The following is a 55,953-nucleotide window of genomic DNA, read 5'->3' on the forward strand; positions in this document are numbered from 1 at the left end:
CGGTCGACTCCGGCGGCTTCTCGGAGCTCCAGCGTCACGGCCGCTGGACGCGCAGCCCGCGCCAGTACGTGGAGGACCTGCGGCGCATCTGGGAGCACGTCGGCCCCTACGACTGGGCCGCCGGTCAGGACTGGATGTGTGAGGACCTCATCGTCCACGGCGGCACGGCGGGCCCCCTCACGTTCGTCGGGACCAAATTGAGCGTGCCGGAGCACCAGCGGCGCACCGTGCACAACTTCCTCGACCTGCGCTCCCTCGCCCCCGCCCTGCGGATCATCCCCACCCTTCAGGGCCGCACCGTGGCGGAGTACCACGCGTGCGCGGACCTGTACGAGAGCTACGGCGTCGACCTGCGCCAGGAACCCACCGTCGGGCTGGGCTCCGTGTGCCGCCTGCAGTCCACCAAACAAGGGGCTGCGATCGTCACCGCGATGACCGCCCGCGGCTACCGGCTGCATGGCTTCGGGTTCAAGATTCTCGGTCTGGAACGGGTCGGGCATCTGCTCGCCTCCGCGGACTCCGCGGCCTGGAGCTACCACGCCCGCAAGCGGCCCGCGCTGCCCGGCCACCCGCACAAGAACTGCGCCAACTGCATCGACTACGCCCTGCGCTGGCGTACCCGCGTTCTGGCCGCCGTCCCCATCCACCGGCAGACGCTGCTCACCGACCGGAGCGCGGCATGAACCAGCCCACCATCACCCCCCGGCGTGCCTGTGCCCGACGGCCCCGCTTGCTGGATCTGTTCTGCTGCGCCGGCGGCGCGGCCATGGGCTATGCCCGCGCCGGTTTCGCCGTGGACGGCTGCGACATCGCCGACCGACCGAACTACCCCTTCCCCCGCCACCGGGGCGACGCGCTCGCCTACCTCGCCCACCTGATCACCACGGGTGAGATCCGCCGGTACGCGTTCGTGCACGCCTCCCCGCCGTGCCAGCACGGGTGCGCGCTGACCGTGGGCACGAACGCCTCGCAGGGCTGGGGCCGCGCGCACGTCGACCTCGTGGCCCCCACCCGTGAGCTGCTGGACGCCACCGGCCTGCCCTACGTCATCGAGCAGCCCAACGGCCGCGCGAAGATCCGCAAAGACCTCACCCTGTGCGGAGAGATGTTCGGCCTCGGAGTCATCCGGCACCGCAACTTCGAGGCCGGCGGCTGGACCATTGAGCAGCCCGCCCACAAGCCACACCGGGGCCGCGTGCGCGGCTACCGGCACGGCCGCTTCTACGACGGTCCGTACGTGGCCGCCTACGGCAACGGCGGTGGCAAGCCCAGCGTCCCGGAGCTGCAGGCTGCGATGGGCATCGACTGGACCGACGTGCGCGAGGAACTGACCGAGGCCATCCCCCCGGCTTACACCGAGTGGATCGGCGCCGCGTTCCTCGCCACGGCCACGCTGGGGGTGGCGGCATGATCCAGACACCCTCCCCCCAGCACACCGCGCTGAGCCTCGCCGCGTCCGGCGTGCCCGTGCTGCCCCTGCGCCGGGGCAAGGTCCCGTTCGGCAACTGCACGACGTGCGCGGACAACGCGTGCGGCGGCCGGCCGAACATGAAGACCCCGGGCCCATGTCGCTGCCCCGGCGTCTGCCACGCCTGGGCCGCCGCCACCGCCGACCCGGCCGTCATCGTCTCGCCCGCATGGGCGGCGGCGTGGCGACGGGCGGTGTGCGTCGGCTACCACCCCGGCGGTGCCAGCCTGACCGTGGTCGACCTGGACGACGCGGACGCCATCGCCTGGGCCTGCACCGCCTTGCCCGCCACGCGAACCGTGCCGACGACGCGCGGTCAGCACTGGATCTACCGGGGCGCCATGCGCTCCGTGAACGCGGTGCGCCCCGGCGTCGACATCAAGTCGACCATGTCCTACGCCCGCTATCTCGGTCCTGGCACCGGCCACATGGCCGACCTACCGGACGCCGTCCGTGCCCTGGCCGTGAAGGAACCCTCCCCGGCCCGGCCAGCGGCCGTCGCCGTTCCCGCGAGGGCCAGAGGCGGAGAGTGCCGGCACCGCGCGCCCGCCTACCTGGAGCGCGGCATCGCCATGGCGGAGCAGCGCATCACCGCGGCCCGCAGCGCGGTGCACGCAACCGTGTACCGGACGTTCCTGGCCGTGCTGTCCACGCACGGCCGGTGCGGGTGCCTCACCGACACCCACGTCGCCCGGTTGTTCACCGCCGCGCAGAGCAAGGGCGAGACGGCCCGTCACTGCGCGGACGCGTGGACCAACGCCCGCACCACGTTGGGACTGTGACCATGTCCGACGACGAGAAGACCCCTGCCCGCGAGATCATCACCGACTACGCGCAATCCCACTTCCGGTACTTCCGCACCGCCGACGGGACCGTGTACGCGCAGCGCAACGGCCACCCCGTGGCCCGCCCGATCCGCTCCCAGGGCACGACCGGAAGCCACCGGCAGGAACTCATGGTCGGACTGTTCAAGGACGGCATCGGCGTGTTCAACGGCACCGCCATGAAGGAAGCGCTCGACCTGATCGAGGCACTCGCGCTGACCGAGGACGTGCAGCCCGTGCACATCCGCGTCGCCCCCGGATACGACGGGGCCACATGGTTGGACCTGGGACGGGCCGACGGGCAGTCCGTGCGCATCCACCCCACCGGCTGGGACATCCGCACCCCGGACCCGCAGGAAGTCTGCTGGCGCCGCACCCAGCTCACGGGGGAGCTGCCCCTGCCGGTCAAGGACACCGACGGCAAGGGCATCGACCTGCTGATGCGGCTGTGCAACTTCGCCACCGCCGAGACCGAGTGCCTGGCCATCGCCTGGCTCATCGGCTGCCTGGGTCCGGACGTGCCTGTCCCGGCCCCGTTCCTCACCGGCCCGCAGGGCGCGGGCAAGTCCACCGGCGGGCGGATGCTCGTACGGATCATCGAGGGCATGACCGGCGACCTGCGTCGGGCCCCGAAGGATGAGGAGAACCTGATCACGGCGGTGGCGGCCGGATGGGTCACCGCCCTGGACAACCTCTCCCACATGACCCCGGAGCTGTCCGACGCGATGTGCTGCATCGTCACCGGCGCCGAGAACGTCAAGCGCGCCCTGTTCACCGACGGCGACGTCTTCCGCGTCGGCTACCGCCGCCCCCTGCTCCTGACCGGCATCGACGTCGGAGTGATCCGGCCCGACCTCGCCGAACGGCTCCTGCCGCTCCGTCTGGAACGCCCCCGCGTCCGACGCACCGAGGCGGAACTGTGGACCGACTTCGCCCAGGTGCTGCCCGTCATCCTCGGCTCGCTCCTGGACCTCACCGTGCAGGTGCGCGCCGCGGAGGCGGACATCCCGACCGACCTGCGCATGGCCGACTTCGCGCACCTGTGCGCGCAGCTCGACGCGGCCACCGGTCTGGGGGCGCTCGCCGCCTACCGGGCCAGCCTGGACGACCTCAACGACGACGTCATCGAGGGCGACCTGTTGGCGCAGACGGTGCTCAAGTACGCCGCCGACATCGAGCCAGGGGCGGAGCAGCGGATGACGTCGGCCGAATGGCTGCACTGCCTCACGGGCCTCTACACGGGCGAGGACTTCCGTCCCCTGCCCAAAGGGTGGCCGACCACCGGCAAGGTGCTCTCGGACCGCCTCAAGCGCCTTCAGCCCACCCTCGCGGCCCGGGGCGTCCTCATCGACTGGGGGCGCACCAAGACGTCCCGCTATATCGAGATCGCGCGGCCGGCCGCCGCGGCGCCCTCGCCGGAGCAGGAAGCGGCCTTCTGACCGCACGGCACCCCCGACCGCTCGCACAAGCAAGAGGAGCACCCGGCCACGCGTGCTCCTCTTGCAGGGCGGCGGCGCCGCCGCCCTGCAAAGGTCGCGCCGCGAAGCGGCTCCTTCTTCACTCTCTGAGCCGCGCACCACAACAGACACCACCCCCTCTTTGTCCGAAGTAGGGAGACCCTGCGTCACCTGCGTCACCCGCACCCCGAAAACGGCCGGTGACCTGCCGGAAGACGGGTGACGCAGACCGCCGATCCCTGCGTCACCCTGCGTCACCTGCGTCACCCGATGACGAAGGCCCGCGTCACCGGTGACGCACCCGCACAGTCCTGCGTCACCGCAAAACCGCAGTTCAGAGCGGTGAATGACGCAGATGACGCAGGTGACGCAGAAATCCGCACCTCGGACAGATGCGGGCCACCTCGCCCCCGAGAGTTCGCCCCTCTCCGTCAATCCTGAGAAGGAGTCTTTGCCTTGGCTGCTCCCAAGATGCTCAAGCTCCCCGAAGTCCTCGAAGAGATCGGCATGAGCCGCGCCGCCTTCTACCGCATGCGCGCCCGTGGGCAGGCACCGCGACTCGTGAAGCTGCCCAACGGTCACCTGCGGGTGCGCCGCAACGACCTGGACGACTGGCTCAGCCGTCTGGACTCCCCCGCCTACTGATCGCATCGACTCACCGACACGAACCAAGGGGCCCGGCGCATGCCGAGCCCCTTTCGCAGGAAGGTCCCGATGGGGAAGACGTACGACGTTCGGATCTGGTCCGTCCGGCAGCGGAAGGACCGTGGACAGTCCTCCGCGGAATTGCGCTGGAAGACGGGCGACACCCCGCACTCCCAGACGTTCCGCACCAAGACACTGGCGGAGGGCCGGCGTGCTCAGTTGCTGCGGGCGGCGCACGACGGCGAGCCGTTCGACGAGGCCACCGGGGTGCCGCTCTCCGAGCTGCGGCAGCGCAACGACGTGAGCTGGTACCAGCACGCCCGCGAGTACATCGAGATGAAGTGGCAGCACTCCCCCGGCTCGACACGCCGGACGCTCGCGGAAGCGATGGCCACCGTCACGCCCGCTCTCGTCAAGGACACCAAGGGCATGGCCGACGCCAAGACGGTACGGACCGCCCTCTACAGCTGGGCGTTCAACGTGAGCCGCCGCGACCTGGAACCGCCGGACGAGGTGGCCACCGTGCTGGCGTGGTTCGAGCGGAAGTCCCTGCCCACGTCCTCGTTGGCCGACCGGATGCGCGTGCGCGCCGCTCTGGACGCCTTGACCAAGAAACTGGACGGCGCCACGGCGTCCGCGTCGACCATCCGTCGGAAGCGGGCCATCTTCCACAACGCGCTCGGCTACGCCGTCGACGCCGGCCGTCTGACGGACAACCCCCTGCCGCAGGTTCAGTGGAAGGCTCCGGAGCAGGTGGCCGAGGAACTGGACCCCGCGTCGGTGCCCGACCCCCGGCAGGCGCTCGCGCTGCTCGATGCCGTGCGGACACAGAGCGCCCGTGGGCGCCGCCTGGTCGCGTTCTTCGGGTGCATGTACTACGCGGCGGCACGGCCGGCGGAAGTCATCGGCCTGCGCCTGCAAGACTGCGACCTTCCCCGCCGAGGGTGGGGAACTCTGCGGCTCCGGGAGACCCGTCCGCGGTCGGGGTCGGCCTGGACGGACAGCGGCGAAGCGCACGACCGGCGGGGCCTGAAACACCGGCCCCGGAAAGCGGTCCGTACCGTGCCGATCCCGCCCGACCTCGTGAACCTGCTGCGGTGGCACATCACGGCGTACGGCGTCGCGCCGGACGGGCGACTGTTCCGCACGCAGCGCGGCGGGCTCATCCAGGACACCGGATACGGCGAGGTATGGGCGGAAGCTCGCGCACGTGCCCTCACGCCCGCTCAGTGCGCGTCATCGTTGGCCAAGCGGCCATATGATCTACGTCACGCCGCTGTGTCCACGTGGCTCAGTTCCGGCGTGGAGCCGCAGGAAGTGGCGGCTCGCGCCGGCCACAGCGTGGCCGTGCTGTTCCGGGTGTACGCGAAGTGCCTGGACGGCGGCGCCGCCACGGCGAACGCCCGGATCGAGCGGGCGCTGAAGAACGGCAGCTAGGACGGCCGGAAGCTGCCCCACGCCTGCCCCACACGGACTGGTCAGCACCCGAATCAGGGTGAGACACACTGGGAAAAAGCACCCATAACGATCAGGTCGGGCCCGTCAACGCCGAAAGGATCTGCGATCAGCATTGCTGCTGGTCACAGACCCTTTCGGTCTTGTGGCGGCGCCAGGATTCGAACCTGGGAAGGCTGAGCCGGCAGATTTACAGTCTGCTCCCTTTGGCCGCTCGGGCACACCGCCGGGTTTGCTGCCGTCGAACCGCCTTTCGGCTGTGCTCCCTGGCAACGACGTAAACAATACCCGATGGACAGGGGTGCTTCGCCACCTGATTGATCGCCATCCGGGGGCCGGAGGGTGACTAGGCTTGTCCGGATGCGGCCCGGGACCGGTTCCGGGCTCGGTGGCCGCCCCACGTACGCCGGTACGCATCCGGTGCGCAGCCCGATACGCACCCTGATACAAGGAGCCACAGGACATGGCCGACTCCAGTTTCGACATCGTCTCGAAGGTCGAGCGGCAGGAGGTCGACAACGCCCTCAACCAGACCGCCAAGGAGATCTCGCAGCGCTACGACTTCAAGGGCGTGGGCGCCTCGATCTCGTGGTCCGGGGAGAAGATCCTCATGGAGGCGAACTCCGAGGACCGGGTGAAGGCCGTCCTCGACGTCTTCCAGTCCAAGCTGATCAAGCGCGGTATCTCCCTGAAGGCCCTGGACGCGGGCGAGCCCCAGCTCTCGGGCAAGGAGTACAAGATCTTCGCGTCGATCCAGGAGGGCATCTCCCAGGAGAACGCGAAGAAGGTGGCGAAGATCATCCGCGATGAGGGCCCGAAGGGCGTGAAGGCCCAGGTGCAGGGCGACGAGCTGCGGGTCAGCTCCAAGAGCCGTGACGACCTGCAGGCCGTCATCGCCCTGCTGAAGGGCAAGGACTTCGACTTCGCCCTGCAGTTCGTGAACTACCGGTAAGGACGGCCGGGCCGAGGGCCGGTGGCGTCCGCGCGCCGCACGGGCACGGGGAAGGGCGGGCGCCTCCGTGGTGCTCGCCCTTCCCGCTGCCGTTCGCCCTTCCCGTACCCCCGCCGTTCGTCCCGTCTTGACGCACAGGTCACCTGGTGTACGGACGGCGGTTTCACCGATCAGTAGGGTGCGGCCTCATGACAACGCACTCCGGTTCCGGACTCCGCCGCACGCTCGGTGTCGGCGACGCCGTGGTCATCGGCCTCGGCTCGATGGTGGGAGCCGGCATCTTCGCCGCGTTGGCGCCCGCCGCGCGGGCGGCCGGTTCCGGGCTGCTCCTCGGGCTCGCGGTCGCCGCCGTGGTCGCCTACTGCAACGCCACGTCGTCGGCCCGTCTCGCCGCCCTGTACCCGGCCTCGGGCGGCACCTACGTGTACGGGCGCGAGCGGCTCGGGGAGTTCTGGGGGTACCTCGCGGGCTGGGCGTTCGTGGTCGGCAAGACGGCCTCCTGTGCGGCGATGGCGCTCACCGTGGGCGCGTACGTCTGGCCGGGGCAGGCGCACGCCGTGGCGGTCGCCGCCGTCGTGGCGCTGACCGCGGTGAACTACGGCGGTCTGCAGAAGTCCGCGTGGCTGACGCGGGCGATCGTGGCCGTGGTCCTGGCCGTCCTCGCTTCCGTGGTGGTCGTGTCCCTGACGTCCGGGGAGGCCGATGCGGGGCGCCTGGGCATCGAGGTCCCGGACGGTGCCGGCGGGGTGCTCCAGGCGGCCGGTCTGCTGTTCTTCGCCTTCGCCGGGTACGCCCGGATCGCCACCCTCGGTGAGGAGGTGCGGGATCCGGCCCGCACGATCCCCCGCGCGATCCCGCTGGCCCTGGGCATCGCGCTGGCCGTGTACGCGGCTGTGGCCGTGGCGGTCCTTTCCGTGCTGGGGGCGAAGGGGCTGGGCGAGGCCACCGCGCCGCTCGCCGACGCGGTGCGGGCCGCCGGGGTTCCCGGACTGGCGCCCGTGGTGCGGGTGGGTGCGGCGGTGGCCGCGCTGGGTTCGCTGCTCGCCCTGATCCTGGGTGTCTCCCGGACCACGCTGGCCATGGCCCGGGACCGGCATCTTCCGGGTGGCCTGGCCGCCGTGCATCCGCGGTTCCAGGTGCCGCACCGGGCGGAGCTGGCCGTGGGCGCGGTGGTCGCCGTACTGGCCGCCACGCTGGATGTGCGGGGCGCGATCGGCTTCTCCTCCTTCGGTGTGCTGACGTATTACGCGGTGGCCAACGCGTCCGCCTGGACGCTCCGTCCGGGGCCGGCGGCGCGGGTGGTACCGGCGGTCGGACTCGCCGGGTGCGTGGTGCTGGCGTTCTCGCTGCCGGGGCTTTCGGTGGCGGTCGGCGCGGGCGTGCTGCTGGTGGGTGTGCTGGCCTACGGGGTGCGGCGGTCGAGGGCCGCCCGGTAGCCGTGCCGGGGGGCCGGATGCCCGCGCCGGGGCGGGCGGGGGCGTCGTGGCTCGCCCCGTCCGGCGACGCCGGTCCGCGTCGCTCAGGACGCCGGTGCCGGCCTCGCGGGTACGCGGACGTCGGTCCACGGGACCAGGACCACGCCCTCGCCCTCCTCCTCGTACCAGCCCGTGCCCTCGACCCAGGAGCGCAGCCAGTCCGAGAGGCTCGGGGCGTCGACGTACCACGCGAGGGCCGGGTCGCCAGGGTTGGGCTCGAAGAGGACGACGGTGGCCTGGGGGGAGCGGCAGTCCACACAGGCGTACATCCCGCAGCCCCAGTGGGATATCGGCAGTACGCCCTCGGGCCACGGCCAGTCGGGGTCCTCGCGGACGCTCTCGCGGTTGGCGAGGTACTGGACCACGGCGGCGGGTTCGTCGGAGGGCGGGCTGTCCAGGAGGGGCAGCAGACCGTACTCGGGGCCGAAGCCGCCGTCCGCTATCCGCAGGTAGAGATCGGCGAGCAGGGGCGGCAGCTCAAAACCCAGGGCGGCCTCGGCCCGGGCCAGTGCGGCCGCGTCGATGGGCTCGGGCAAGGACGGCCGGCCCCACGGGCGGACGGTGCGGGCCTTGGCCGCCACCAGTGTCAGCAACTGCTCGTGCTCGGTCATGCGTTCATCATGCGGGCCGCCACTGACAGTCGGGCGTGCCTGTGGACAACCCCCGGGTTGTGGACAACCCCCGGGTTGTGGACGACGCGCGGGGCCGTGGCGTGCCCGACGGGTCCGTCCCGGGTCCTGTCAGCGCGCGGTGAACGGCTGGTCCGTCCGCACGATCTCGCGGCCCATCGGGAGCAGGGAGACGGGGATCAGCTTGAAGTTCGCGATGCCGAGCGGGATTCCGATGATGGTCACGCACAGGGCGATGCCGGTGACGATGTGGCCGATCGCCAGCCACCAGCCCGCGAGGACCAGCCACAGCACGTTGCCGAGGAAGGAGGCGGCGCCGGCGTCACGGCGCTCGACCGCTGTGTACCCGAAGGGCCACAGGGCGTAGAGGCCGATGCGGAAGGCCGCGATGCCGAAGGGGATACCGATGATCGTGATGCACAGCAGCACGCCCGCGAGCAGGTAGCCGAGGAACAGCCAGAAGCCGCTGAGGACGAGCCATATGACGTTCAGGATGGTCTTCACGGGAGGTGACCTGCCATCTTCTCGAGTCGGGCGATGCGTTCCGCCATCGGCGGGTGGGTGGAGAACATCTTCGACAGCCCCTGTCCCGGTCGGAAGGGGTTCGCGATCATCATGTGGCTGGCCGTCTCGATGCGGGGCTCGGGGGGCAGCGGGAGCTGCTTGGTGCCCCGTTCCAGTTTGCGCAGGGCGCTCGCGAGGGCGAGCGGGTCGCCGGTGAGCCGGGCTCCGGAGGTGTCCGCCTCGTACTCCCGGGAGCGGCTGATGGCCAGTCGGATGAGGGACGCGGCGAGCGGGCCGAGGATCATGATCAGCAGCATGCCGAGGAGGCCGGGGCCGTCGTCGTCGTCGGAGCGGCCGATCGGGATGAGCCAGGCGAAGTTGACCAGGAACATGATCACGGAGGCGAGGGCGCCGGCGACCGAGGAGATCAGGATGTCGCGGTTGTAGACGTGGCTGAGCTCGTGGCCGATGACGCCGCGCAGCTCGCGTTCGTCCAGCAGGCGCAGGATGCCATCGGTGCAGCACACGGCGGCGTTGCGCGGGTTGCGGCCGGTGGCGAAGGCGTTGGGCGCCTCCGTCGGGGAGATGTACAGGCGGGGCATGGGCTGGCGGGCCTGGGTGGAGAGCTCGCGGACCATGCGGTACAGCCCCGGGGCCTCGAACTCGCTCACCGGGCGGGCGCGCATCGCGCGCAGGGCCAGCTTGTCGCTGTTCCAGTACGCGTACGCGTTGGTGCCGAGGGCGACCAGGACGGCGACGACGAGCCCGCTCCGGCCGAAGAAACTGCCGATGACGATGATGAGTGCGGACAGTCCCCCGAGGAGGACCGCGGTCCTGAGCCCGTTGTGCCGGCGGTGCACGGTACGCCCTCCAAGTCGTGCGGCAGGGGGACCCTTGCGCTTGCTGATCTTCCTTCTGACCTGCGCTGCCACTGGTGTCGTGGGGTCACGTCCAGTGGACCCTCCCGTATCGGTCAACGCCAGGCGAGGGGCACTAGTTCCCTTGTGCGGGCGGTGGCGCGTGTCAACCGTCCGGGTGACGGCCGGACCGGACGGCACGCGCGCGTGGGGACTCGGGTGCCCTGCACGCGCGTGCCGGATGCGGTCCGGCCGTCAGAACAGTCCGGTGTCGGTGAAGCGGAGGACCAGTTGCGGTGCGCCGGACAGGGCGATGCCCAGGACGCCGGTCAGGGCGAGGGCGGCGGTGAGGGGGGCGGGGAGGCGGTGTTCCACCGGTTCGCCCTCGGGGGCGCGGAACAGCAGGGCCGTCCACTGGAGGTAGTAGACCAGCGCGATGACGACGTTGACGGCCATGACGACGGCGAGCCAGCCGAGTCCGGCGTCGACGGCCGCGGAGAAGACGGTGACCTTGGCGAAGAGGCCGATGACGCCCGGCGGGAGTCCGGCGAGGCAGAGCAGGAAGAAGCCCATCAGGAGCGCGGTGAGCGGGCTGGAGGCGTACAGGCCGCGGTAGTCGGCGACGCGGTTGAGGCGGTGGGCGCGGCCCACGAGGGCGGCCACGGCGAAGGCGCCGAGGTTCACGGCGCCGTACATGAGCGCGTAGGCGAGGGTGGAGCCGATCGACTTCTCGGGGTCGTCGGAGTGCGCGGCGGCGGCGATCGGGACGAGGAGGTAGCCGGCCTGGCCGACGGAGGACCAGGCGAGCAGGCGTACCGCGCTGTGCGCGCGCGTGGCCTGCTGTCGGAGGGCTCCGACGTTGCCGACGGTCATGGTGAGGGCGGCCAGCACGGCGAGGGCCGGGCCCCAGACGTCGGCGTACGACGGGAGGGCGACGACCGTGACGAGGATCAGGCCGGAGAAGCCGACGGCCTTGCCGATGACGGACAGGTAGGCGGCGATCGGCAGGGGGGCACCCACGTAGGTCTCGGGCACCCAGAAGTGGAAGGGGACGGCGGCGGTCTTGAAGGCGAAGCCGACGAGGGTGAGGACGACGCCGGTCTGGGCGAGGGTGTGGAGCTGTCCGTCGACGCCCTGGATGCGCTCGGCGATCCGGGTGAGGTGGAGGGTGCCGGTGGCCGCGTAGAGGAAGCTGACGCCCATCAGGCTGACCGCGGTGGCGGTGACGGAGGACAGGAAGAACTTCAGGGCCGCTTCGGAGGACCTGCGGTCGCCCTGGCGGAGGCCGACCAGGGCGAAGGCGGGCAGGGAGGTGACCTCCAGGGCGACGATGAGGGTCGCGAGGTCGCGGGAGGCGGGCAGGAGGGCGGCGCCGGCCGCGGAGGAGAGGAACAGGAACCAGTACTCCCCCTCGGGGAGCCGTTTGCCGGCGTCCTTCAGGGCGGTGACGGACAGCAGGGCGGCCAGGAGGGCGCCGCCGAGCACCAGGAACTGGATGACGAGGGTGAAGCGGTCGGCGGTGTAGCTGCACACGCCGGTGTCGCCGACCAGGCAGAAGGTGCTGCGGTCGGCGTCGAGGAGGGGCAGCAGCATGAGCGTGGCGGCGGCGAGTCCGGCCACCGAGAGCCAGCCGAGCAGCGGTTTCCTGGTCTCGCCGACGAACAGGTCGGCCACGAGGACGACGAGCCCGACGACCGCCGCGATGGTGGGCGGCGCGACGGCCAGCCAGTCGACGGACTGGACGAGGGAGCTCATCGGGTGCCTCCTGCGAGGAGCTGCTGCACGGCCGGGTCGGTGAGCCCGAGGAGGGCCCGGGGCCACAGCCCGGCGACGACGGTGAGGACGACGAGCGGGGTCCAGGCCGCGAACTCGTAGCCGCGCACGTCGGTGAGTTCCGGGGCGTCCTGCGGTACGGCGCCCATGCAGACCCGGCGGACCACGACCAGCAGGTAGGCGGCGGTCAGCAGGGTGCCGAACGCGCCGATCGCCATGAAGGTGAGGAAGGCGGGGCGACTGAGACCCTCGGCGGGGTCGAACGCGCCGAACAGCGCGAGCATCTCGCCCCAGAATCCGGCCAGGCCGGGCAGGCCGAGGGAGGCGACGGCGCCGAAGGCGAGCAGCCCGCCGAGGCGGGGGGCCCTGCCGTAGAGGGCGGCGCCGGTCTCCCGGGCGAGGGCATCGAGGTCGGTGCTGCCGGTGCGCTCCTTGAGGCCGCCGACCAGGAAGAAGAGCAGGCCGGTGATGAGGCCGTGGGCGATGTTGGCGAACAGGGCGCCGTTGACGCCGGTCGGGGTCATGGTCGCGATGCCGAGGAGGACGAAGCCCATGTGGCCGACGGAGGAGTAGGCGATGAGACGCTTGAGGTCGCCTTTCGCGCCCCGTCTGGCGAGGGCCAGGCAGGCGAGGGACCCGTAGATGATGCCGACGACGGCGAAGGCGGCGAGGTAGGGCGCGAAGGTGCGGAATCCGTCCGGTGCGGCGGGGAGCAGGATGCGGACGAACCCGTACGTGCCCATCTTCAGCAGGACGCCGGCCAGCAGCACCGAGCCGACGGTCGGCGCGGCGGTGTGGGCGTCGGGCAGCCAGCTGTGCAGCGGCCACATCGGTGTCTTGACCGCGAGCCCGACGCCGATCGCCAGAACGGCGATGACCTGCACGGATGTGGTCAGTGACCGGCCGTTGTCAGTGGCGAGTGCCACCATGTCGAACGTGCCCGCCTCGATTCCGATCAGGAGCAGGCCGAGCAGCATGACCACGGAGCCGAGCAGCGTGTAGAGGATGAACCTCCAGGCGGCCTCGGCCCGGCCCTCGCCGCCCCAGCGGGCGATGAGGAAGTACATCGGGATGAGGACCGTCTCGAAGGCGAGGAAGAACAGGACCAGGTCGAGGACGGCGAAGGTCGCGAGGGTGCCGGCCTCGAGGACGAGCAGCAGGGCGACGAAGGCCTTCGGGGAGGGGCCCGCGGGCGGCTTGAAGTACGCGTGGAGCGCGCTGAGGAAGGTCAGCAGCGCGGTCAGGACCAGGAGGGGGAGGGAGATGCCGTCGGTGCCGAGGTGGATCCGCACGTCGAGTGCGGGGATCCAGCTGATGTCGGTCGTGGCCTGCATCTTCGACGGCTGGTCGTGGTCGAAGCCCAGCGCGAGGACGATCGCCGCGACGAGGACCGCGCCGGTGACGGTCACACCGTGGCGGAGCACGGCCTGCTCGGGTGACTTCCCCTTCAGTCCGGGCGGGGCCGGCAGGAGGGCGGCGGCGGCGCCGAGGAGCGGGCCGACGACGAGGAACGCCAGAAGGAACTGCATCACGGACTCGTTGATATCGATCACGCCTGCTCACGCTCCCGTGGCGACGAGGACGGCGGCGACCGCGAGGACGACGGTGCCGGCGAGCAGCACGCTCACATAGGTCTGCAGATTGCCGGTCTGGGCCCGCCGTACGGCGGCGCCGACCCAGCGGGGCAGGGTTCCCGCGCCGCGTACGTAGGTCTCGACGACCTCGCGGTCGAGGAACCGGACGAGGCTCGCGCCGGCCCGGACCGGGCGGACGAAGAGGGCCGTGTACACGGCGTCGAGGTGGAAGCCGGCGGCCGCGTGGCGGTGCAGGGGGCCGAGCAGCAGCCGCCCGGGGTCCGACGGGTCGGGCGCGTACGCGATGTCTCCGTAGGCGGGCTCGTGGCCGGCGATGGCCTCCGCCTCGACCTGCCCGGCGCCGCCCTCGGGGTGGGCGGCGACGGCGCCGAGGGGGATGCGGGCGGCGTACGCGGTGGTGTGCCGCCAGGAGGCGTAGGTGACGATGCCGCCGACCAGGGCCACGCCCGTGCCGAGCACGGAGGTGGTGAGGGTCGGGGTCAGGTCGTGGCCGTCGAACCAGTCGGGCAGGACGCGGAACGCGAAGCCGCCGAGCGCCAGGGACGGGACGGCGAGCACCCACAGCACCGCGGTCATCGTCAGCGGCTGCCTGCCGTGGTCGGGGGCCTCGGTGCCGTGGCCGCGGAAGGCGAGCAGCCACAGGCGTGTCGCGTACGCCGCGGTGAGCAGGGCGGTGAGCAGGCCGGCGAGGAGGACGATCCAGCCCGCCGCGGCGGGGGCGTGCTCGGTGTGACCGGTGACGACGTGCTCGGCGACCCCGAGGACGGCCTCCTTGGAGAAGAAGCCGCTGAACGGCGGGATCGCGGCGAGCGCGAGCAGCGCCACGGTCATCGTCCAGTAGGCGTCGGGGACGCGGTCGCGCAGGTGGCTCATGCGGGACATGGCGGCCAGTGAGTTGGTGCCGGCGGCGTGGATGATCACACCGCCGGCGAGGAACAGCAGCGCCTTGAAGGCGCCGTGCGACAGGAGGTGGAAGACGGCGGCCCCGCGGTCGGCGACGGCGAGGGCGCCGGTCATGTAGCCGAGCTGGCCGATCGTCGAGTAGGCGAGGACGCGTTTGATGTCGTCCTGGGCGAGCGCGGCGAGCGCGGAGCCGGCCATGGTCACGGCGGCCATGACGGCGAGGACGACCATCGCGGCCTGCGAGGCCTCGAAGAGCGGGAGGAGACGCGCGATGAAGTAGACACCGGCGGCGACCATCGTCGCGGCGTGGATCAGCGCGGAGACGGGCGTCGGGCCCGCCATCGCGTCGGGGAGCCAGGTGTGCAGCGGGAACTGCGCCGACTTGCCGGCCACGCCCGCCAGGAGCAGCAGGGCGATCGGCGTGGGGTGTTCGATGCCGCCGCTCGCGACGGCGCCGAGGATCCGGGTGATGCGGAAGGACCCGGCGTCGGTGGCGAGGGCGAACAGGCCGATGAGGAACGGGACGTCGCCGAGCTTGGTGACCAGGAAGGCCTTGAGAGAGGCGGCGCGGGCCTCGGGGGTCTCCCAGTAGTGGCCGACGAGGAAGTAGGAGCAGATGCCCATGATTTCCCAGCCGACCAGCAGCACCATCAGGTCGCCGGAGTAGACGACCAGGAGCATCGCGGAGGTGAACAGCGAGACGAGGGCGGCGTAGGAGGGGTAACGCGGGTCGTCGCGCAGGTAGCCCGTCGAGTAGATCTGCACGCAGCCGGCGACGACGGTGACCAGGACGGCGGTCAGCGCGGCGAAGCCGTCGATGTGCAGGGCGAGTTCGATGGGGACCGAGCCGGTGGGGGTGAGCTCGGTGGCGGCGTCGACGGCCCCGTCGCCGCCCTGTCGCGCGGCGACCAGGGCGGCGAGCACGAGCGAGACGAGCGTCGGCAGGACGGCGAGCGGGCGGACGAATCCGGGGGCCGTGCGGCCCAGGAGCAGCCCGGCGATCGCACCGAGGAACGGAAGGAGGGGGACGAGGACGGCGAGGGTGGTGGTGGTCACGCGGTGGCCTCGGCCTTCTCGGCGGCCGCCTTGGTCGCGGAGGCGTCGCTGTCGGATACGCCGGCGTCGGGGCCGTCGGACTCACGGCCCTCGGCGGTGTCGCGGAGCTTGTCGATGTCCGAGGTGCCGCGGTTGCGGTACACGGCGAGGACGATCGCCAGGCCGATGCCGATCTCGGCGGCGGCGATGGCGATGGTGAAGAGGGTCAGGGCCTGGCCGGAGTGCAGCGTCTCCTCGGCGGTCCGGCTGAGCCAGACGTCGAAGGCGACCAGGTTCAGGTTGACGGCGTTGAGCATCAGCTCGACCGACATCAGGACCAGGATCGCGTTGCGGCGGGCGAGGACGCCGTACAGCCCGGTGCAGAACAGGAGGGCGGACAGCACGGCGGGATAGGCGAGGTGCATCAGCGGGTCCCTTCCGTGTCGCGCCCGGCATCCGTCGTTCCGGATGCGCTCGGGCCGGATGCGCTCGGGCCGGTGGCCGTCGCTCCCCCGGCCGCGGTGCCGGCCTTCGCCTTGCGGGACAGGACGATCGCACCGACGAGGGCGGCGAGGAGGAGGACGGAGAGGGCCTCGAAGGGGAGGACCCAGTGCTGGAAGAGGCTCGCGCCGGTCACGTCGGTGGAACCGGCGGGCGCGCCCTCCAGGTCGATCCAGGTAGTGCGGAAGGCGTCGACGACGACCCAGACCAGGGTGGCCGCGGCGGCGACCGCCACGGCGAGGGCGACCCAGCGGTTGCCGGAGTCGGCGTCCGGGGAGCGGCCGATGGGGGCCCGGGTGAGCATCAGGCCGAACAGGAGGAGCACGACGACGGAACCGACGTAGATGAGGACCTGCACCCAGGCGATGAACTCGGCGGTGAGCAGGAGGTACTCGACGGCGAGGCCGCCGAGGGCCACCACCAGCCACAGGGCGGCGTGCACCAGCTGCCTCGTGGTGACGGTGACGACGGCGGCGCCGAAGGTGACCAGGCCGACGAGGAGGAAGACGACCTCCACGCCGGTCGGGGAGAGGAAGCCGCGGGACTCGGCCGCCAGGTTCACGGTGCCGGTCGCGAGACTGCCGACGGTCGCTGCGGGGGTCATTCCCGGCCCTCCTGCCGTGGCTGGTCCGTCTGCTGCTTCGACTCGCCCGCCGGGCGGGTGGGGGACTCGGCGGCGCGGGCCTGTTCGTCGGCGTGCGGCTCGGTGCCGACCGGGGGCGGGGCCGCCTCCGTGGTCCGGGCGGCGGCCAGCTTCTCGGCGGTCTTGCGGGCGGCGGCGAGCTCCTTCGGCTCCTCGGCTCCGGGGTCGAGGGCGGGCGGGGCCGGGACCGTCCACATCCACTCGCGCAACTTGTCGCGCTCGTGGGTGAGGTCGCGGATGTCGGTCTCGGCGTACTCGAACTCGGGGGACCAGAACAGGGCGTCGAAAGGACACACCTCGATGCAGATGCCGCAGTACATGCACAGGGAGAAGTCGATGGCGAAGCGGTCGAGGACGTTGCGGCTGCGCTCGCGTCCGCCGGGGGTCGCCGCCGGGACCGTCTCCTTGTGGGAGTCGATGTAGATGCACCAGTCCGGGCACTCGCGGGCGCACAGCATGCAGACCGTGCAGTTCTCCTCGAACAGGCCGATCACCCCGCGGGTGCGGGGCGGCAGGTCGGGCTGGGTGTCCGGATACGGAGCGGTGACGGACTTCCTCGTCATCGTCCGCAGGGTGACGGCCAGGCCCTTGGCCAGGCCGGAGCCGGGGATGGGGGCCATCAGAGGAACACCACCTTGACGATGCCGGTGAGGGCGATCTGGGCGAGGGCGAGGGGGACGAGGAGGGTCCAGGAGAGCTTCTGCAGCTGGTCCTCGCGCAGGCGGGGGTAGGTGACGCGGAGCCAGATGACGACGAAGGCGAGGATCGCGGTCTTCAGCAGGGTCCAGACCCAGCCGAGTCCGTCGGCGCCCCAGGGGCCGTGCCAGCCGCCCAGGAAGAGGACGGTGGTCAGGCCGCACAGGACGATGATCCCGGCGTACTCGGCGAGGAGGAAGAGGGCGAAACGCAGACCGGTGTACTCGGTGTACGCACCGAAGATGATCTCCGAGTCGGCGACGGGCATGTCGAACGGCGGGCGCTGGAGCTCGGCGAGGCCGGCGACGAAGAAGACGAGCGCGCCGGTGATCTGCCAGGGCAGCCACCACCACTCGAAGGCGTCGAGGATGCCGACGAGCGAGACGGTGCCGGCCGCCATCGCCACCGAGGCGGCGGTGAGCAGCATCGGCAGTTCGTAGGCGAGGAGCTGCGCGGCGGTGCGCAGGCCGCCGAGGAGGGAGAACTTGTTGGCGGAGGCCCAGCCGGCCATGAGCGAGCCGAGAACGCCCACGCCCATGACCGCGAGCACGAAGAACACGCCCGCGTCCAGCACCTGGCCGACCGCGCCCTCGCCCGGACCGATCGGAACGGCGAGCAGGACGAGGAGGTACGGCAGGAGGGCGACGGCCGGGGCGAGCTGGAAGACACGGCGGTCCGCACCCGCCGGGACCACGTCCTCCTTCTGCGCGAACTTCACCCCGTCGGCGATGAGCTGGGCCCAGCCGTGGAAGCCACCGGCGTACATGGGGCCGAGGCGGCCCTGCATGTGGGCCATCACCTTGTGCTCGGTCTGGCCCACGATCAGGGGAAAGGTGAGGAAGACGACGAAGACGACCAGGAGTCGCAGGGCGACGTCGAGCACGTCGTTCACCGCGGGCCTCCTGAGGGGTCGTCTGAAGGGTCGTCCGAGGGGTCGTCTGAGGGTTCGTCGGGGGCGGGGGCATGGGGGTCCCCGGGGGCACTGGGGCTGCCGGGGGTTTCGCGCTCCTCCGGGGCCGGCTCCGGCTCGGAGGGCGGGGACTCGGAGCCGTCCGTGGTCTCCGGGCCGGTGTTCGGGGGTGCGTCCGGGGCCGTGGTTCCCCGTGCGGTCCCGGGGGCCGGTGCGCGCTCGGCCCCGGATGCCGTTCCCCGTCCGGCCTCGGGGGTCGTTCCGGGCTCGGTCTCGCGGGGCGGTTCGGGCGCGGCCCCGGTGCCGTCTCCGGCCTCGGGTCGGCCGAAGGCCGGGCGGGCGTGGTGCCAGGGGGCGTCCGGGCTGCGCGGCGCGGCGGAGGGCTTCTCCGGCCGGTCCTCGGCGGACCCTGGAGCGGGGGCGCCGTCCGCCGGCTCGGTGCCGCCCTGCGGCGCCGTCCGGCCCGACGCGGCCCGCTGACTCGCGGACCCCTCGGACGCGCTGCGCGCCCGGCGGGGTCCCCCGGCGGCACGGGTTCCGGCGCGCTGGGACGCCGACCCCTCGCTCGCGCTCCGGGCACGCCGCGCGGGAGGCGCGGTGGGCTCCCGCGGACGGGTCGGCTCCGTGGCGGCACCGGTGTCCGCGGCCGGTGCCTCGGGACGCGTCCCGGCGGCCCGGCCCGCCGCTCCCCCGGCGGCCTGGCTCGCCGAGCCCTCCGCCGCCGTGCGCATGCGGCGTACCGGACGGTCGCCCGCCGTGCGAGCCGGGGCCGGACGTTCTCCGGCCGCCCGTCCCGCACCCGCGGCCGCCCGGCCGGCGCCTCGGGCCGGACGGGCCGGGGCGGGCGGGAGCTGGCCCTTCAACGGGCCCCACTCGTTGGGGTCGGGGACGCCGGGGGGCAGCATCTGGCGGCGCTTGGGGCCACCGTGCTCGGACTCCCCGGGTTCCTTGGCGCCGGGCCAGGCCTTGGCGACACGGGCGGCGAGGACGAAGTCCTTGCGCAGCGGGTGCCCCTCGAAACCGTCCGGCAGGAGGAGGTGCTCCAGGGCGGGGTGGCCCGTGAAGTCGATGCCGAACATCTCGTACGTCTCGCGTTCGTGCCAGGCGGCGCCCGCGTAGACGCCCACGGCGGAGGGCAGCGTCGGCGCCTCGTGCGGGACCGTGGTGCGCAGCAGCAGCCGTCGCACCGGCGACAGGGCCGCGAGGTGCGCCGCGACGCGGAATCCCGTGTCCGGTTCGTCGACCGCGCTCAGCCAGTCGAAGAACGTGCAGCCGATGCGGTCGCGCGCGGTCTCCAGGGCGGAGATCCAGGAGGCGGGGGGCACGTCGACGGTCAGGACGCCGTACGACTCCTCCGCCGTGGCGTCCGCGCCGAACAGTTCCCCGGCGTCGGCGGGGAGCCAGCCGACCGCGGTCATCGCTCCTCCCCCGTGCCCGGAGCTCCGCCACCGGACCCACCGGATTCCCCGGACCCACCGGCCGCCGGCGGCTTGACCAGTCCGCTCTGCAGCGCCGCCGCCGACGGGCGTCCCGCGCCGGGAGCGGCCTCGGGGCCGGTTCCGTACCGCTCCCCCAGCGACTCCCGCGCGATCTTCTCCTGGAGTTTGAGGATCCCCTGGAGCAGCGCCTCGGGCCGGGGCGGGCAGCCCGGGACGTAGACGTCGACCGGGATGATCTGGTCCACGCCCTTGGTGACGGAGTAGGAGTCCCAGTACGGGCCGCCGCAGTTGCTGCACGCGCCGAAGGAGATGACGTACTTCGGCTCGGGCATCTGCTCGTACAGACGCTTCACCGCGGGTGCCATCTTGTCCGTGACCGTTCCGGAGACGACCATCAGGTCGGCCTGGCGCGGCCCCGGTGCGAAGGGGATGACGCCGAGGCGGATGAAGTCGTGGCGGGCCATCGACGCGGCGATGAACTCGATCGCGCAGCAGGCGAGGCCGAAGTTGAAGACCCACAGCGAGTAGCGGCGGCCCCAGTTGAGGACCACCTTCATCGGCTCGGGCGCGAGGCGCGCGAGGGTGCCGAGCCGCTTCGGCTCGGGCAACAGAACAGGCTCGGGGGTCACGTCCATGTCAGGACGCCCTTCTTGTATGCGTACAGCAGGCCCACGGCGAGGAAGCCGAGGAAGATGAACATCTCCACGAGGGTGGTCGCGCCGTAGCCGTCGGCGGCGAAGACGGTCGCCCAGGGGAAGAGGAAGATCGAGTCGACGGCGAAGATCACGTAGAGGAAGGCGTAGACGTAGTAGCGGACCTGGGTGTGGGCCCAGCCCTCGCCGACGGGGTCGACCCCGCACTCGTACGTCAGGAGCTTCTCGGGGGTGGGGACCACGGGGCGCAGCAGGCGTCCGGCCCCGAAGGCGACGGCGACGAACAGCACGCCGACGACGGCCAGCAGCCCGACGACCGAGTAGGACTGGAAGTAGTCCGCCGCGACGACGGTTGTATCGACGACGGTCGGTTCCCGCACGTCCGCCCCTCACTCCCTGGCTGGTGCCCCTGGTCCGTGTCCTGGTCTGCGTCTTGACCCGTGCCTGTGAACGTCGCGGTTCGACGATCTGTACGCACGGGAGTCTAGGCCCTGATAAAGGCACGGTAAGCAGCCCGGCACCGCTCGGCATGCGGGGGGTGGGGTTTTCCTCAGTGCACCTTGGCGGTCCACCTCATGGCGCAGACCCCCGGCTCCGGGCACGCTGATGCACATGACCGAACGCTTCCCCTCCCCGGGCACGCCGGCGACGGTGGTCCCGGACACGGCCGGGCACGGCGATCGCCCGCCGCCGCCCCGCTTCGCGTACGACGCGCACACCTGGAAGGAGATCGCCCATCTCCTGGCGAACCTGCCGGTGTCCCTGATCGGCTTCGTCTACGTGGTGACCACGCTGTTCACGGGTGTCGGGCTGACCGTCACGGTGATCGGGTTCCCGGTGCTCGCGGCCGGGCTGATGGGCGCGCGGCTGTTGGGAAGGGCGGAGCGGGCGCGGGCGCGGAAGCTGCTCGGGGTGCGGGTGGAGGAGCCGAGCCGGCTGCCGCGGCGCGGTGCCCGGGGGTTCTGGCCGCAGCTGTGGATGGCGGTGAAGGACCCGGTGGGCTGGCGCACGGTGCTGTACGCGCTCATACGCCTGCCCTGGGGCGTCCTCACCTTCGCCGTCACGCTGACCGGCCTGTTCGTGCTGTGGCCGGTGCTGCCGTTCATCGTGCGGGGCCTGGCCAACGCGGACCGGGTGATGGTGCGCGGTCTGCTGTCGCCCTCCGACGAGCTGGAGCGGCGCATCGCCGAGCTGGAGTCCGACCGGGGCGTGGTGGTCGACACGGCGGCGGCGGACCTGCGGCGCATCGAGCGCGATCTGCACGACGGGGCGCAGGCCCGGCTGGTGAACCTCGCCATGGGGCTGGGCCTGGCCAAGGAGAAGCTGCTGGAGGACCCCGATTCGGCGGCGGCGATGGTCGAGGAGGCGCACGGCGAGGTGAAGCTGGCCCTGCAGGAGCTGCGGGACCTGGCGCGCGGCATCCATCCCGCGGTGCTGACCGACCGCGGGCTGGACGCGGCCCTGTCCTCGGTCGCCTCGCGCTGCACGGTGCCGGTGAAGGTGACGGTCGACCTCGCCGAACGGCCGGCCGCCGCCATCGAGGGCATCGCCTACTTCACCGTCTCGGAGCTGCTGCAGAACGTCAGCAAGCACAGCGCGGCCCGGTCGGCGGCGGTCGACGTGTGGCGGTCGGAGGACCGGTTGTTCCTCCAGGTGCGGGACGACGGGCGCGGAGGCGCGCGCTTGGACGGCGGTACGGGCATGCGGGGCCTCGCCGACCGGCTGGGTGCGGTGGACGGCCTGTTCGTCGTGGAGTCGCCCGAGGGCGGTCCGACGACGGTCACGGCGGAGCTGCCGTGGCGGGACCGTTCCGGCGCTCTCGCCGAGGACGCGCGGACGGTCGGGAGGGCGTCCGGGGACGCGGCCGGGCGAGGAGCCGGGGAAGCGGCCGAGGGCGCGGCCGCCGGGGCGGCCGTCCGCGGCCGGAGGTGGGGATAACCCCCGGTCCAAGACTGCGACGGACTCCATGGTCCGCCGACCTGCGGCGCAGCAGTCTGGAGGTACGACAGCACAGCCGCCGGACGAGGAGAAGGACGACGCCGATGGCCACGCATTACGGACAGGGCTACGGGCTCGACACGAGGCCCGGGCACCCCGGGAGCCCCGGGGAGCGGCGGCACCGGTTGCCGACCGCGCTGCGGGCACCGGTCGAGGGGCGCACCTGGCGGGAGCTGGGCTATGTGCTGCTGAGCCTGCCGATCAGCATTCTGCTGTTCACGTACGCCATCACGATGGTGTCGCTGGGGGCGGGCCTGCTGGTGACGTTCCTCGGTGTCCCGGTGCTGGCGGCGGCGCTCGCCGGCTGCCGGGGGTTCGGCGCGGTGGAGCGGGCGCGGGCGCGGGGGCTGCTGGGCCTGGAGGTGGCCGAGCCGGAGCCGCTGCGGATGAAGCGGCGGGGGTTCATGGCGTGGATCGGTGCCGTGCTCAAGAGCGGCGCCTCGTGGCGGTCCCTGCTGTACGCGGTGCTGCAGCTGCCGTGGGCGGTGTTCTCCTTCGTCGTCACGGTGACCGTCTGGTCGATCGGCTGGTCGCTGCTGACGTACCCGCTGTGGTTCTGGCTCTTCCCGCTGTACGGCGGTCAGGGCGGGATACAGCTGTACGGCGACGACCAGCACCGGATCTACCTGGACAACCCGTTCGAGATCACGGTGACGGCGCTGGTGGGTCTGCTGTTCACCATCGCCACGCCGTGGATCGTCCGGGCGCTGACGACGGTGGACCGGATGGCGGTGCACGGGCTGCTCGGGCCGTCCCGGCTGGCCACGAGGGTGGTGGAGCTGGAGTCGGACCGGGGGGTCGTGGTGGACACGGCCGCCGCCGATCTGCGGCGCATCGAGCGCGATCTGCACGACGGCGCGCAGGCCCGGCTGGTGGCGCTGGCCATGGACCTGGGGCTGGCGAAGGAGAAGCTGCGGGAGGACCCGCAGGTCGCGGCGCGGATGGTGGACGAGGCTCACGGTGAGGTGAAGACGGCGCTGCAGGAACTGCGGGACCTGGCGCGCGGCATCCATCCGGCGGTGCTGACCGACCGGGGGCTGGACGCGGCGCTGTCGGCGGTCGCCTCGCGCTGCACGGTGCCGGTGCAGGTGGAGGTGGATCTGGCGGAGCGGCCCGCGCCGGCCATCGAGGGCATCGCCTACTTCACCGTCTCGGAGCTGCTGCAGAACGTCAGCAAGCACGCGCGGGCGACGTGGGCGGCCGTGGAGGTGTGGCGGACGGAGAACCGGCTGATGCTGCAGGTCGTGGACAACGGCGTGGGAGGCGCCGATGTGTCCGGGGGCTCCGGGCTGGCCGGTCTGGCGGAGCGGCTGGACGCGGTGGACGGGATCCTGGTGGTGGACTCCCCCGTCGGCGGCCCGACCCGGGTGACGGCGGAGCTGCCGTGGCGGGCGGAGCGGACGCGGTGAGCGCGGACTGAGACCGGCGGCCGGCGTGGCGGCGGGTGCGAGCGGTGGGCTCGCACCCGCCCGCCTGTGCGTCGGCCGGGTGCGGGAACACGTGCACGGTGAACGCCGGGTGCGGTGAACGCCGTGCACGGTGAACGTGGAGCGGCCGGCACGCCACGACGACACCCCCGGTGGCGTTGCCCCGCAGCATCCCCCACCGGATGCTGGAATGCTGGACCCGAGGGCCGGGCCCGCCACGGGGGCGGGTGCGGCGCGGGGCCGTGGGGGGCAGAGGATCGTGGAGGACAGGGTGCGGGTGGTCATCGCCGAGGATTCGGTGCTGCTGCGGGAGGGCCTGACCCGGCTGCTGACCGACCGGGGGCACGAGGTCGTGGCCGGTGTCGGCGACGGCGACGCGCTGATCAAGACCATCGCCGAGCTGGACGGGCAGGGGCTGCTCCCGGACGTGGTGGTGGCCGACGTGCGGATGCCGCCGACGCACACCGACGAGGGCGTGCGGGCCGCGGTGCAGCTGCGCAGGGACCATCCGGGCATCGGGGTGCTGGTGCTGTCGCAGTACGTGGAGGAGCGCTACGCCACGGAGTTGCTCGCCGGTTCCAGCCGCGGCGTCGGCTATCTGCTCAAGGACCGGGTAGCCGAAGTACGTGAGTTCGTGGACGCGGTGGTGCGCGTGGCCCGGGGCGGCACGGCCCTGGACCCGGAGGTGGTCGCACAGCTGCTGGGGCGCAGCCGCAAGCAGGACGTCCTCGCCGGACTCACCCCGCGCGAGCGGGAGGTCCTGGGGCTGATGGCCGAGGGACGGACGAACTCGGCGATCGCCCGGCAGCTGGTGGTGAGCGACGGTGCCGTCGAGAAGCACGTCAGCAACATCTTCCTCAAGCTGGGGCTGTCCCCGAGCGACGGCGACCACCGGCGGGTGCTGGCCGTGCTCACGTACCTCAACTCCTGAGGTCTCAGCTCCCGGGACCGGGACCGCCCGCCGCGAGCGCCCCCGCGCCGCGCCGTACGGACGGCGCGGCGCCGGCGCCATCGAACCGGAGCCGGCCCCGGGGGGCGTCTTCGGGGACGGGAGCGAAGAAACGGGCGAGGACGAGGGCCGAGGGGCCGTCACCGGGGGTGATCAGGGGAGAAGAAGGTGCATCTCCGGGTGCCCGGGCGTCTCAGCCTCGTGTCCAATATGCGAATGACCCGAGGAAGGCGACCCTTACGGACGTAGGGTTGATCCAGGGAAGGCCTGCGGGAAGGTCGTCCCGGACAGCCGCCTCGAGGGAGGTCCAGTTCAGTGACCAGCCAGGTCAGCAGCCCAGCGGAGCAGGCCGACGGAGCAGTCGTAGGAGAACAGCGCAAGGCAGCGGGTGCGAAGGACGTCCGCCGTCTGGACCGGGTGATCATCAGGTTCGCGGGGGACTCGGGTGACGGCATGCAGCTCACCGGTGACCGCTTCACCTCGGAGACCGCGTCCTTCGGCAACGACCTCTCCACGCTGCCGAACTTCCCGGCCGAGATCCGCGCGCCCGCCGGGACCCTGCCCGGGGTCTCGTCCTTCCAGCTGCACTTCGCCGACCACGACATCCTCACCCCCGGTGACGCGCCGAACGTGCTGGTCGCGATGAACCCGGCCGCGCTGAAGGCGAACGTCGCCGACCTGCCGCGCGGGGCGGAGATCATCGTCAACACGGACGAGTTCACCAAGCGGGCGATGCAGAAGGTGGGCTACGACAGCAGTCCGCTGGAGGACGGCTCGCTGGACGGCTACAGCCTGCACCCGGTGCCGCTGACGACGCTGACGGTGGAGGCGCTGAAGGAGTTCGACCTCACCCGCAAGGAGGCCGAGCGCAGCAAGAACATGTTCGCGCTGGGCCTGCTGTCGTGGATGTACCACCGGCCCACCGAGGGCACGGAGAAGTTCCTGAGGTCGAAGTTCGCCAGGAAGCCGGACATCGCCGAGGCGAACATCGCCGCGTTCCGCGCGGGCTGGAACTTCGGCGAGACGACGGAGGACTTCGCCGTCTCCTACGAGGTGGCCCCGGCGGCGAAGGCGTTCCCGCCCGGCACCTACCGCAACATCTCCGGCAACCTGGCCCTGGCCTACGGGCTGATCGCCGCGTCCCGGCAGGCGGACCTGCCGCTGTTCCTGGGCTCGTACCCGATCACCCCGGCCTCGGACATCCTGCACGAGCTGAGCCGGCACAAGAACTTCGGCGTGCGGACCTTCCAGGCCGAGGACGAGATCGCGGGCATCGGGGCGGCGCTGGGCGCGGCCTTCGGCGGGTCGCTGGCCGTGACCACGACGAGCGGCCCCGGTGTGGCGCTCAAGAGCGAGACGATCGGCCTGGCGGTCTCCCTGGAGCTGCCGCTGCTGATCGTCGACATCCAGCGCGGCGGCCCGTCCACCGGCCTGCCGACCAAGACCGAGCAGGCGGACCTGCTGCAGGCGATGTACGGGCGCAACGGCGAGGCGCCGGTGCCGGTCGTCGCCCCGCGCACGCCCGCGGACTGCTTCGACGCGGCGCTGGAGGCGGCCCGGATCGCGCTCGCCTACCGCACGCCGGTCTTCCTGCTCTCCGACGGCTACCTGGCCAACGGCAGCGAGCCGTGGCGCATCCCGGAGCTGGACGAGCTGCCGGACCTGGCGGTGCAGTTCGCGCAGGGCCCGAACCACACCCTGGACGACGGCACCGAGGTGTTCTGGCCCTACAAGCGCGACCCGCGGACGCTGGCGCGTCCGTGGGCGGTCCCGGGCACGCCGGGTCTGGAGCACCGGATCGGCGGGATCGAGAAGCAGGACGGCACCGGCAACATCTCCTACGACCCGGCCAACCACGACTTCATGGTCCGCACCCGCCAGGCCAAGGTCGACGGCATCGACGTGCCCGACCTCGAGGTCGACGACCCGCACGGCGCGAAGACGCTGGTGCTGGGCTGGGGCTCGACGTACGGGCCGATCACGGCGGCCGTGCGGCGGCTGCGCGCGGCCGGGGAGTCGGTGGCGCAGGCGCACCTGCGCCACCTCAACCCCTTCCCGGGCAACCTCGGTGAGGTCGTCCGGCGGTACGACAAGGTGGTGGTCCCCGAGATGAACCTCGGGCAGCTCGCCACCCTCATCCGGGCGAAGTACCTGGTCGACGCCACGTCGTACAACCAGGTCAACGGCATGCCGTTCAAGGCGGAACAGCTCGCAACGGCGCTGAAGGAGGCCATCGATGGCTGAGACGTCCACGGAAGGCACGGGCACGATCGAGGCGCTCTCCCTCGTCCCCAAGGCCGAGGGCAGGCAGTCCATGAAGGACTTCAAGTCCGATCAGGAAGTGCGCTGGTGCCCCGGCTGCGGCGACTACGCCGTCCTCGCCGCCGTGCAGGGCTTCATGCCCGAGCTCGGCCTGGCGAAGGAGAACATCGTCTTCGTCTCCGGCATCGGCTGTTCCTCCCGCTTCCCGTACTACATGAACACCTACGGGATGCACTCCATCCACGGCCGCGCCCCCGCCATCGCCACCGGCCTGGCGACCTCCCGCCGCGACCTGAGCGTGTGGGTCGTCACCGGCGACGGCGACGCGCTGTCCATCGGCGGCAACCACCTCATCCACGCCCTGCGCCGCAACGTCAACCTCAAGATCCTGCTGTTCAACAACCGGATCTACGGTCTGACCAAGGGCCAGTACAGCCCGACCTCCGAAGTCGGCAAGATCACCAAGTCGACCCCGATGGGCTCCCTCGACGCGCCCTTCAACCCGGTGTCGCTGGCGATCGGCGCGGAGGCTTCCTTCGTGGCCCGCACGGTCGACTCCGACCGCAAGCACCTCACCGAGGTACTGCGCCAGGCCGCCGCCCACCCGGGCACCGCCCTGGTCGAGATCTACCAGAACTGCAACATCTTCAACGACGGCGCCTTCGAGGTCCTCAAGGACCGGCAGCAGGCCGAGGAGGCCGTGATCCGCCTGGAGCACGGCGAGCCGATCCGCTTCGGCCACGGGAAGACCAAGGGCGTCGTACGGGACCGGGCCACCGGCGACCTGAAGGTGGTCACGGTGACGCCGGAGAACGAGGCCGAGATCCTGGTCCACGACGCCCGCTCCGCGTCCCCCACCACCGCCTTCGCCCTGTCCCGCCTCGCCGACCCGGACACGCTGCACCACACCCCCATCGGCGTGTTCCGCTCCGTCGACCGGCCGGTCTACGACACCCAGATGGCCGACCAGCTCGACACCGCCGTCGAACAGCACGGCAAGGGCGACCTCGCCGCGCTGCTGGCCGGCGGCGACACCTGGACCGTCATCGGCTGAGTCCGGCACACGCCGGCCGACCCGGTGTCGGCCGGCCTTCACCGGCCGTCCCACCGGGCCCGGGCGCGCTACCGCGCCCGGGCCTCGTCGTACGCCTGCCGGGCCGCGGTCACGTCGTCCATCCGCCTCTCGGTCCACAGCGCCAGGGCGTGCACCTGCTCGGCCGCCTCACGGCCCAGTCCGGTGAGGGAGTAGTCGACGCGGGGCGGGATGACCGGCCGTGCGTCGCGATGGACCAGGCCGTCGCGTTCCAGGGTCTGGAGGGTCTGGGTGAGCATCTTCTCGCTGACCCCGCCGATCGCCCGGCGCAGTGCGCTGAAGCGGTACGGCCGCTCGAGGAGCCGGATCAGCACCAGCACGCCCCAGCGACTGGTCACGTGCTCCAGGACAAGCCGGTGCGGGCACAGCGCCTCGCCGTCGTTCCTCCGGCCACGCTCACTTACCACCATGACAGTACCTTACTTCAAAGTGGGTACTTTCCATTGGTTAGCGCTGCTCCTACGGTGAGTGCCATACCCACCCCATGAGGAGTTCCGAACCATGAGCATCGTCGTCACCGGAGCCACCGGAAAGCTCGGCCGCCACGTCGTGGAGCAGTTGCTGGAGAAGGTCCCGGCCGAGCAGGTCACCGCCGTGGTCCGCAGCGCGGAGAAGGCGGCCGACCTCGCGGCCCGCGGCGTGCGGATCGCCGTCGCCGACTACAACGCCCCCGAGAGCCTCGACGGTGTGTTCGCGGCCGGCGACAAGGTGCTGCTGATCTCGGGCAACGAGTTCGACAAGGGCCGGGTGCGGCAGCACGAGGCCGTCATCGACGCCGCGAAGGCCGCCGGTGTCGCCCTGCTCGCCTACACCAGCGCCCCCGGCAGCCTGAGCGCCGCCCTCGCCGACGACCACCGCGGCACCGAGGAGGTGCTGCTGGGCTCGGGCCTGCCGTACACGCTGCTGCGCAACGGCTGGTACCACGAGAACTACACCGAGAACCTCGCCCCGGTGCTGGAGCACCACGCGGTCGTCGCCGCGGCCGGCGAGGGCCGGGTCTCCTCCGCCTCGCGCGCCGACTACGCGGCCGCCGCCGTCGCCGTGCTGACCGGCGAGGGGCACGAGAACACGACGTACGAGCTGGGCGGCGACGAGGCGTGGAGCTTCGCCGAGTACGCGGCCGAGCTGAGCCGGCAGACCGGCGAGGAGATCTCCTACCGGCCGGTCACGACCGAGGCGCTCACCGGCCTCCTGACCGGCGCCGGTCTGCCCGAGCCGCTGGCCGCCGTGTTCGCGGGCGTGGACGCCTCCATCGAGAAGGGCGAGCTGGTCGTCGACAGCGGTGATCTGGCCCGTCTGATCGGGCGTCCCACCACCCCGCTCGCCGAGGCCGTCGCCGCCGCGCTCAAGGGCTGACCTTCACCGATCGCACCGGTCACACCGATCGCCTCCGGGTCCCCCACCCCGCCCGTCATGACCGTATGCCGGTACGGACATGACAGGCGGGGGTGTCCGGCGTTACCGTCGTCCGACGAGCATCGCGCGCACACGACCCGCACCGCGCGAGACAGGACACGTGTCAGGCACGAAGGAGGACCCGTGACCGGGAAGTCGGCCGCCGAGCGGCGCATAGGACTGCTGAACGGCTTCGCGGCGTACGGGATGTGGGGGCTCGTGCCCCTGTTCTGGCCCCTGCTCAAGCCCGCGGGCGCCGTGGAGATCCTGGCCCACCGGATGGTCTGGTCGCTGTTCTTCGTGGGCGCCGCCCTGCTCGTCATACGCCGGTGGGCCTGGCTCGGCGAGCTGCTGCGGCAGCCGCGCCGGCTGGCCCTGATCACGGTCGCCGCGGCGGTCATCACCGTCAACTGGGGCGTCTACATCTGGTCCGTGAACTCCGGGCACGTCGTCGAGGCCTCCCTCGGCTACTTCATCAACCCGCTGGTCACCATCGCGATGGGCGTGCTGCTGCTGAAGGAACGGCTGCGGCCCGCGCAGTGGACCGCGGTCGGGGTCGGCGCCTCGGCGGTGCTCGTGCTCACCATCGGCTACGGCCGTCCGCCGTGGATCTCCCTCTGCCTCGCCTTCTCCTTCGCCACCTACGGGCTGGTGAAGAAGAAGGTCAACCTCGGCGGCATCGAGTCGCTGGCCGCCGAGACCGCCGTCCAGTTCCTGCCCGCGCTCGGCTACCTGCTGTGGCTGGGCGCGCAGGGCGGCTCCACCTTCACCACCGAGGGCACCGGGCACGCGGCGCTGCTCGTCGCGACCGGGATCGTCACCGCGCTCCCCCTGGTCTGCTTCGGCGCCGCCGCGATCCGCGTGCCGCTGTCCACCCTGGGGCTGCTCCAGTACCTGGCCCCGGTCTTCCAGTTCCTGTTGGGCATCCTCTACTTCAAGGAAGCCATGCCGCCCGAGCGCTGGGCAGGGTTCGCCCTGGTCTGGCTGGCGCTCACGCTGCTCACCTGGGACGCGCTGCGCACCGCCCGCCGGGGCGCCCGGGCGCTGGCCGACGGGATGAGCAGGCCCAGCGCCGCCGTGGGCCGGCAGGCGAACACGGCGGAGACGACGGACGCGGCGAAGACGGCGGGCGCGGCGAAGGCGGAGACGGAGCCCGCGGGCCGCTGACTCCAGCGCCTCCGGGCCCCGTGGGCCCGGCCGTCCGGGCACACGGGGCCACCGTCTCGGGCATCTCCGGACGCCCGGGGCCGCCTGCTCAGGCGCCCCCGGGCGTCCGGCGGGCCCGGTGCGCACGCACCTTCGCCAGGTTCCCGCAGTGCTCCATCGCGCACCAGCGGCGGCGGCCCGGACGCGAGGTGTCGACGAAGAGCAGGTAGCAGTCGTGGGCGTCGCACTCGCGGACGCGGTGGGCGTACGGTCCGGTGAACAGGTCGATCGCGTCGCGGGCGACGGTCGACAGCAGCTGGGTGCCCGTGGCACCGGGGGCCCAGGACCGGGTGCCGTCCGGCTCGATGCGGGAGACCAGCGGGGGCTCGGCTGCGGCGGCGTTGACGACCGCGAGGTGCTCGGGCCGGGGCGGGCGGCCGTGGGCGTGGTCGGCGGTGAGCAGGAAGAGGGTGTTCCGCAGGGTGCGCGCCCGCTCCAGCTCGGCCGTGTCGACGGTGAGGTCCAGGCCGTCCGCGAGGCGGCTGCGCCCGGCCCAGACCGCGAGGTCCGCGGGCTCGTGCAGCACCTCGTGCCGCGCGAAGGCACCGGGCCCGCCGGTCGGCAGCAGCTCCAGGCACAGGGCGCCGGGGTCGAAGCGGTAGGGCTTCCCCTCGTACGAGATCAGGGTCAGACCGGGGCCGCCGCCCGGTGTTCCCGTTGCACTCCCACTCATGTAACCACTATAACTGGTTACATGACGCAGACACCGACATCAGCCGCGCCCGTGCACTGGAAGCTCGTCATCGACGCGGTCGACCCGCACGCGCAGGCCGACTTCTGGGCCGCCGCCCTCGGGTACGCGGTCGAGGACAACAGCGCGCTCATCGGGAAACTGCTCGGCGCGGGCGCCCTGCCGGAAGAACTCACCGTCGAGTTCCACGGCCGCCGCGCCTTCCGCGACCTGATCGCGGTGCGGCACCCCGACGACCTCCACGAGGAGGAGAGCGGCACCGGACTCGGGCGGCGGCTGCTGTTCCAGCGCGTGCCCGAGGCGAAGACGGTCAAGAACCGGCTCCACCTCGACCTGCACCCCGGCGAGGGGCGTCGCGAGGAGGAGGTCGCGCGGCTGGAGCGGCTCGGCGCGAAGGTACTGCGGCGGGTGGACGGGCCGTCCGGGTCGTGGGTCGTGATGTCGGACCCGGAGGGCAACGAGTACTGCGTCCACTAGGGCTTGTATCGAAAGTGGCTGGTTGTGACTCTGTGGCCTGTGTTTCTATGCCTGAGTGAACATCGAGAGCTCCGGGGTGCCGGATGAGAGACCGAGCCGCTGGGTCCGGCAGAGGACTGATGGCGATGTTGACGAGTGCGTGCGGGTCCTCGCGGAGGTCCATGCGCGCGACGGCTATCCGGTGAACTGGCCGGATCAGCCCGGCGAGTGGCTGTCACGCGGTCCCCTGCTGGGCTCCTGGGTTGCCGGACTCGAAGGCGGCCTGGTTGGGCATGTCAGTTTGTCGCAAGGTGGCGAAGGCGATCTGGCCCCGACGTTGTGGAGCGAGCGGAACGGGGCGACGCGGGGTATGACCGCCGTGGTCAGCAGGCTGTTCGTTGCCCCGCAGGCGAGGGGACATCGGATCGGCGCACTGCTGATCGGCCAGGCAGTGGAGGAAGCGCGGCGTCGTGGCCTGTATCCGGTGCTCGACGTCGTCGCCTCCGATGCCGCGGCGGCAGCCCTGTATGAGCGGCTGGGCTGGAAGCTGATGGCCACAGTCGAGCAGCAGTGGAGTGCGCACCAGACGGTGGCCATCCGCTGTTACGCGGCGCCATCGTGACGTGGTCAGTCATAGCCACTCGTTGATGGCGGCGACGAGAACGGTCGCCTCGTAGCGGACCGCGAGCTTGTCGTACCTCGCGGCCACGGCCCGGTGCCTTTTGAGATGATTGATGTCGCACTCGACTGCGTGCCGAGCTTTGTAGTCCTGTGGGTCGAACCTCGGCGGCCGGCCGCCGTACGAACCGCGTTTCTTGCGGTTGCGGGCCTGGTCGGCCGTGTCCGGGGTGGTGCAGTGGATCCCGCGCCGCCGCAGGTAAGCACGGTTCTTCCGGGAGGCGTACGCCTTGTCGGCCCGCACGCGATCGGGTCGGGTGCGCGGCCTGCCCGGCCCGAGACGCGGGACACGGATCTTGTTCGGGACTGGCTCGAACTGCGGGGAATCGCCCCGCTGCCCGGCCGTGATCACGATGGACATGGGCTTCTGGCCCTGTTCGACGGCCAGGTGTGGCTTGGTGGTCAGACCGCCGCGCGAGCGTCCGAGCCCGTGGTCGTCCGGCTCGACGGTGACGCCGCCGGGCGGCTCCTTCCGCAGCTCCCCTTTTCCTCGCCCCGGCGGCGTGCTGGTGGGCACGGCACACCGTGGAGTCGACGTTGATGTCCCAGGTGATCAGATCTTCTTCGTCCGCCCGTGTCTGCAGGTCGGTGAAGATCCGATGCCAGGTGCCGTCCCGTTGCCACCGGCGGAACAGGTCGTACGCCCGGCCCCGTGGCCCGTACTGCTCGGGCAGGTCTCGCCACGGGATGCCGGTGCGGACCCGGAACCGTATGCCGTCGATCAGCTGCCGCCTGGCCCACGTCGCAGGCCGTCCGGGCTTTTCGGCTCTTCGGTAACAGCGGTTCCGGCACCGCCCATTGCGCGTTCGTCAGATCTCCACGTGCCACGAAACAAGATCGTCCCACGGTCAAGATCCACTTTCGATACACGCCCCAGGCGCCCACCGGGCCGGCCCCCCGCGCGGCGGGCGGGGCCGCCGCGCTCAGTCACGCTGGGTGCGGGCGCGCTCGGTCAGCCGGCCCATGCGGGCGCGGGCGGACTCCAGCTCCTCGATCTCGTCGGCGGCCGGCCCGTCCTCGGCGGTGAGCTCGGTCCACAGCCCGATCAGCTCGTGCCCGAGTTCCAGGCCGAGCCGGGCGTCGCGCACCGCGCGCCACGCGGTGGCCGCGCTGCGGACGTTGCCGTAGGCGGCCTCCGCGTCCCCGGCACGGCGGCGGATTCCGGCGAGGTCGAGGGAGAGCCGGAAGGCGTACAGCGGTTCTCCGGCCAGGTAGGCGATGTACGCGGTGAGTTCGCGCAGCCGGAGCACCTCCGGGTGTTCCGGTCCCAGCGTTCCCGAGGCCTCCGCCACGGTCTGCCGGGCCAGCCGCGCGGCCGTGTCGATCCGGCCCGCCCGGACGGCGTCGTTGATCCGGGCCATCGGCTCCGCCAGCAGGGCGGGGGCCGTCGCGTCGCCGGGGGCGGTGAGCGGCTCGTCCTCGAGCACCGCCTCCGCCACGGCGTCGAAGCCGCGGGGCGGGGTGGGCCTGGGGTCAGGGTCGGCGTCGGGAACGGCCTCCGCGAGCGGCGGCTCGGGGCGTCGGCGGCCGGCCGACGGTGCCGGGTCCGGAGTCCGGCCGGCGCCGACCGCGCTCGCGGTGCCGGCGGTTCGGCCGGTGGGGCCGGGGCTGGAGGCCGGGCTTCCGGGGCGCTCGGCGTCCGGGGCGGCGGGGTGGGGCCACGCGTCCATGGGCGGGGGCGGGCCGAACTCGCCCGTCGGCGGCGCCACCGTGCCGGGCGGCGCGGCCTCCGCCGACTCGGGTACGGCCCGCAGCCGGAACGTCGGTGCGGCGTCCCCGGGAACCCGCGCCCCGGGGGCGGGTCGCAGCGGGAAGGTCGGCGTGGCGTCCCGTACGGGAGCCGGTTCCGCACCCGCCTCGGGGTCCGCGCCCGCCCCGGGGTTCATGCCCGCCCCGGGTGTCGTGTCCTCCCCGCGCTCCGGGGCCGCCCCGGTTTTCGGTGTCGCCTCCGGTTCGGGCACGGGGCGCAGGAAGCGCGTCGGCCGGTCGGCTTCCGGTTCCCGCGCGGGCTCCCGACCCTGCGCCGATTCCGCCGACCCCACCGGCCCTACCGGTCCCGCCGGAACCGGCTGGTCCGTGAAATGGCTGGAGCCGTCCGGGTCGACCCGGAGCGGGAGGACGTAGCCGATGCGTTCGTCGCGGACGGTGGCGAGAACGGCGTGGCCGGAGGCGAGGGCGATGCGGTGGAGGTGGTTCAGCACCGCCTGCTGGATCTCCTCGCCGGACGCGGCGGTCACCGGCACTCCGCCGACCGACGCCCCGCCCGGCCCGGCCCCGCTCACGGGGACGTGGACGTCGATCGGCACCGCCGTACGCGCGGCCTGCTTCTGTTCCCGCTTCTTCCCGCGGCTGAGTCGAGCCATCGTCCCCTCATTCGGGTCGTACACCTACCGGCCAGTCTGTCCGCCCGGCCGCGTCTCCCGCGTCACCGCGCTGTCACAGGCTCGTCCCAAGGACCGTCCACCGCGGTGCGTCACCCGTCGGGCGGCATGGAAGACCCGGGCGGCGAGCAGGAGAGAGGCATGCGGACGGAGACGCGACAGGGGCCGGAGATCTGGATCCGGGGGCCGGTGACGGCGCCGGGCCCGCCGGAGCCGACGCACCCCCGCGCGTCGTCCCGGCGCTTCTCCTGGGTCGGCACGCACGGCGGCGCCGGGGTCTCCACGCTCGCCGCGGTCTACGGCGGACACGACAGCGGCCGCGCCTGGCCCGGCCCCGACGCCCCCCGGTCGGTGCTGCTCGTCGCCCGGACGCACGCGGCGGGCCTGGACACCGTGCTCCCGGCCGTGGAGGCGTTCCGGCGCGGCGGGGCCCCGCGGGGGGTCGACCTGGACGCCGTGGTGCTGGTGCCGGACGCACCGGGGCGGCTGCCGCGTCCCCTCGCCCAGCGGATCCGGCTCATCGAGCAGGTGATCGGCGTGTACCGCGTGCCCTGGGTGTCGGAGTGGCGCCTGGGCGACCTGAGCGGCCGGCCGCCCCGCGGGGCGGAGCCGCTGGCCCGCCTGACGGGCTGGGCGCGCTGAGCGGCCACGGGTCCGGACCCGGACCCGGGCCCCGCGCCTCCGCACCGGCCTCCGTCTCCGCCCCGGCCGAGGAGATCGCCTCCGCCGTACGCGCGCGGAGGCTGCGCGCCGTGGACGTGGTCGCGGCGGCGCTGGAGCGGATCGAGCGGGCCGACCCGGCGCTGTGCGCGTTCACCGAGGTGTGGGACGCGGACGCGCTGCGGCGGGCGCGGGAGGTGGACGCGCGGGTCGCCGCCGGGGAGCGGCTGCCGCTGGCCGGGGTGCCGGTCGCGGTGAAGGGGCGGCACGGGCTGCGGGCGGCGGAACCGCTGCTCGCGGCCGGGGGCGTCGCCGTGGGCGCCACCTCGGTGCCCGGGCCCGGGACGCCCTGGCAGACCTGGGGGCTCGGGGCGCGCGGCCGCACCGTCAACCCGTGGCGGGCCGACCGTACGCCGGGCGGCTCCTCGGCGGGGGCGGCGGTCGCGGTGGCGGCCGGGCTGGTCCCGCTGGCGACGGGCGGCGACGGCGCGGGGTCGGTGCGGATCCCGGCGGCGTGGTGCGGGGTGCTCGGCCTGAAGGTCACGAACGGCCGCCTGCCCTCCCCCGACCGCACGGGTCTCGCCGCGCCCGGGGTCCTCACCCGCACGGCGGCGGACGCGGCGGCCTGGTGGCGGGCGGTGGCGCGGCCGGATGCCCCCGTCGAGCCCCCTCCTTCGCTTCCCCTGCCCGCCCTCTGGTCCCCCGACCTGGGCTTCGCGGCCCCGGACCCGGAGCCCGTCGCGCTCGCCCGCGCGGCCGTCGGCCGGCTCGTCGACGCCGGTGTCGTACGGCTCGTACGGCCCGTACGCCCGTCGGTGCCCGTGCGGCTCCTCGACCCCGCCCCGGCCTGGCTCGCCCTGCGCACCCCCGGGACCGACCTCGCCGACGCCCATCGCGTCCGGGCGGAGAACGACCGGCGCCTGGCCCGTCTGTTCACCGGCGTCGAGCTGCTGCTCACGCCCACGGCCCCCACCGCGCCGCACGGGCACGAAGGCCCCGGCGACGTCTACTCCACCGCGCTCACCTGGGCCTTCAACGTGAGCGGGCACCCCGCGCTGAGCCTCCCCGCCGGGTTCGGCACCGACGGCTGCCCGGCCGGGCTCCAGCTGGTGGCGGCGCACGGCCGGGAGGCGCTGCTGCTCGCCGCGGCGCGGGAGGCGGAGCGGCGCGGGGCCACCGGCTGAGTCCTCCTCGACTCACTCTCATGCATGTGCATATTATGCATGTGCGTGTAATCGACGTACGCCGACTATCTGGGGATGACCATGACCCGCCGTTTCCTGTTCGTCCTGGGCAGCTCCCGCCCCGACGGCAACACCGAACTGCTGGCCCGCCGGGCCGCCGAACAGCTGCCCCCGCAGGTGGAGCGGCGATGGATCGATCTCGCCCGGCACCCGCTGCCCGACTTCGAGGACCTGCGCCACGACAGCGACCACGTCCGCCCCACCGAGGGCGCCGTGGCCCGGCTGCTGGACGCCACCCTCGCGGCGACGGACGTGGTGATCGTCTCGCCGCTGTACTGGTACTCGGTGTCCGCGCACACCAAGCGCTACCTCGACCACTGGGCGGGCTGGCTGCGCACGCCCGGTCTGGACTTCAAGGCGAACATGGCGGGACGCACGCTCTGGGGCGTCACCGCGCTCGCGCACGAGGAGCCGGAGGTCGCCGACCCGCTCGTCGGCACGCTGAACAACTCGGCCGCGTACATGGGGATGCGCTTCGGCGGAGTGCTGCTCGGCAACGGCAGCAAGCCGGGTGACGTCCTGAAGGACACGGAAGCGCTGGCCCGCGCCAAGACGTTCTTCGCACGGGAGGCGCCCCTCGCCCGCTTCCCCTACGAAGCCCGCTGACGCCGCGGCGGCGGCCTCACCAGCCGAGCTGGGCCTCGCCCAGGACCTCGCTGCCGATGTGGGCGGCGAGCTTCTGGGCACGCCCGGTGTCACCGTGCTTGGTCACGTGGACGAAGACGGTGTGGTCCTCGGTCCACTCGCCGTACTGTGCCTCATCGCCGTGGAACACGACCTGGACGCCGTCGTGGTTCCAGTGCCCGTAGGAGTCCGTCTCGGGGTCGTCCGGCCAGCGGCCGTTCCATTCGACGGCCGCCGTGCCGTCGCCCAGGGCGGCCAGGAACCGCTCCTCCACGTCCCCGCGTCCGACGTCCTCCAGGAACTCCAGCGGCAGGTGCGTCCGAAGCTCCGCGTCGGTCAGCTCCGTCACGTCGAGGTCGAAGAGGAGGAAGTCACCGGTCGCCGGATCGGTGCGCGTGTCCACGTAGTCGAACGCGGCCCCGGGGACGAGCTCGGCCATCCGCCGCGCATCCGCGGGCGTCCGCACCTCGGCGAACAGCCGCACCTCGTCCCCGATGTGCTCCAGCAGCGCGCACAACCGCTTGGCCTGCCGGTACGCCTCGGCCGCGTCGGTGGTCCGGAGGACGGGGTACGCCCGTGAGTTGCCCATGGGCCGCACCGTCACACGCCCTGTCTCACCCGCGCCACCGCATTTCCTACGCGGTGATGTCCTTCCCCGTGAACCTCGCCCAGGCCGCCGAGCCGAACACGGCCGCGTACAGGGCCTGCAGGCCGAGGTTCCTCGTCAGGTCCTCCCAGTAGACGGGCTCGCGCATGAGGTCGGCGAAGGAGAGCCAGTAGTGGGAGAAGAAGTAGGGGTGCAGGGCGTCCAGCTGGGGGATCTGGCCCAGGATCTGAACGGTGATCAGCAGTCCCACCGTCGTCGCCATCGCCGCGATGCCGCTGTCGGTCAGCGTCGAGACGAACAGGCCGAGCGCCGCCACCCCGATCAGTGACGCGGCGACGACGAGGGCGATCAGCAGGGCCCTGGCCAGACCCTCGGCGAAACTGATCCGGGTGCCGGAGATGGTCGTGAGGTCGCCGAGCGGGAACAGCAGCGCCCCGACGGCCAGGGCCGAGACGGCGACCACGAGGGTGGCGGCCAGGCAGAAGGCGATGACGGTCGCGAACTTGGTGAGCAGCAGCCGGGTCCGCCCGGCGGGGGCGACCAGGAGGTAGCGCAGGGTGCCGGCGTTCGCCTCGCCCGCGAGGGCGTCGCCCGCGACCACCCCGACCGCCATGGGCAGGAAGAACGGCAGCGTGGCGGCCAGCGCCGTGAAGACGAGGAACAGGCCGTTGTTGGTGATCTGCGAGATGAACGCCGGACCGGCGCCGCCCCCGCCGCCGGCCGCCGGGCCGTCACCGGTCTCGATCTCCACGGCGACGCCGACCAGGACCGGTACGGCGGCCAGCACCCCGAGCAGGGCGAGGGTGCGCCAGCGCCGGAAGGTGGTGAGCAGCTCGCTGCGGAACAGACCGAGGGTCCACAGCGGGCTCGTCCTCCGGGCCGCCTCAGCCTGCGACATCGAACCCCTCCCCGGTCAGCGCCACGAACGCGTCCTCCAGCGAGGCCCGTTCGGCCCCGAACCCGCGCACCCGGACCCCGGCCGCCACCAGCGCCGCGTTCACCTCGGCGAGGTCCCGCCCGGGCACCTCGCCGGTCACCCGGTCCTCCGTCACGACGACGTCGGCGACCCCCTGTTCCTTCAGCACCCGGGCCGCGTCCCCGGTGTCCGGCGTGGTCACCACCAGCCGGCCCCGCGCGCCCGCGGCCAGGTCGGCCACCGGGCCCTGGACGATCAGCCGGCCCCGGGCCATCACGGCGGCGTGGGTGCACACCTGCTCGATCTCGTCGAGCAGGTGGGAGGAGAGGAAGACGGTGGTGCCGTCCGAGGCCAACTCCCGGACGAGGCCGCGGATCTCCCGCATGCCCTGCGGGTCGAGTCCGTTGGTCGGCTCGTCCAGGACGAGCAGCCGGCGGGGCTGGAGCAGGGCGGCCGCGAGGCCGAGCCGCTGCTTCATGCCCAGGGAGTAGGCCTTCGCCTTCTTGCCGGCCGCGGCCGTGAGGCCCACCCGGTCCAGGGCGGCGGCGACCCGGGCACGCCGGGTACGCGGGTCGGCGGTCGGGTCGGCGGCGTCGTAGCGGAGCAGGTTGTCGCGGCCGGAGAGGAAGCCGTACAGGGCCGGCCCCTCGATGAGGGCGCCGACGTGCGGCAGCACGGCGCGCGCGGAGCGCGGCACGGGGCGCCCCAGGACGTGCGCCGTGCCCGAGGTCGGCTCGATCAGGCCCATCAGCATGCGGATGGTGGTGGTCTTGCCGGAGCCGTTGGGGCCGAGGAAGCCGAAGACGCTGCCCGCCGGGACGGTCAGGTCGAGACCGTCGACGGCGGGCTGTCCGCCGCGGTAGCGCTTGGTGAGCGCGCGGGTGGCGATGACGGCACCGTCACCCGCCTCCGCGCCCCGCACCGTGTCCGCGCCGTCCCGCTCCGTGGCGGACGCCTCGCCCATCGGCCCCCTCGTTCCCTGCTGCTTCTCGCCGTTCCCCGTGGTTCCGTACGGTCCCGGGGGCTTACTTCCCCTCGTCGGCCGCCTTCACGAGCGCGTCCTTGGTGACGGTGCCCACGTAGACCTTGCCGTCCTCGGTGATCAGGGCGTTGACCAGGCGGGTGCTGAACACCGTGCCGGTGCCGAAGTCGCCCTTCACCTGGTCGCCGAGGGAGCCGAGGAAGCCGCCGAGGTCACCGCCGGCCCCGCCGGCCGGCAGACCGCCCTCGCCGCCGGTGTCGAAGGCGGCGACGGTGTTCCAGCCCTCGCCGAGCATCTTCAGCCCGTCGAGGCCCTTGGCCAGGTCCTCCTCGGACTTCGGGGCGCCCTCGGGCTTCTCGGAGTGCTCCCCGCCCTCGTCCAGTTCGCCGTCCTCGGTCACCTCGGCGCCCTTGGGCGGGGTGAACTCGAAGGTCGACGCGGCCGGCCGGTCGAAGCTCACCTCGGTGAAGCCGACGTCCACGACGGCGGCGCCGCCGCTCGACGGGGTCAGCGTGAACTTCAGGGGCGTCCCGGTCTCGTGGTCCACCGCGATGCTGATCGCGCCGACCGTGGAGCCGGACTGCTTGGGCTTGACGACCAGCCTGTACGCGTCCCGGCCGGCCACCTGCGCGGTGCCGTCGACGGTCACGGAGGTGGTGTCGTCGACCGACTTCAGCGCCTCCTCGGCGAAGTCCTTCGGGGTGGCCGGAGGCTGCTGCTCCCGCTCCTTGCCGGACTCGTCGACCGTGCCGTGGTAGACCTCGTTGGACCTGCTGTCGTAGCCCCAGACGTCCTTGCCGTCGTGGATCAGGCTGTACTCGGCGGCGTCCTCCAGCAGCGACACCTTCTGCCGGTCCGGGCCGTCGACGGCGACGCGCAGGGTGTGCGTGCCGGAGGCCAGCTCGGTGAGCTTGGCGGACGGGTCGGCCGAGGAGCCGCCCTCGCCCCGCTCCACGGCGCCGGAGGCGAGGCTGCTCTCCAGGCCGCCGAGGTCCGGCAGGCCGAGGTCCGTGGTGATCTTCACGGTGCCGGAGAGCTGCTCGACGTCCGACTTCGCGATCTTCTCGATGAGCTGCGCGGCGGTGATCTCCGGCAGGTCCGGGTCGCCGGAGTCGGCGATCGCCGGGACGAGCCCGATGGTCGCGGCCGCGACGCCCATCACCGTGACCGGGACCACGTACCGCGCGGCCCTGCGCCGCGCCGAGCGCGACTCGTCGCCCTCCCCTGCGGTCGCCCTGTCGTCGGATGCGTACGGTGCCATGTGTGCCCTACCTCCGTGGTCGGCGGCGGCTTCCGTCTCGTGTCCTCGCACCAGTCTCCCCCTGAGCCGCCATTCTCACCCGAAACGGTGAGGAGTGGTGATGTCCGTCGTGGTCCATCTGACCAAATCCGTCAGGTGGACGCGTCAGACCCCGGGCTCAACTCCGTGTACTGCTGCGGTATGACACGGGGAAGGGTTTCCTCCCCCGACCAGTAGGGGGCGCGACCGGTCCGAGGGGCCCGCTGCCGACCGGACGGGGGCACGGCGCGCGTACCGGGGGCAGCGCACGTACCGGGGGCAGCGCGCCCACGGCCCGGGCGGCTCAGCCCGCCCGGTGCACCACCGCGTCGCACAGCTGCACCAGCGCCGCCTTCGCGTCGCACTCCGGCAGCGGGGCCAGCGCCGCGCGGGCCTCCTCGGCGTAGCGCACGGTGTCCCGGCGGGCCTGCTCCAGGGCCGGGTGGGCGCGCAGCAGCCGCAGCGCCTCGGCGTGCCGGGCGTCGTCGGTGAGGTCGGAGTCGAGCAGCTCGCACAGGGCGATGTCCTCGGCCAGCCCCAGCCGGGCCGCCCGCTCGCGCAGCCGCAGCACGGGCAGCGTGGCGATGCCCTCGCGCAGGTCCGTGCCGGGGGTCTTGCCGGACTCGTGGGAGTCGGAGGCGATGTCCAGGACGTCGTCGGCGAGCTGGAAGGCGACGCCGAGCCGCTCGCCGTACTGGGTGAGCACGTCCACGACCGTCTCGTCGGCCCCGGACATCATCGCGCCGAACCGGCAGGAGACCGCGACCAGCGAGCCGGTCTTGCCGCCGAGCACGTCCAGGTAGTGGTCGACCGGGTCCCGGCCGTCCTGCGGTCCCGCGGTCTCCAGGATCTGCCCGGTGACCAGCCGCTCGAACGCCTCGGCCTGCACCCGCACCGCCTCCGGGCCGAGGTCGGCCAGGATGTGCGAGGCCCGCGCGAAGAGGAAGTCGCCGGTGAGGACCGCGACGGAGTTGCCCCAGCGGGCGTTCGCGCTGGCCACGCCGCGCCGCACCTCGGCCTCGTCCATGACGTCGTCGTGGTACAGCGTGGCCAGGTGGGTCAGCTCCACGACCACGGCCGACGGCACGACACCGGGCGCGTAGGGGTCGCCGAACTGGGCGGAGAGCATCACGAGCAGCGGGCGGAACCGCTTTCCGCCGGCCCGCACCAGGTGCTGGGCGGCCCCTGTGATGAAGGGCACCTCGCTCTTGGTGGCCTCGAGCAGCCCCTCCTCGACAGCCGTCAATCCGGCCTGGACATCGGCCTCCAGAGCCTGGTCCCGCACGCTCAGCCCGAACGGCCCGACGACGGTCACGAGGGGTCTCCTGTCTGCTGGTGTCTGGTGGCGGTTACACGGTTTGTCGATAGGTCGCTGCCCTCACTCGAGTCAGCGTATCCGGTCACGTTTCGATCACCGCCAGCGCCCGGCGCCACAAGCAGGGCGGCGCGGGATCGGAGGTGTCGGATTTCCGATCGTTCGACGACAGCGGACATCCACCGGATTTCCCGGGCGTGGCGCTCCACACCCCCGGGCCCGAGCCCGGGCCGTACCTCGAGGCGCCCACCGTCCTCACCGTCCTGCCGCCCGATTTGCCGTAATTGCCAAGCGAATTCCCCTTGGTGCGGAATGCGCTCCGGCCCTGCGGCCAGTGAGGTCGGTCACGCGCCGCCCACCCCGTCCGCCCCCTCCGGGACGCCGGCGTCCCCCCTTCCCCCGCAGGCGAGTTGACTCTTGGCACCCGTAAAGGATCAAGTGCCACAAAACGCCCACAGGAAGATCAAACGGCCCGATCCGTGGCGGGCGCGCTTGTTTCCGACATGCGCTTTCGCATACGTTCCCGGCCTGTCGGGCGGACGCCGAGTCCTGCCACCGCCCGCACCCACCGATGACCAACTCACTCACGCACGGCAGGAGCGGGGGACCCAGGTAAGTCGCCGGGCCGGCCACACGCCGGAACGGCTCGGGGTGAAGCCGTGCCCTCAGGGGCACGGCCGGGCACTCTCCCGCCCGAACCCGACAGCTCACCTCGCAGGCGTAGGAGAGGAACCCCGCCATGCCTGCTTCCGGTCAGCTCCGCCGCTTCGGCAGCCGCCGCCTCGCCCGTTCCCTCGCCGTCGCCGGCACCGGTGCCGCCGTGGTCGCCCTCCCGCTGTTCGGCGCCACCAGCGCCTCCGCGGCCACCGCGCCGTCCGCCCCGGTCGCCGCCGCCTCCACGACGGCGTACCCGGACAACCTCGACGGCTGGATCCGCGAGTCGCTGGCCGTCATGGCGCAGCACGGCATCCCGGGCTCCTACGAGGGCATCCACCGCAACGTCATGCGCGAGTCCTCCGGCAACCCCGCCGCCATCAACAACTGGGACTCCAACGCCGCCGCGGGCACCCCGTCGAAGGGCCTGCTGCAGGTCATCGACCCGACCTTCCAGGCCTACCACGTGCCCGGCACCGCCTTCGACCCGTTCGACCCGGTCGCGAACATCACCGCGGCCTGCAACTACGCCGCCGACCGCTACGGCTCGATCGACAACGTCTTCGGCGCGTACTGAGCCGTCCGGGCCGTGCGAGCCGCCCGCTGACGGCCGAGCACGGCCGACCCGCCGAACAGCCGCTCGAGGACGACGGCCACGCCGTCGTCCTCGTTCGACGTGGTGACCTCGTCGGCCACCGCCTTCAGCTCGGGGTGGGCGTTGGCCATGGCGACGCCGTGGGCGGCCCAGTCGAACATGGGGATGTCGTTCGGCATGTCGCCGAAGGCGAGGGTCCGCTCCGGGCCCAGCCCCAGGTGCTCGGCGGCCAGCGCCAGCCCGGTCGCCTTGGTGACCCCGCACGGCTGGAGCTCCACCGTCCCCGGCCCCGACATGGTGACCGTGGCCAGCGAACCCACCACCGAGCGCGCCGCCGCCGCCAGCGCGTCGTCCGACAGGTCGGGGTGGCGCAGCAGCACCTTGCTGATCGGCCGGTCCCACAGATCGCCGCGCCGCTCGACCCGCACGGCGGGGAGGGTGGGGTGCGGCATCAGGTAGCCGGGCTCGATCAGCGTCAGCCCGTCGACCCCGTCCTGGTCGACCGCGGCGTACACCTCGCCCACCTCGGCCTCGATCTTGCCGAGCGCGGCCTCCGCCAGCTCCCGGTCCAGCGTGACGGACCACAGCAGCCGGTCCGCGCCGGCGTCGTACACCTGCGCGCCCTGTCCGCACACCGCGAGCCCCGTGCTGCCGAGGTCGTCCAGGAGCGGCCGCACCCTGGGGGCCGGGCGTCCCGTCACCACGAGGTGCCGGGCACCGGCCCGCGCCGCCCGTGCGAGCGCGGCGAGGGACCGGTCGGAGAGGGTGTCGTCGCCGCGCAGCAGCGTCCCGTCCAGGTCGGTGGCGATGAGTGAGAATGCGGTGGGTGCGGCCATGATCAGAGAATACGGACAACGCGCCGGTCCGATTCACCGTGCCGGGTACCGACCGGTTGAAGGCCTCTGCACCGTTTGGCAACAACATGCTCCGCTCTCTACCGTCCACGTGGTCTCGGGCGGTACCTTCCAAGTGTCCAGGGGGGACTTGATCGGGGGGTCAGGTGAGCAGTGGACGCATGCGCGTGCTGAGGCCCGACGAGCTCGGCGAGGGGGAGCGGGAGCACTGGCGGGACCTGCGCGCCGCGACGAACGCACCGCGCAACCCCTTCATGGAACCGGAGTTCACCACCGCCGTGGGCCGGGTGCGGCCCCGGGCCAGGGTCGCGGTGCTGTACGACGGAGCGCAGCCGGCGGGCTTCCTGCCGTACGAGCGGGGCGCGTGGGGGCAGGGCCGGGCGATCGGGCTCGGGGTGTCGGACTGCCAGGGCGCGGTCCTCGCCCCCGGCCACACCGTGGAGACGGGCGAACTGCTGCGGGCCTGCTCGGTGTCGAGCTTCGCCTTCGACAACCTGGAGGCCGACCAGGGGCTGTTCGTGCCGTACGCGGCCGAGGAGCACGCCACCTACGTCATCGACGTGGAGAAGGGCTACGAGACCTACGAGTCGGTGCTGCGCACCCAGTCTCCGAAGTTCCTGAAGACCACCCTCGCCAAGGAGCGCAGGCTCGGCCGCCAGGTCGGACCCGTGCGGTTCGTCTTCGACGAACGCGATCCGGCCGCGCTGCGCACGCTGATGGACTGGAAGTCGGCGCAGTACCGCAGGACCGGGCGGCGTGACCGGTTCGCGCAGGAGTGGATCACCCGGCTCGTGGGCCGCCTCGCCGAGACCCGGGCCCCGCAGTGCACGGGCACGCTGTCGGTGCTGTACGCCGACGACCGCCCCGTCGCCGCGCACTTCGGCCTGCGCTCGGCCTCCGTCCTGGCCTGCTGGTTCCCGGCGTACGACCCGGAGTTCGCGAAGTACTCGCCCGGCCTCGTGCTGCACCTGCGGATGGCCGAGGCGGCGGCGGCCGAGGGCATCGGGATGCTCGACATGGGGCGCGGCACGGCCGCGTACAAGGACTCGCTGAAGACCGGCGAACTCGCCGTCTACGAGGGGGCGGTGACGCGCCCGGGCGTGGGCGCCGCGCTGCACTGGCTGAGCCGCGAGCCCGCGCGCCGCGCGCACGGCTTCGTCCGCGCCCGCCCGCGCCTCGCGTCGCTGGCGTCGCGGACCCTGAGGGGCGCGGCACGGCTGCGCCGGTCGTGAGGAGGGGGGAGGACGCATGTCCCGGAGAGCAGGCGCACGTGCGCGTACGCAGGAGGAGATACGGCGGTTCCTGGCCATCGGCGCGGTACAGGTCGCCGAGCTGGACCTGACCGGTGACGAGGCCGCGCTGAGACCCGGACCGGGCAGTCCCCCGGTGACCCACGGCGAGGTGTTCCTCCTGGTCAGGCGGGTGGGCCGGCCGGTGGGCACGCTGCTGGCGCGGGTGCCGGAGGGGGCGGACCCGAAGGCGGTGCTGACGGAGTCGGCCCGGAGCCTGGGCACGGCGGACGACGCGCACGGGCGGGACCTGCCCGCCGGGGCGCCGCCGTCCAGCAGCGTCGTCGTGGCCACCCGGGAGCGGGCCGGGCAGCTCGCCCGCGCGCTGGACTCGCTCCTCGCGCAGGACCACCCGGACTTCGAGATCGTCGTCGTCGACAACGCGCCCGTCACGGACGGGACGCGCGAGCTGGTGGAGCGGAAGTACGGGGAGCACGTGCGGTACGTGTGCGAGCCGGTCCCCGGGCTGGCGGTCGCCCACAACACGGGGCTCGCCGCGGCCCGGGGCGAGGTCATCGCGTTCACCGACGACGACGTGGTCGCCGACCCCCGCTGGCTCACCGAGCTGACCGCGCCCTTCTCCGCCGACCCCCGGCTCGGCTGCGCCACCGGCCTCATCCTGCCCGCCCGGCTGCGCACCCCGGCCCAGGTCCTGCTGGAGAGCCACGGCGGCTTCGCCAAGGGCTTCGCCCCGACGACGTACGACCCGCAGGACCCGCCCCGCGACGAGCCGCTGTTCCCCTTCACCGCGGGCCGGTTCGGCTCCGGGGCGAACATGGCCTTCCGCACGGACGTGCTGCGCGGCGTCGGCGGCTTCGACCCGGCCACCGGCGCGGGGACGCCCGCCCGGGGCGGCGACGACCTCTACGGGTTCGTGCGCGTCCTCGCGCAGGGGCACCGGCTGCACTACACCCCGCACGCGCTGGTCTGGCACCACCACCGGGAGACCTGGGCCGACCTGGAGACCCAGGCCTACGGCTACGGCGCCGGCCTCACCGCCTACCTCACCGCCGTCCTGGTCAACCGTCCCGCCCTGCTGCCGGCGTTCCTCGCCCGGCTGCCGCGCGGACTGTCCCACGCCCGCGCCCTGACCGCCGTGCGCGAGACGGACGGGGGCGGCACCCCGGGCGCCCACGGCACCCGCACCCATCCGTGGCCGCGCCGGCTGTCGCGTCTGCAGCGCAAGGGGATGGCGTACGGGCCGGTCGGCTACCTGCGGGCGCGGCGGGCGCTCCGGGACGCCGCGGCGCCACCCGCGGCACCACGGGACGCGGCGGGGAGGGGCACGAGATGACGGCGTCGGCGCGGAGACCGGTGGCGGGCGGTGCGCCAGGGGGCGCGGAGCGAGCCGGGGGTCCGGCGATCCCCGTGTTCCTCTACCACGCCGTGATGGACGATCCGCCGGACTGGATCGCCGAGTTCACCGTCACCCCCCGTCAGTTCGCGGCGCACCTCGACGCCGTCGTGGACAGCGGGCGCACGCCCGTCACCATCAGCGCCCTCGCCGACCACCTCGCCGGGCGCGCGCCCCTGCCGCCCCGGCCGGTGCTGCTCACGTTCGACGACGGCTTCGCCGACCTGCCCGGCCCCACCGCCGAGGCGCTGGCCGAGCGCGCGCTGCCGGCCACCGCGTACCTCACCACCGGCGCCATCGCCCCGGGCGGCCGCAGCCTGCTGCCGCCCGCCCCGATGATGTCCCTGGACCGGGTGGCCGAGCTGGAACGTTTCGGCATGGAGATCGGCAGCCACACCGTCACCCACGCCCAACTGGACACGCTGACCGCCGGGCGGCTGCGCGCCGAACTGCTCGACTCCAAGGCCGTGCTGGAGGACGCCCTCGGCCACCCCGTCCCCCACCTCGCCTACCCGCACGGCTACAACAGCCCCCGGGTACGGGCCACGGCCGCCCGCGCCGGGTACGAGACGGCGACCGCCGTCCGGCACGCGCTCAGCTCGGGCCGGGACGAGCGTTACCGCATCGCCCGCCTCATCGTCCGCCGCGGCCACACCCTCGCCGACGTGCGGGCCTGGCTGGCGGGCGACGGCGCGCGGGTCGCCCCGTACCGCGACGGCCCGAGGACGATCGCCTGGCGCTGGTACCGGCGCGCCCGGGCGGCCGTCAACGGGCCGGAGTTCGCGGGGTGAGGGGACCGGAGCCCTGGGGTGACCGGGCCGGGCGGTGGCGCCGTGGCGCACCGCCCGGCCCGGTCACCCCAGCGGCTGGTTCAGGTACGGGTCGGACACCACCTCGCGCAGGCTCGCCCACGCCGCCTCGTTCGCCAGGGCGAGGTTGCAGTGCGGACCGGGGTCGCGGTGGTTCCACTGGAGCGCGGCCTTGACCCCTTCCAGGCTCTTCAGCACCCGCGGCACCTGCGCGTACCACTCGGCCTGCCGCCGCGGGCGCTCCGCGTCGACCGCCGTCCCGAACTCGGAGAGCATCAGCGGCTTGTCGTCGGAGACGTTCTCGCGTATCCAGTCGTGCGTCGCCCTCTGGGTCTGCGCGAAGGTGAGCCAGTCCGTGTCGTGGCACCGGTAGTAGTTGTACTGGTTGTAGCCGATCCAGTCGACGTACTCGTCCCCCGGATACATCCGCTCGAACAGGTCGGCGTGGTTCAGGTACCCGGTGATGATCCAGGTCCACACCACGTTGTCGACGCCCAGCTCCCGGAACCGGTCGTGGATGTGCCGGTACGCCTTCACGTACTCCGCCGGTGTGCCGTTGTCCGGGGTGCGCGTGTCGGCCTCCAGGTCGAAGGAGAGGAAGACCTTCTTCCCGGTGCGCTCCCCGTAGTCCTTGATGCGCCGCGCCTGGACGTCGATGACGGACGCGTCCAGCTCACCGGCCGCGATCTCCTTCCACGTCGGCTGCTGGCTCTTCGTGCCGCCCCACCACTTGCTCTCCCAGGACAGCAGCAGCATGCGGTCCTCGCCGACGCGCTGCTCCTCCGGGGTGAGCAGCTGCCCCTCCCTGCGGGCGCCCTCGGGCACGGACATGTCGTGGTACGTGTAGACGATGTCGAGCTTGCGGCCCACGCGCTTCTCGTAGGCCGCCACCTTGTCCTCCAGGTCGGACCGCTCGTGCGGGACGAACGCGCCGAACCAGGCGCCGCAGGGCGGCTCGAGCAGGGCGGTGGGCCGGCACCTCTCTCCCATCGCGGAGGGCTGCGGGCCGGACTCCGACGGTCCGGACGCGTCCCGGAGGGCGAGCCCGGCGACCAGGACGGCGCCGACGACCGTGGCGGACGTGATCAGCAGCCGACGGCGCTTCGACGTCGGCTGCTGCCCCGGTTCCGGTCCCGGCCTGCGGTGCCGGCCGGGACCGGTGTGCGCGCCGGGGTCACGGCGAAAGGGACGGGTGAACCTCACGGAGCAGAACCCTCCTGTGTCCTCGGCGTCGGCGGGGAGGCGCCGCGCAGCCGCGGGCAGAACGCGGCGAGCGTGGTCAGCAGCGTCAGGGCCAGCAGCACCCGCTGCGCGCTGAAGGTGTGGGTGGCGATCAGCGCCGTCGCGACGATCATCACCGCGCCGACGCTGAGGAGGACGATCAGCATCAGCCGTTCCAGCAGGTCGGACCGGCGGGCGAAGCCGGGGTCGCGCCGCTCGACCGGCCCCCGCGCGGCTCTGACGCGCAGCGCCGGACCGCAGAGACCGACCAGTGCCGCGCCGGGGCCCGCGGCCAGGAACACGACGACCGCCGCGCCGCGCAACGGCGAACCGCCGGGCAGGGCGAGCGCGGCGAGCGCCAGCCAGCCGCCGAACGGCGGAAGCATCCGCACCACGAGTTCCTGCGGTGTCATCGCTCCGCTCCTCCTTCGCGCCTCAGTTCGTAGACCGCTCCGGCGCCGTTCTCCGCCACCAGCCGGAAGAGCCCGGAGCCCGCCACGGACTCCTGGACGCGGTCCAGCTGGGCCCCGGTGAGCTGTCCGTTCATCTCGGAGTTGGCCCGCTGCCCCTGCGTCAGCAGGAGGTAGGCCCGGCCCGGGTGCTCCACCCCGGCCATGTCGCGGGCGAGGGTGGCGGCCGGGTCCTTCACGATCTCGTCGACGTGGCGCCGGTCGTCGTCGAGGAACCAGTAGTGGTCGATGGTCCCGTACGAGGTGTAGGCGAGCGGGTAGTTGCGGTTGGCGGCGACGACCATCGAGCCCTCGGCGGCCCGGTCGAAGAGCTGCCGCACCAGGGCGACCTCCTGCGGCGGGAAGTAGTTGATCCGGTCCTTGCCCGAGTAGCTCGGCACGAAGGCCAGCGTCCCGGCGAGGAGCACGAGCAGCGGGCCACCGACGCGGACGCCCCGGCGGGCGGCCGGAAGCAGCGGCCTCCGCCCGGTGGCCGGCGCGGAAGGGCTCACGCCCGTCCTGCGGGCCTCCGTACCGGTCCCGGCCTCGGCCTCTGCGGCGAGGGTGCGCACCTTGGGCAGCAGCGCGGCGGCGGCGAAGAAGGCGGCTCCGGGCAGCATGAACATCAGTACCCGGAAGATCATCTCGCTGCCGTAGCTGCTCGCCACGAACATCGGCAGCGGGGCCGCCGCGACCAGCAGCAGCGGCATCGCCCGGTGCCGCAGCACGCGCTGCCGCCACACCCCCGCCACCGCCAGCAGCAGGACCGAGCCCGACAGCAGCCGGGCCGCCCAGGAGGTCGCCACCGCCCCGGTACCGGTCGGAGTGGCGCCGTACCCGGTGGCGACGTTGCCGCCGACGTCGCCCACGGAGCGGATCATGTCCGGCAGCGCGGCGGACAGGAAGGGCAGCGCGGCCGTCAGGCACCAGGCCAGGAAGATCACGACCGTGGTGACGACCGGGACCCAGTCCCGGTGGCGGCGGAGCAGGCACAGGGCGAGCAGCGAGACGACCAGCATGCCGGGGGTGAGCTGGTGCGAGATGACGATCGCCACCACCATCACGCTGACCACCGCCGTCCAGACGGCCTGCCCCTGCCGCCCGGGGCCACCGCCGGAGCGGCCGTACCGGCGCAGGACCACGGCCAGCACCCCGAGGTGCAGCACGAAGGCCACGGACTGCGGCGAGAAGTAGTCCTGCCCCACCCAGTTGGCGACGCAGAAGAGCCAGACCGCGGTCCAGACCAGCCGGCGGTCCTCGGTGAAGGTGCGGTAGACCAGCAGCAGCGGGAGCAGCAGCGCCAGGCTGGAGACCAGCGGCCACCACGCCATGTACATCGCCGCCGACTCCACGCCCAGCAGCCGCACCAGCGCGGCCTGGGCGGCGAAGAAGCCGGGCCACTGGTCGTACACCGCCATGTCACCGATCTGGTCGGCGGTCTGGAGTTCGCCGGCCGTCAGCAGGTGCTCGACGACACCGTCGTGCTTCCACGCCCAGGCGTACAGCGGAGTCGGGTAGAGCACCGCCTGCGTGGCCCGCTCCATCACCAGCAGGCCGAGCACGTACGCCGCCGACCAGCCGCCGGACCGTCGCGGATCGCGGACCGTGAGCCAGAAGCCGGTGGTGAGGACGGCCAGGCCGGCCCAGAAGCTCGGGTGGAGCGCGGTGACGAGTCCGAAGTCGTCGAGCCGCGACACGTCGGTGTGCCGCACCGCGTACGCCCACAGGGCGAGCGCGGCGAGCAGCGGGACGGCGGGCCACGCGGCGAGGCCACGCCGCCCGGACCAGACGGGCGGAAGGTCGGAGAGGTCCGTCACGGGCTCATGGGCGGGGCTCGACGCCTCCGATGGGGAAGGGGGCTGCGACCCGGTCCGCTCGTTCCGCGCATGCGGTCCCGGGTCCGCCGCGTCGCGCACGTCCGGTGCGTGCGCACGCTCCGGCGCGGCTTCGTCGGGGGTGACCGGCTCGGGCGTGCTCTCCGGCGCGGCTTCGTCGGGGGTGGTCGGCTCGGGCGTGCTCTTCGGCGCGGGCTCGGACGCGGATCTCTCCCGCGGAGTGGTTGGCGGACGCACGGTGGTTCCCCCCTGGCGGTTCGGCTCGAAGCTTGATCAGTCCTTGGTTCGGCCGTTCGGCTGTCTGCGGCGGTACGACGCCACCGCCGACGCGGCACGGCGGAGCGGCGGAAGCAGGACGAGCGGGACGACCACGGCGAGTACGGCGAGTACGGCGAGCAGCAGGGGGGTGACCGGCGCGAGCGCGTCCCGCCACACCCAGCCGCCCACCGCGACGAGATACAGAACCCCCCAGCGCCCCGGCCACGACAGCCGTCCGCCCGCACTCGCGAGCAGCAGCCACAGGGGGACGAGGCACAGCAGCTGGCAGAGCGGCGGCCCCCAGCGCAGCAACGGACCGGGTCCGTCGAGGCCCATCGCGTCCGCGAGGAAACCGGCCGTCTCCGAGTACAACGCCCCACCGCCCGGCCTCGGTTCCCAGCCGAGGGCGGCGGGCGCGGTGTGCAGGGCGACCAGGGCGGATCCCAGCGCGGCACCGGGCAGCCAGGGGTCGGGGCGTGTGCACAGCGTCACCGAGGCGACGAAGACGAGGAGCAGCGCGCCCCCTGCCGCGAGTGCCGCGAGCGGCAACCCCTCCAGCAGCTGCCGGCCCGTGAGCTCGTCACCGCGGGTTCCGTCGGGCCGGGGCAGTTCGCGCACCGACGCCCAGAAGACGAGGGTGGCGAAGGCGAGCAGGGTCCAGAGGCCGCCTCTCAGCCGCCGTTCCGTCCCGTCGTCCGACGGCGCCGGAGGGGCGGGGTCCGGCGCGTCCGCCGGCACGTCCGTGGAGGAGTGCGCCTGCTCCGCCCAGGGGGCGCTGCTCACCTCCGCCGGCCCTCGCTCCTCCCGTACGTGTCCGTCTGACGGGGTGTCGGCGGCCCATGCGGGCCGGCCGGGGCGCGGCGCCGCGCTCCGCGGCGGGCGGCGGCCGTCCCGCGGCACGGCCGCACTCGCGGACCGGTCCGCCCCGTCCCGGTCACGCGGCTCGTCCCGCGCGACCGGCTCCCGCTCCCGGTGCTCCCCGTGCTCCTTCTGCTCCGTCTGCTCCCGGGCCGGTTGTTCGTCCCGCTCGTGCTCGTCACGGGCGTGCTCGTCCCGCTCGGCCGCCTCGCCGGCGCCGTCCCCGCCGCTCGTCTCCGCCTGCCGGGCCGCCCCGGGCGCGTCGGTCCCGGTCCCTGGTGCGTGCGGTGCCTCCGGAGCGTGCGGCCGCGCGATGAACGCCAGCGTGTCGGCCTGGAACGCCTCCCGTTCGTACCCGGGGCTGCCGATGAACAACGTGACCGTGTCCTCGCCCGCCTCGCCGTCGTCCCCGTCCTCGTACGCCGCCCGGCGGGCCCAGCCCGTGCCGTACCCGGCGGTGGCGTTCAGCCGCGCCCAGCGCGTGCCGTAGTCGGGGCCGACGGGGGGCCGGTCCACGGGGCCGGGTTCGGTCCTGCCGCGCAGCACCGAACGCAGCCCGAACACCGAGACGACCGCGATCAGCGTCATGCCGATCAGCACCGCCCACCCGGCCCCCGCGATCCCCGCCGGGGTGAACAGCACGGCCGCGCTGCCCAGCACCAGCACGCACATGGCCCCTTGGAGCGCGGCGAGCACACCGGTGCGCCCCTGCACCCGCAGCACCCCGATGTACAGCTCGACGACCACCCTGGGCAGCGCCCCGAGCGCCAGCAGCCGCAGCACCGTCGAGCCGCGCTCGGAGTAGTCGGCGCCGAACGGCATGAGGATCTGAGGCGCGAAGACCACCAGCACCAGCACCACCGGCACCAGCAGCAGGGCCATCCTGCGCAGCGCCCCCCGCACCCCGTCGGCGAGCTGGCGCGGGTCGTGCGAGGCGTGGGCGGTGAGCGACGAGGCCATGTTGATGGCCATGAACTCCATGGTGCCGCCGACGGTGTACGCCACGTAGAAGTAGCCGTTCTCCGCGGCGCTGAAGCGGACCGCGACCATCATCGGCAGCAGGTTGATCATCGCCAGGCTGAACAGGGCCCCGAGCGAGTCCCCGGCCAGGAAGCGGCCCATGTCCCGCAGTCGCGGCGGTTGCACGTCCCGGTCGGCGGCGGCCTGCCGCGGGATGAGCCGGCGGAAGACGAGCCAGCCGAGCGGCAGGGTGGAGAAGGCGATGGCCACGGCCCAGGACACGAAGATGCCCAGGACGGGCAGCGCGCCGGCGAAGACGGCCAGGAGGACCAGTTTCCCGACGGAGAAGACGGCGTTCCCGACCGGCACCCACTCGGCCTTGCGCAGTCCCGTCAGCACCCCGTCCTGGAGCGTGAGCAGCGCCCAGGCCACGCACGCCGCGACGAACAGCGCCCCGGCCACCGGTGTGCCGAGGGGTGCGTAGGACGCTCCCCACCGGTCGAGCGTGAGCAGGAAGACGCCCGCGGCCAGGGTGACGACCAGCGAACTCGCCCCGTACACGCCCCACACCAGGCGTCCCGTCTCGCGTCCCGCGCGCGGGACGAAGCGGACCACGGCGCCGATCATCGTGGTCGCCGTGACGCTGGCGAGCAGCCGCATCGCGGCGATCGCCGCGGAGCCCTGGCCGACGGCCTCCTCCGAGTAGTAGCGGGCGGCCACCAGCCAGAACCCCAGACCGAGGACGGCGGACACACCCGTGCTGAGCATCAGGAAGTAGGCGTTCTTGAACAGGGATTCGGAACCGGACGTGTTCCCGGCAGGCCGGGGCCCGCCGTCGGCGCGCGCCGCGGCGGGCTCGTGCACCTGGATCTCAGCCACGGGACGGTCCCAGCTCCTTCGCCGTCACCGTCGCCGTCCCCGGCCGCACCGCACCGCTTCCCCCGTCCGGCGCCGGGACCCGCGCCCGGTCCGGCGGCGGGGCGCTCCACCGCGTCAGGCGCTCCGGCGGCTCGGCCGGCCGCGCCCCGGACTCCTCCAGCACCTCGACGGCCTCCCGTGCCCGCAGCGGATCCACCGGCAGCGCGTGCCGCGCGAACCAGCGTGCCGCCTCCGGAGCGGGCGACAGGTCCGTGAAGTCCTCTCCCGCGTAGTCGTCGAGCGGCGGGTCGTAGAGGTAACCGACGACGATCCCGCGGCGCGCCAGTGCCGCGATCGCCGCGTCCCGGTCCGCCACGAGCAGCGGCACCCGGAACAACGGCTGCGCCCCGCTCCCGTCACGCGGCCGGGCCCACCGCGTCGCCAGCAGCAGCTCGGTGCCCTCCCGGGACGCCTCCAGCACCTCGTCCAGCCGCCCGAGCCGGCGCCGGATCCGCCGCAGCCGCAACGGGCCCGACTCCCGTCGGTAGGTGTGCATGTCGACACGGACCCACGGGTCGTGCGCGGCCAGGTCCGGGGCCGAGCCGACGGCGCGGGCCAGGGCGTCCGGGCGCAACGGCATCCTGATCCCGTCGCGCTCCGTCAGCCCCAGCAGCCGCAGTGCGGCCCAGGCGGCCCGCCGCAGCCCCAGCCCCCGCACGGCGGCCTCGGCGTACGGCCGTGCGGCGTAGGCGAGTTCGGACGCCGCCCGGCGCGGGGTGAGGAGCCGGTCGCAGGCCTCCCGCAGCGCCGCTCCGAGGTCCGGGTCGGCGAACGACAGGATGCCCCCCGCCTGCGCGCCGACGTGCTTGGAGAGGCTGAAGACCGAGGCGTCGCCCCAGGCCCCGACCGGCCGGCCGCCGACCTCGCTGCCGATGGCGTGCGCCGCGTCCTCGATCAGCGGAACGCCCAACGCGTCACAGCGCGCCCGCAGTTCCGGAGCCGGGTCCGGACTGCCGTACAGGTTCGTCGTCAGGACGGCGGAGAGCGACCCCCACACGTCGTCCGGCACGGCGTCGACGTCGATGGACGCGTCGAGCGGGTTCAGCGGCGCCTGCACCGGCCGCAGCCCCGCCGCCAGCACGACGAAGAAGATGACGTCGTCGTTGACCGGCGACATCAACACCCGGCCGCCCGGCGGGCACCAGTGGCGCAGCGCCACGTAAAGCCCGAATCTGCACGACGGCACGTACACGCATTCCCGGCCGAGCCGGCCGCGCATCGTCTCTTCCAGCCGTCTCGGCTGCGAGCCGGAGCGCACCGAACCCGGGCCGGCCTCCCCAATGGCCATCAGCCCCCCATGTGTGCCATCGGAACCGCCCCCT

At 73.0% G+C, this 55,953-nt stretch carries 51 protein-coding genes, 1 tRNA gene, 1 pseudogene and 1 riboswitch (1 of these 54 running past the window's edge); of the genes and pseudogenes, 24 read left to right on the forward strand and 29 right to left on the reverse strand.

From position 1 onward, the window contains the following. The 6 genes from FHS37_RS08305 to FHS37_RS08330 form a co-directional block, all read left to right on the forward strand. A protein-coding gene (locus tag FHS37_RS08305) for a deazapurine DNA modification protein DpdA family protein (protein WP_229889781.1) crosses the window boundary here: on the forward strand, positions 1-683 show its 3' portion. 181 nt of this gene lie to the left of the window's left edge; only the last 683 of its 864 coding nucleotides appear in the window; its start codon lies off the left edge, out of view; the stop codon is at positions 681-683. Beyond that, positions 680-1,411 (forward strand): DNA cytosine methyltransferase, encoded by a 732-nt coding sequence (locus FHS37_RS08310; protein WP_184818571.1) that lies wholly within the window; start codon positions 680-682, stop codon positions 1,409-1,411. The genes FHS37_RS08305 and FHS37_RS08310 overlap by 4 nt, the downstream gene beginning before the upstream one ends. After that, positions 1,408-2,250, forward strand: a complete 843-nt coding sequence (locus FHS37_RS08315; protein ID WP_184818573.1) for a bifunctional DNA primase/polymerase — start codon at positions 1,408-1,410, stop codon at positions 2,248-2,250. Before FHS37_RS08310 ends, FHS37_RS08315 begins: the two co-directional genes overlap by 4 nt. A gap of 2 nt (positions 2,251-2,252) precedes the next feature. Next, positions 2,253-3,731: an AICE element replication initiation protein gene (locus tag FHS37_RS08320; protein ID WP_184818834.1), complete on the forward strand. Its 1,479-nt coding sequence runs from the start codon at positions 2,253-2,255 to the stop codon at positions 3,729-3,731. 474 nt (positions 3,732-4,205) lie between these two features. Continuing rightward, entirely contained in the window at positions 4,206-4,394 is a 189-nt protein-coding gene (locus tag FHS37_RS08325) for a helix-turn-helix transcriptional regulator (RefSeq protein WP_184818575.1), read from the forward strand. Between the two features lie 69 nt (positions 4,395-4,463). Beyond that, positions 4,464-5,831, forward strand: a complete 1,368-nt coding sequence (locus FHS37_RS08330) for a tyrosine-type recombinase/integrase (protein WP_184818577.1) — start codon at positions 4,464-4,466, stop codon at positions 5,829-5,831. A gap of 164 nt (positions 5,832-5,995) precedes the next feature. On the opposite strand, the gene FHS37_RS08335 is transcribed toward FHS37_RS08330, so the two are convergent. Next, positions 5,996-6,077, reverse strand: a tRNA-Tyr gene (locus tag FHS37_RS08335). Positions 6,078-6,312: 235 nt separating this feature from the next. Between FHS37_RS08335 and FHS37_RS08340 the strand changes: the two genes are divergently transcribed. Next, positions 6,313-6,801: a YajQ family cyclic di-GMP-binding protein gene (locus FHS37_RS08340; protein ID WP_159535251.1), complete on the forward strand. Its 489-nt coding sequence runs from the start codon at positions 6,313-6,315 to the stop codon at positions 6,799-6,801. Between the two features lie 188 nt (positions 6,802-6,989). After that, on the forward strand, positions 6,990-8,237 hold the full coding sequence (locus tag FHS37_RS08345; RefSeq protein WP_184818579.1) for an APC family permease: 1,248 nt from the start codon (positions 6,990-6,992) through the stop codon (positions 8,235-8,237). A gap of 83 nt (positions 8,238-8,320) precedes the next feature. Here the strand turns inward: FHS37_RS08345 and FHS37_RS08350 are convergent, their stop codons facing one another. From FHS37_RS08350 to FHS37_RS08410, 13 genes are all read right to left on the reverse strand, one after another. Beyond that, the gene (locus tag FHS37_RS08350; RefSeq protein WP_184818581.1) at positions 8,321-8,887 is read right to left on the reverse strand and encodes an SMI1/KNR4 family protein; all 567 of its coding nucleotides are present in this window, start codon (positions 8,885-8,887) and stop codon (positions 8,321-8,323) included. Positions 8,888-9,016: 129 nt separating this feature from the next. After that, positions 9,017-9,409 carry a YccF domain-containing protein gene (locus FHS37_RS08355; RefSeq protein WP_184818583.1) on the reverse strand — a complete coding sequence of 131 codons (393 nt, stop codon included), beginning with the start codon at positions 9,407-9,409 and terminating at the stop codon, positions 9,017-9,019. Then, a complete protein-coding gene (gene htpX / locus FHS37_RS08360; RefSeq protein ID WP_184818585.1) occupies positions 9,406-10,269 on the reverse strand; it encodes a zinc metalloprotease HtpX in 864 nt (287 codons plus the stop codon). The genes FHS37_RS08355 and htpX overlap by 4 nt, the downstream gene beginning before the upstream one ends. Before the next feature lie 252 nt (positions 10,270-10,521). Then, entirely contained in the window at positions 10,522-12,021 is a 1,500-nt protein-coding gene (locus tag FHS37_RS08365) for an NADH-quinone oxidoreductase subunit N (protein WP_184818587.1), read from the reverse strand. After that, complete coding sequence (locus tag FHS37_RS08370; protein WP_184818589.1) at positions 12,018-13,592, reverse strand: complex I subunit 4 family protein; 1,575 nt, start codon at positions 13,590-13,592, stop codon at positions 12,018-12,020. The genes FHS37_RS08365 and FHS37_RS08370 overlap by 4 nt, the downstream gene beginning before the upstream one ends. A gap of 6 nt (positions 13,593-13,598) precedes the next feature. Then, the gene (locus FHS37_RS08375; protein WP_184818591.1) at positions 13,599-15,593 is read right to left on the reverse strand and encodes an NADH-quinone oxidoreductase subunit 5 family protein; all 1,995 of its coding nucleotides are present in this window, start codon (positions 15,591-15,593) and stop codon (positions 13,599-13,601) included. Beyond that, complete coding sequence (nuoK, locus tag FHS37_RS08380) at positions 15,590-15,997, reverse strand: NADH-quinone oxidoreductase subunit NuoK (RefSeq protein WP_184818593.1); 408 nt, start codon at positions 15,995-15,997, stop codon at positions 15,590-15,592. The genes FHS37_RS08375 and nuoK overlap by 4 nt, the downstream gene beginning before the upstream one ends. Next, on the reverse strand, positions 15,997-16,677 hold the full coding sequence (locus tag FHS37_RS08385; protein WP_184818595.1) for an NADH-quinone oxidoreductase subunit J family protein: 681 nt from the start codon (positions 16,675-16,677) through the stop codon (positions 15,997-15,999). Before FHS37_RS08385 ends, nuoK begins: the two co-directional genes overlap by 1 nt. Continuing rightward, the gene (locus FHS37_RS08390) at positions 16,674-17,336 is read right to left on the reverse strand and encodes a NuoI/complex I 23 kDa subunit family protein (RefSeq protein WP_184818597.1); all 663 of its coding nucleotides are present in this window, start codon (positions 17,334-17,336) and stop codon (positions 16,674-16,676) included. Before FHS37_RS08390 ends, FHS37_RS08385 begins: the two co-directional genes overlap by 4 nt. After that, the gene (locus tag FHS37_RS08395) at positions 17,336-18,304 is read right to left on the reverse strand and encodes a complex I subunit 1/NuoH family protein (RefSeq protein ID WP_184818599.1); all 969 of its coding nucleotides are present in this window, start codon (positions 18,302-18,304) and stop codon (positions 17,336-17,338) included. Before FHS37_RS08395 ends, FHS37_RS08390 begins: the two co-directional genes overlap by 1 nt. Further along, entirely contained in the window at positions 18,301-19,740 is a 1,440-nt protein-coding gene (locus FHS37_RS08400; protein ID WP_184818601.1) for an NADH-quinone oxidoreductase subunit C, read from the reverse strand. Before FHS37_RS08400 ends, FHS37_RS08395 begins: the two co-directional genes overlap by 4 nt. Beyond that, the gene (locus tag FHS37_RS08405; RefSeq protein ID WP_184818604.1) at positions 19,737-20,396 is read right to left on the reverse strand and encodes an NADH-quinone oxidoreductase subunit B; all 660 of its coding nucleotides are present in this window, start codon (positions 20,394-20,396) and stop codon (positions 19,737-19,739) included. Before FHS37_RS08405 ends, FHS37_RS08400 begins: the two co-directional genes overlap by 4 nt. After that, positions 20,387-20,794, reverse strand: coding sequence for an NADH-quinone oxidoreductase subunit A (locus tag FHS37_RS08410; RefSeq protein WP_184818606.1), 408 nt, complete (start codon positions 20,792-20,794; stop codon positions 20,387-20,389). Before FHS37_RS08410 ends, FHS37_RS08405 begins: the two co-directional genes overlap by 10 nt. A 232-nt stretch (positions 20,795-21,026) precedes the next feature. Here FHS37_RS08410 and FHS37_RS08415 point away from each other — a divergent pair, with 232 nt between their 5' ends. The 5 genes from FHS37_RS08415 to FHS37_RS08435 all read left to right on the forward strand — a co-directional run bounded on the left by FHS37_RS08415 (position 21,027) and on the right by FHS37_RS08435 (position 28,104). Continuing rightward, entirely contained in the window at positions 21,027-22,352 is a 1,326-nt protein-coding gene (locus tag FHS37_RS08415; protein WP_184818608.1) for a sensor histidine kinase AbrC1, read from the forward strand. 104 nt (positions 22,353-22,456) lie between these two features. Beyond that, positions 22,457-23,821, forward strand: a complete 1,365-nt coding sequence (locus FHS37_RS08420) for a sensor histidine kinase AbrC2 (protein ID WP_184818610.1) — start codon at positions 22,457-22,459, stop codon at positions 23,819-23,821. Positions 23,822-24,110: 289 nt separating this feature from the next. Next, entirely contained in the window at positions 24,111-24,770 is a 660-nt protein-coding gene (locus FHS37_RS08425) for a response regulator AbrC3 (protein WP_279578653.1), read from the forward strand. A 333-nt stretch (positions 24,771-25,103) separates the two neighbouring features. Continuing rightward, the gene (locus FHS37_RS08430) at positions 25,104-27,032 is read left to right on the forward strand and encodes a 2-oxoacid:acceptor oxidoreductase subunit alpha (protein WP_184818612.1); all 1,929 of its coding nucleotides are present in this window, start codon (positions 25,104-25,106) and stop codon (positions 27,030-27,032) included. Then, on the forward strand, positions 27,025-28,104 hold the full coding sequence (locus tag FHS37_RS08435) for a 2-oxoacid:ferredoxin oxidoreductase subunit beta (RefSeq protein WP_184818614.1): 1,080 nt from the start codon (positions 27,025-27,027) through the stop codon (positions 28,102-28,104). Before FHS37_RS08430 ends, FHS37_RS08435 begins: the two co-directional genes overlap by 8 nt. 68 nt (positions 28,105-28,172) lie before the next feature. Here FHS37_RS08435 and FHS37_RS08440 read toward each other — a convergent pair whose 3' ends face one another. Continuing rightward, positions 28,173-28,553: a winged helix-turn-helix transcriptional regulator gene (locus FHS37_RS08440; RefSeq protein ID WP_184818616.1), complete on the reverse strand. Its 381-nt coding sequence runs from the start codon at positions 28,551-28,553 to the stop codon at positions 28,173-28,175. 91 nt (positions 28,554-28,644) lie between these two features. Here FHS37_RS08440 and FHS37_RS08445 point away from each other — a divergent pair, with 91 nt between their 5' ends. Together FHS37_RS08445 and rarD are read left to right on the forward strand one after the other, a co-directional pair. Beyond that, complete coding sequence (locus tag FHS37_RS08445; RefSeq protein ID WP_184818618.1) at positions 28,645-29,499, forward strand: SDR family oxidoreductase; 855 nt, start codon at positions 28,645-28,647, stop codon at positions 29,497-29,499. Between the two features lie 246 nt (positions 29,500-29,745). Next, positions 29,746-30,705: an EamA family transporter RarD gene (rarD, locus tag FHS37_RS08450; RefSeq protein ID WP_245005449.1), complete on the forward strand. Its 960-nt coding sequence runs from the start codon at positions 29,746-29,748 to the stop codon at positions 30,703-30,705. An 88-nt stretch (positions 30,706-30,793) separates the two neighbouring features. On the opposite strand, the gene FHS37_RS08455 is transcribed toward rarD, so the two are convergent. Beyond that, entirely contained in the window at positions 30,794-31,417 is a 624-nt protein-coding gene (locus FHS37_RS08455) for a CGNR zinc finger domain-containing protein (RefSeq protein ID WP_184818621.1), read from the reverse strand. 21 nt (positions 31,418-31,438) lie between these two features. On the opposite strand from FHS37_RS08455, the gene FHS37_RS08460 reads away from it, so the two are divergent. Both FHS37_RS08460 and FHS37_RS08465 read left to right on the forward strand, forming a co-directional pair. After that, on the forward strand, positions 31,439-31,912 hold the full coding sequence (locus FHS37_RS08460; RefSeq protein ID WP_184818623.1) for a VOC family protein: 474 nt from the start codon (positions 31,439-31,441) through the stop codon (positions 31,910-31,912). Between the two features lie 139 nt (positions 31,913-32,051). Further along, complete coding sequence (locus tag FHS37_RS08465; protein WP_184818836.1) at positions 32,052-32,513, forward strand: GNAT family N-acetyltransferase; 462 nt, start codon at positions 32,052-32,054, stop codon at positions 32,511-32,513. Positions 32,514-32,522: 9 nt separating this feature from the next. On the opposite strand, the pseudogene FHS37_RS08470 reads toward FHS37_RS08465, so the two are convergent. After that, positions 32,523-33,397 (reverse strand): annotated as a pseudogene (locus tag FHS37_RS08470) (IS5 family transposase). A gap of 95 nt (positions 33,398-33,492) precedes the next feature. Continuing rightward, positions 33,493-34,932, reverse strand: a complete 1,440-nt coding sequence (locus FHS37_RS08475) for a tetratricopeptide repeat protein (protein ID WP_184818625.1) — start codon at positions 34,930-34,932, stop codon at positions 33,493-33,495. Between the two features lie 159 nt (positions 34,933-35,091). Here FHS37_RS08475 and FHS37_RS08480 point away from each other — a divergent pair, with 159 nt between their 5' ends. The 3 genes from FHS37_RS08480 (at position 35,092) to FHS37_RS08490 (ending at position 37,460) form a co-directional block, all read left to right on the forward strand. After that, entirely contained in the window at positions 35,092-35,592 is a 501-nt protein-coding gene (locus tag FHS37_RS08480) for a DUF6668 family protein (protein WP_184818626.1), read from the forward strand. Between the two features lie 101 nt (positions 35,593-35,693). Then, complete coding sequence (locus FHS37_RS08485) at positions 35,694-36,794, forward strand: amidase family protein (RefSeq protein ID WP_221499561.1); 1,101 nt, start codon at positions 35,694-35,696, stop codon at positions 36,792-36,794. An 81-nt stretch (positions 36,795-36,875) separates the two neighbouring features. Continuing rightward, positions 36,876-37,460 carry a flavodoxin family protein gene (locus FHS37_RS08490; protein WP_184818840.1) on the forward strand — a complete coding sequence of 195 codons (585 nt, stop codon included), beginning with the start codon at positions 36,876-36,878 and terminating at the stop codon, positions 37,458-37,460. 16 nt (positions 37,461-37,476) lie between these two features. On the opposite strand, the gene FHS37_RS08495 is transcribed toward FHS37_RS08490, so the two are convergent. The 5 genes from FHS37_RS08495 to FHS37_RS08515 form a co-directional block, all read right to left on the reverse strand. Then, the gene (locus tag FHS37_RS08495; protein WP_184818628.1) at positions 37,477-38,067 is read right to left on the reverse strand and encodes a hypothetical protein; all 591 of its coding nucleotides are present in this window, start codon (positions 38,065-38,067) and stop codon (positions 37,477-37,479) included. A 46-nt stretch (positions 38,068-38,113) separates the two neighbouring features. Next, positions 38,114-38,983: an ABC transporter permease gene (locus FHS37_RS08500; RefSeq protein ID WP_184818630.1), complete on the reverse strand. Its 870-nt coding sequence runs from the start codon at positions 38,981-38,983 to the stop codon at positions 38,114-38,116. Next, positions 38,970-39,965 carry an ABC transporter ATP-binding protein gene (locus FHS37_RS08505; protein WP_184818632.1) on the reverse strand — a complete coding sequence of 332 codons (996 nt, stop codon included), beginning with the start codon at positions 39,963-39,965 and terminating at the stop codon, positions 38,970-38,972. Before FHS37_RS08505 ends, FHS37_RS08500 begins: the two co-directional genes overlap by 14 nt. 61 nt (positions 39,966-40,026) lie before the next feature. Further along, entirely contained in the window at positions 40,027-41,244 is a 1,218-nt protein-coding gene (locus tag FHS37_RS08510) for a LolA family protein (RefSeq protein WP_184818634.1), read from the reverse strand. A 322-nt stretch (positions 41,245-41,566) separates the two neighbouring features. After that, a complete protein-coding gene (locus tag FHS37_RS08515) occupies positions 41,567-42,577 on the reverse strand; it encodes a polyprenyl synthetase family protein (protein WP_184818636.1) in 1,011 nt (336 codons plus the stop codon). Positions 42,578-43,148: 571 nt separating this feature from the next. Continuing rightward, a riboswitch (cyclic di-AMP (ydaO/yuaA leader) is annotated at positions 43,149-43,311 on the forward strand. 5 nt (positions 43,312-43,316) lie between these two features. Here FHS37_RS08515 and FHS37_RS08520 point away from each other — a divergent pair. Further along, positions 43,317-43,808, forward strand: coding sequence for a transglycosylase SLT domain-containing protein (locus FHS37_RS08520; protein ID WP_184818639.1), 492 nt, complete (start codon positions 43,317-43,319; stop codon positions 43,806-43,808). On the opposite strand, the gene FHS37_RS08525 is transcribed toward FHS37_RS08520, so the two are convergent. Then, the gene (locus FHS37_RS08525) at positions 43,772-44,662 is read right to left on the reverse strand and encodes an HAD family hydrolase (RefSeq protein ID WP_184818641.1); all 891 of its coding nucleotides are present in this window, start codon (positions 44,660-44,662) and stop codon (positions 43,772-43,774) included. The genes FHS37_RS08520 and FHS37_RS08525 overlap by 37 nt on opposite strands. A 179-nt stretch (positions 44,663-44,841) precedes the next feature. Here FHS37_RS08525 and FHS37_RS08530 point away from each other — a divergent pair, with 179 nt between their 5' ends. The 3 genes from FHS37_RS08530 (at position 44,842) to FHS37_RS08540 (ending at position 48,114) form a co-directional block, all read left to right on the forward strand. Continuing rightward, positions 44,842-45,912 carry a GNAT family N-acetyltransferase gene (locus FHS37_RS08530; RefSeq protein WP_184818643.1) on the forward strand — a complete coding sequence of 357 codons (1,071 nt, stop codon included), beginning with the start codon at positions 44,842-44,844 and terminating at the stop codon, positions 45,910-45,912. Positions 45,913-45,928: 16 nt separating this feature from the next. Next, on the forward strand, positions 45,929-47,263 hold the full coding sequence (locus tag FHS37_RS08535; protein WP_184818645.1) for a glycosyltransferase family 2 protein: 1,335 nt from the start codon (positions 45,929-45,931) through the stop codon (positions 47,261-47,263). A gap of 95 nt (positions 47,264-47,358) precedes the next feature. Then, positions 47,359-48,114 carry a polysaccharide deacetylase family protein gene (locus FHS37_RS08540; RefSeq protein ID WP_229889779.1) on the forward strand — a complete coding sequence of 252 codons (756 nt, stop codon included), beginning with the start codon at positions 47,359-47,361 and terminating at the stop codon, positions 48,112-48,114. A gap of 63 nt (positions 48,115-48,177) precedes the next feature. Here FHS37_RS08540 and FHS37_RS08545 read toward each other — a convergent pair whose 3' ends face one another. From FHS37_RS08545 to FHS37_RS08565, 5 genes are all read right to left on the reverse strand, one after another. Beyond that, positions 48,178-49,335, reverse strand: coding sequence for a glycoside hydrolase family 26 protein (locus FHS37_RS08545; RefSeq protein WP_229889778.1), 1,158 nt, complete (start codon positions 49,333-49,335; stop codon positions 48,178-48,180). Next, positions 49,332-49,766, reverse strand: a complete 435-nt coding sequence (locus FHS37_RS08550) for a hypothetical protein (protein WP_184818649.1) — start codon at positions 49,764-49,766, stop codon at positions 49,332-49,334. The genes FHS37_RS08545 and FHS37_RS08550 overlap by 4 nt, the downstream gene beginning before the upstream one ends. Further along, positions 49,763-51,619 (reverse strand): glycosyltransferase, encoded by a 1,857-nt coding sequence (locus FHS37_RS08555; protein WP_184818651.1) that lies wholly within the window; start codon positions 51,617-51,619, stop codon positions 49,763-49,765. Before FHS37_RS08555 ends, FHS37_RS08550 begins: the two co-directional genes overlap by 4 nt. Before the next feature lie 291 nt (positions 51,620-51,910). Next, positions 51,911-54,592 (reverse strand): lipopolysaccharide biosynthesis protein, encoded by a 2,682-nt coding sequence (locus FHS37_RS39225; RefSeq protein ID WP_229889777.1) that lies wholly within the window; start codon positions 54,590-54,592, stop codon positions 51,911-51,913. Further along, complete coding sequence (locus FHS37_RS08565; protein WP_184818653.1) at positions 54,585-55,919, reverse strand: DegT/DnrJ/EryC1/StrS family aminotransferase; 1,335 nt, start codon at positions 55,917-55,919, stop codon at positions 54,585-54,587. The genes FHS37_RS39225 and FHS37_RS08565 overlap by 8 nt, the downstream gene beginning before the upstream one ends. Between the last annotated feature and the right edge of the window lie 34 nt (positions 55,920-55,953).

The organism is Streptomyces griseomycini (assembly GCF_014203535.1).
Taxonomy (GTDB): Bacteria; Actinomycetota; Actinomycetes; order Streptomycetales; family Streptomycetaceae; genus Streptomyces; species Streptomyces griseomycini.

Excerpts from the sequence above, each read along its gene's own strand:
- FHS37_RS08455 (WP_184818621.1), bottom strand. The coding sequence starts at position 31,417 with ATGAGTGGGAGTGCAACGGGAACACCGGGCGGCGGCCCCGGTCTGACC.
- FHS37_RS08510 (WP_184818634.1), bottom strand. The coding sequence starts at position 41,244 with ATGGCACCGTACGCATCCGACGACAGGGCGACCGCAGGGGAGGGCGAC.
- nuoK (WP_184818593.1), bottom strand. The coding sequence starts at position 15,997 with ATGCACCTCGCCTATCCCGCCGTGCTGTCCGCCCTCCTGTTCTGCACC.
- FHS37_RS08350 (WP_184818581.1), bottom strand. The coding sequence starts at position 8,887 with ATGACCGAGCACGAGCAGTTGCTGACACTGGTGGCGGCCAAGGCCCGC.
- FHS37_RS08525 (WP_184818641.1), bottom strand. The coding sequence starts at position 44,662 with ATGGCCGCACCCACCGCATTCTCACTCATCGCCACCGACCTGGACGGG.
- FHS37_RS08460 (WP_184818623.1), top strand. The coding sequence starts at position 31,439 with ATGACGCAGACACCGACATCAGCCGCGCCCGTGCACTGGAAGCTCGTC.
- FHS37_RS08310 (WP_184818571.1), top strand. The coding sequence starts at position 680 with ATGAACCAGCCCACCATCACCCCCCGGCGTGCCTGTGCCCGACGGCCC.
- FHS37_RS08535 (WP_184818645.1), top strand. The coding sequence starts at position 45,929 with ATGTCCCGGAGAGCAGGCGCACGTGCGCGTACGCAGGAGGAGATACGG.
- FHS37_RS08530 (WP_184818643.1), top strand. The coding sequence starts at position 44,842 with ATGCGCGTGCTGAGGCCCGACGAGCTCGGCGAGGGGGAGCGGGAGCAC.
- FHS37_RS08405 (WP_184818604.1), bottom strand. The coding sequence starts at position 20,396 with ATGGACGTGACCCCCGAGCCTGTTCTGTTGCCCGAGCCGAAGCGGCTC.
- rarD (WP_245005449.1), top strand. The coding sequence starts at position 29,746 with ATGTGGGGGCTCGTGCCCCTGTTCTGGCCCCTGCTCAAGCCCGCGGGC.
- FHS37_RS08505 (WP_184818632.1), bottom strand. The coding sequence starts at position 39,965 with ATGGGCGAGGCGTCCGCCACGGAGCGGGACGGCGCGGACACGGTGCGG.
- FHS37_RS08495 (WP_184818628.1), bottom strand. The coding sequence starts at position 38,067 with ATGGGCAACTCACGGGCGTACCCCGTCCTCCGGACCACCGACGCGGCC.
- FHS37_RS08345 (WP_184818579.1), top strand. The coding sequence starts at position 6,990 with ATGACAACGCACTCCGGTTCCGGACTCCGCCGCACGCTCGGTGTCGGC.
- FHS37_RS08365 (WP_184818587.1), bottom strand. The coding sequence starts at position 12,021 with ATGAGCTCCCTCGTCCAGTCCGTCGACTGGCTGGCCGTCGCGCCGCCC.
- FHS37_RS08540 (WP_229889779.1), top strand. The coding sequence starts at position 47,359 with ATGGACGATCCGCCGGACTGGATCGCCGAGTTCACCGTCACCCCCCGT.
- FHS37_RS08415 (WP_184818608.1), top strand. The coding sequence starts at position 21,027 with ATGACCGAACGCTTCCCCTCCCCGGGCACGCCGGCGACGGTGGTCCCG.
- FHS37_RS08400 (WP_184818601.1), bottom strand. The coding sequence starts at position 19,740 with ATGACCGCGGTCGGCTGGCTCCCCGCCGACGCCGGGGAACTGTTCGGC.
- FHS37_RS08435 (WP_184818614.1), top strand. The coding sequence starts at position 27,025 with ATGGCTGAGACGTCCACGGAAGGCACGGGCACGATCGAGGCGCTCTCC.
- FHS37_RS08440 (WP_184818616.1), bottom strand. The coding sequence starts at position 28,553 with ATGGTGGTAAGTGAGCGTGGCCGGAGGAACGACGGCGAGGCGCTGTGC.
- FHS37_RS08390 (WP_184818597.1), bottom strand. The coding sequence starts at position 17,336 with ATGGCCCCCATCCCCGGCTCCGGCCTGGCCAAGGGCCTGGCCGTCACC.
- FHS37_RS08340 (WP_159535251.1), top strand. The coding sequence starts at position 6,313 with ATGGCCGACTCCAGTTTCGACATCGTCTCGAAGGTCGAGCGGCAGGAG.
- FHS37_RS08520 (WP_184818639.1), top strand. The coding sequence starts at position 43,317 with ATGCCTGCTTCCGGTCAGCTCCGCCGCTTCGGCAGCCGCCGCCTCGCC.
- FHS37_RS08315 (WP_184818573.1), top strand. The coding sequence starts at position 1,408 with ATGATCCAGACACCCTCCCCCCAGCACACCGCGCTGAGCCTCGCCGCG.
- FHS37_RS08330 (WP_184818577.1), top strand. The coding sequence starts at position 4,464 with ATGGGGAAGACGTACGACGTTCGGATCTGGTCCGTCCGGCAGCGGAAG.
- FHS37_RS08475 (WP_184818625.1), bottom strand. The coding sequence starts at position 34,932 with ATGGCTCGACTCAGCCGCGGGAAGAAGCGGGAACAGAAGCAGGCCGCG.
- FHS37_RS08385 (WP_184818595.1), bottom strand. The coding sequence starts at position 16,677 with ATGACCCCCGCAGCGACCGTCGGCAGTCTCGCGACCGGCACCGTGAAC.
- FHS37_RS08565 (WP_184818653.1), bottom strand. The coding sequence starts at position 55,919 with ATGGCCATTGGGGAGGCCGGCCCGGGTTCGGTGCGCTCCGGCTCGCAG.
- FHS37_RS08320 (WP_184818834.1), top strand. The coding sequence starts at position 2,253 with ATGTCCGACGACGAGAAGACCCCTGCCCGCGAGATCATCACCGACTAC.
- FHS37_RS08490 (WP_184818840.1), top strand. The coding sequence starts at position 36,876 with ATGACCCGCCGTTTCCTGTTCGTCCTGGGCAGCTCCCGCCCCGACGGC.
- FHS37_RS08420 (WP_184818610.1), top strand. The coding sequence starts at position 22,457 with ATGGCCACGCATTACGGACAGGGCTACGGGCTCGACACGAGGCCCGGG.
- FHS37_RS08500 (WP_184818630.1), bottom strand. The coding sequence starts at position 38,983 with ATGTCGCAGGCTGAGGCGGCCCGGAGGACGAGCCCGCTGTGGACCCTC.
- FHS37_RS08480 (WP_184818626.1), top strand. The coding sequence starts at position 35,092 with ATGCGGACGGAGACGCGACAGGGGCCGGAGATCTGGATCCGGGGGCCG.
- FHS37_RS08445 (WP_184818618.1), top strand. The coding sequence starts at position 28,645 with ATGAGCATCGTCGTCACCGGAGCCACCGGAAAGCTCGGCCGCCACGTC.
- FHS37_RS08550 (WP_184818649.1), bottom strand. The coding sequence starts at position 49,766 with ATGACACCGCAGGAACTCGTGGTGCGGATGCTTCCGCCGTTCGGCGGC.